31 protein-coding genes and 1 pseudogene are annotated in these 48,174 nt (G+C 35.5%); 8 read left to right on the forward strand and 24 right to left on the reverse strand.

Annotation, left to right across the window (positions count from 1 at the left end; genetic code table 11):
* Positions 1-30: 30 nt before the first annotated feature.
* The 4 genes from VIO64_RS12595 to recG all read right to left on the reverse strand — a co-directional run bounded on the left by VIO64_RS12595 (position 31) and on the right by recG (position 3,882).
* Entirely contained in the window at positions 31-468 is a 438-nt protein-coding gene (locus tag VIO64_RS12595; protein ID WP_331918707.1) for an ATPase, read from the reverse strand.
* Between the two features lie 68 nt (positions 469-536).
* Positions 537-1,016, reverse strand: coding sequence for a pantetheine-phosphate adenylyltransferase (gene coaD, locus VIO64_RS12600; protein ID WP_331918709.1), 480 nt, complete (start codon positions 1,014-1,016; stop codon positions 537-539).
* A 20-nt stretch (positions 1,017-1,036) separates the two neighbouring features.
* On the reverse strand, positions 1,037-1,594 hold the full coding sequence (gene rsmD, locus VIO64_RS12605; RefSeq protein ID WP_331918768.1) for a 16S rRNA (guanine(966)-N(2))-methyltransferase RsmD: 558 nt from the start codon (positions 1,592-1,594) through the stop codon (positions 1,037-1,039).
* A 191-nt stretch (positions 1,595-1,785) separates the two neighbouring features.
* On the reverse strand, positions 1,786-3,882 hold the full coding sequence (recG, locus tag VIO64_RS12610; protein ID WP_331918711.1) for an ATP-dependent DNA helicase RecG: 2,097 nt from the start codon (positions 3,880-3,882) through the stop codon (positions 1,786-1,788).
* A 225-nt stretch (positions 3,883-4,107) separates the two neighbouring features.
* Here recG and rpmB point away from each other — a divergent pair, with 225 nt between their 5' ends.
* From rpmB to VIO64_RS12625, 3 genes are all read left to right on the forward strand, one after another.
* Positions 4,108-4,296, forward strand: a complete 189-nt coding sequence (rpmB, locus tag VIO64_RS12615) for a 50S ribosomal protein L28 (protein ID WP_036937860.1) — start codon at positions 4,108-4,110, stop codon at positions 4,294-4,296.
* Between the two features lie 477 nt (positions 4,297-4,773).
* The gene (locus tag VIO64_RS12620) at positions 4,774-5,349 is read left to right on the forward strand and encodes a hypothetical protein (RefSeq protein ID WP_331918716.1); all 576 of its coding nucleotides are present in this window, start codon (positions 4,774-4,776) and stop codon (positions 5,347-5,349) included.
* Positions 5,350-5,452: 103 nt separating this feature from the next.
* Positions 5,453-5,908, forward strand: a complete 456-nt coding sequence (locus VIO64_RS12625) for a hypothetical protein (protein WP_331918718.1) — start codon at positions 5,453-5,455, stop codon at positions 5,906-5,908.
* 129 nt (positions 5,909-6,037) lie between these two features.
* On the opposite strand, the gene VIO64_RS12630 is transcribed toward VIO64_RS12625, so the two are convergent.
* The 6 genes from VIO64_RS12630 to VIO64_RS12655 form a co-directional block, all read right to left on the reverse strand.
* Positions 6,038-8,080: a cell division protein FtsA gene (locus VIO64_RS12630; protein WP_331918720.1), complete on the reverse strand. Its 2,043-nt coding sequence runs from the start codon at positions 8,078-8,080 to the stop codon at positions 6,038-6,040.
* A gap of 34 nt (positions 8,081-8,114) precedes the next feature.
* On the reverse strand, positions 8,115-8,774 hold the full coding sequence (gene nth, locus VIO64_RS12635; protein ID WP_331918722.1) for an endonuclease III: 660 nt from the start codon (positions 8,772-8,774) through the stop codon (positions 8,115-8,117).
* Positions 8,775-8,870: 96 nt separating this feature from the next.
* Positions 8,871-9,038 carry a hypothetical protein gene (locus tag VIO64_RS12640; protein WP_331918724.1) on the reverse strand — a complete coding sequence of 56 codons (168 nt, stop codon included), beginning with the start codon at positions 9,036-9,038 and terminating at the stop codon, positions 8,871-8,873.
* Positions 9,039-9,244: 206 nt separating this feature from the next.
* Complete coding sequence (locus VIO64_RS12645) at positions 9,245-10,795, reverse strand: S1C family serine protease (RefSeq protein ID WP_331918726.1); 1,551 nt, start codon at positions 10,793-10,795, stop codon at positions 9,245-9,247.
* Positions 10,796-10,865: 70 nt separating this feature from the next.
* Positions 10,866-12,377, reverse strand: a complete 1,512-nt coding sequence (locus VIO64_RS12650) for a HAMP domain-containing sensor histidine kinase (protein WP_331918728.1) — start codon at positions 12,375-12,377, stop codon at positions 10,866-10,868.
* 19 nt (positions 12,378-12,396) lie between these two features.
* On the reverse strand, positions 12,397-13,083 hold the full coding sequence (locus VIO64_RS12655; RefSeq protein WP_331918730.1) for a response regulator transcription factor: 687 nt from the start codon (positions 13,081-13,083) through the stop codon (positions 12,397-12,399).
* A 259-nt stretch (positions 13,084-13,342) separates the two neighbouring features.
* On the opposite strand from VIO64_RS12655, the gene VIO64_RS12660 reads away from it, so the two are divergent.
* On the forward strand, positions 13,343-18,106 hold the full coding sequence (locus tag VIO64_RS12660) for a S8 family serine peptidase (RefSeq protein ID WP_331918732.1): 4,764 nt from the start codon (positions 13,343-13,345) through the stop codon (positions 18,104-18,106).
* Here the strand turns inward: VIO64_RS12660 and VIO64_RS12665 are convergent.
* Positions 18,080-19,300 carry an EAL and HDOD domain-containing protein gene (locus VIO64_RS12665; protein WP_331918734.1) on the reverse strand — a complete coding sequence of 407 codons (1,221 nt, stop codon included), beginning with the start codon at positions 19,298-19,300 and terminating at the stop codon, positions 18,080-18,082. The two genes, VIO64_RS12660 and VIO64_RS12665, sit on opposite strands and share 27 nt — an antisense overlap.
* A gap of 196 nt (positions 19,301-19,496) precedes the next feature.
* On the opposite strand from VIO64_RS12665, the gene VIO64_RS12670 reads away from it, so the two are divergent.
* On the forward strand, positions 19,497-20,234 hold the full coding sequence (locus tag VIO64_RS12670; protein ID WP_331918736.1) for a carbonic anhydrase: 738 nt from the start codon (positions 19,497-19,499) through the stop codon (positions 20,232-20,234).
* Between the two features lie 197 nt (positions 20,235-20,431).
* Here VIO64_RS12670 and VIO64_RS12675 read toward each other — a convergent pair.
* The 4 genes and pseudogenes from VIO64_RS12675 to VIO64_RS12690 all read right to left on the reverse strand — a co-directional run bounded on the left by VIO64_RS12675 (position 20,432) and on the right by VIO64_RS12690 (position 29,670).
* A pseudogene (locus VIO64_RS12675) lies at positions 20,432-21,307 on the reverse strand (DUF5685 family protein).
* Positions 21,308-21,333: 26 nt separating this feature from the next.
* The gene (locus VIO64_RS12680) at positions 21,334-26,871 is read right to left on the reverse strand and encodes a discoidin domain-containing protein (RefSeq protein WP_331918738.1); all 5,538 of its coding nucleotides are present in this window, start codon (positions 26,869-26,871) and stop codon (positions 21,334-21,336) included.
* Positions 26,872-26,965: 94 nt separating this feature from the next.
* The gene (locus tag VIO64_RS12685) at positions 26,966-27,733 is read right to left on the reverse strand and encodes a copper amine oxidase N-terminal domain-containing protein (RefSeq protein WP_331918740.1); all 768 of its coding nucleotides are present in this window, start codon (positions 27,731-27,733) and stop codon (positions 26,966-26,968) included.
* 371 nt (positions 27,734-28,104) lie between these two features.
* Positions 28,105-29,670: a cohesin domain-containing protein gene (locus VIO64_RS12690; RefSeq protein WP_331918742.1), complete on the reverse strand. Its 1,566-nt coding sequence runs from the start codon at positions 29,668-29,670 to the stop codon at positions 28,105-28,107.
* Positions 29,671-29,883: 213 nt separating this feature from the next.
* Between VIO64_RS12690 and VIO64_RS12695 the strand changes: the two genes are divergently transcribed.
* The 3 genes from VIO64_RS12695 to VIO64_RS12705 all read left to right on the forward strand — a co-directional run bounded on the left by VIO64_RS12695 (position 29,884) and on the right by VIO64_RS12705 (position 34,356).
* Positions 29,884-32,433, forward strand: coding sequence for a PEP/pyruvate-binding domain-containing protein (locus VIO64_RS12695; protein ID WP_331918744.1), 2,550 nt, complete (start codon positions 29,884-29,886; stop codon positions 32,431-32,433).
* Between the two features lie 135 nt (positions 32,434-32,568).
* A complete protein-coding gene (locus tag VIO64_RS12700; RefSeq protein WP_331918746.1) occupies positions 32,569-33,342 on the forward strand; it encodes an EFR1 family ferrodoxin in 774 nt (257 codons plus the stop codon).
* 87 nt (positions 33,343-33,429) lie between these two features.
* Positions 33,430-34,356: a metallophosphoesterase gene (locus tag VIO64_RS12705; protein WP_331918748.1), complete on the forward strand. Its 927-nt coding sequence runs from the start codon at positions 33,430-33,432 to the stop codon at positions 34,354-34,356.
* Here VIO64_RS12705 and VIO64_RS12710 read toward each other — a convergent pair.
* The 9 genes from VIO64_RS12710 to VIO64_RS12750 form a co-directional block, all read right to left on the reverse strand.
* Positions 34,314-36,821: a helix-turn-helix domain-containing protein gene (locus tag VIO64_RS12710; protein ID WP_331918750.1), complete on the reverse strand. Its 2,508-nt coding sequence runs from the start codon at positions 36,819-36,821 to the stop codon at positions 34,314-34,316. The two genes, VIO64_RS12705 and VIO64_RS12710, sit on opposite strands and share 43 nt — an antisense overlap.
* Positions 36,822-37,021: 200 nt before the next feature.
* Complete coding sequence (locus VIO64_RS12715) at positions 37,022-38,209, reverse strand: hypothetical protein (protein ID WP_331918752.1); 1,188 nt, start codon at positions 38,207-38,209, stop codon at positions 37,022-37,024.
* Positions 38,209-39,549, reverse strand: coding sequence for a radical SAM/SPASM domain-containing protein (locus tag VIO64_RS12720; protein ID WP_331918754.1), 1,341 nt, complete (start codon positions 39,547-39,549; stop codon positions 38,209-38,211). Before VIO64_RS12720 ends, VIO64_RS12715 begins: the two co-directional genes overlap by 1 nt.
* 289 nt (positions 39,550-39,838) lie before the next feature.
* The gene (locus VIO64_RS12725) at positions 39,839-39,967 is read right to left on the reverse strand and encodes a hypothetical protein (RefSeq protein ID WP_331918756.1); all 129 of its coding nucleotides are present in this window, start codon (positions 39,965-39,967) and stop codon (positions 39,839-39,841) included.
* Positions 39,968-39,971: 4 nt separating this feature from the next.
* On the reverse strand, positions 39,972-41,084 hold the full coding sequence (locus VIO64_RS12730; protein ID WP_331918758.1) for a hypothetical protein: 1,113 nt from the start codon (positions 41,082-41,084) through the stop codon (positions 39,972-39,974).
* A gap of 22 nt (positions 41,085-41,106) precedes the next feature.
* Positions 41,107-41,376, reverse strand: coding sequence for an acyl carrier protein (locus VIO64_RS12735; protein WP_331918760.1), 270 nt, complete (start codon positions 41,374-41,376; stop codon positions 41,107-41,109).
* Positions 41,377-41,405: 29 nt separating this feature from the next.
* Positions 41,406-42,635, reverse strand: coding sequence for an MFS transporter (locus VIO64_RS12740; RefSeq protein ID WP_331918762.1), 1,230 nt, complete (start codon positions 42,633-42,635; stop codon positions 41,406-41,408).
* Positions 42,636-42,675: 40 nt separating this feature from the next.
* The gene (locus tag VIO64_RS12745) at positions 42,676-46,026 is read right to left on the reverse strand and encodes an amino acid adenylation domain-containing protein (RefSeq protein ID WP_331918764.1); all 3,351 of its coding nucleotides are present in this window, start codon (positions 46,024-46,026) and stop codon (positions 42,676-42,678) included.
* 108 nt (positions 46,027-46,134) lie between these two features.
* On the reverse strand, positions 46,135-48,174 hold a 2,040-nt coding region (locus tag VIO64_RS12750; RefSeq protein WP_331918766.1), incomplete at its 5' end, for a condensation domain-containing protein.

A 48,174-nucleotide genomic window follows, 5' to 3' on the forward strand; every position in this document is an offset into this window, starting at 1 on the left:
ACAGGAATTTATACATATAAGAGCATTAGTTTACTTAAGTTCACTTCGGTCGGCTTGAACAACTTCCAAAGCTTCTTTTAGAATACCCTCAACCTTATCTAATATGCTGTCGGCGTATTCCCTTGTTCCGAACCTTATTTCTTTTGCGTTCTTTTGAGCATTTGATATTATTTCATTCGCTTGATCGTATGCCTGCTTTGTAATTTCATGTTCATCAACCAATGAAGCAATCTTACTTTCAGCTTCCCTCACTACATTATTAGCTTCCTTCTGGGCTTCCATAAGTATCCTTTGTCTTTCTTCCTTCACCCACTTGGCTTGTTTTAAGTCGTCTGGAAGTTTGAGCCTCATTTCCTTTATGATTTCCAGTACCTCCTCCCTATCTACAAGACACCTTCCGCTAAATGGCACGCTAACGCTTTTTTCAATTATATCTTCCAACGTTTCCAAAATAGATAGGATCTCCATTATATTCCTCCACTCTCTTTTATTTTAGTGAACAGATACATTTTATATCGCAGGATTTTTATTTATAATCATCTTGCCATTCTATTTATAATATCCTCCCTTATACACTCAGGTACAAGGCCTTCAATATTTCCGTTGTTCCTTGCCAGCTCCTTAACCGCACTTGAGCTTAAGAAAAAATAGTTTATATTGGTCATCATAAACAAGGTCTCAACTTCAGGGTCGAGATTTTTGTTTAATAATGCCATTTGCAGCTCATATTCAAAATCAGACACTGCCCTTAATCCTTTAATTATTGAGCATGCATTCTTTTCTTTTATAAAATCCACAAGCAGGCCGTCAAAGGATTCAACAACCACATTCTCTCGATCCTTTAGTACCTTCTCCAAAAGACCCACCCTTTCATCAAGTGAGAAAGTAGGATTTTTCCTTGAATTGACAAGAACCGCAACTATCAGCTTGTCACAAAGCTTTGCAGCCCTATCTATAATATCCAGATGACCATTGGTCACCGGATCAAAACTTCCTGGATAAACACAAATCTTCAAACTACCAACCGCCTTAATAACTATTTGCTGTAAAACGAAAGCATTGTATTTCCATATTTCTGGCTTCTATAAAGCTTAATTTCGCCAACTTGCTCCGGAACTTTGTCTTTTACGTCATGTTCCGCAATAATTAAACCATTGTCTATAATTATATCACTATTTGCCAGGTAATTTAAAGTTTCTTCAACAAAATTTTTACTATAGGGTGGATCCATAAAAATCAAGTCAAATTTTTTACCGGAGCCGGTTAGCTTTATAATGGCTGACCTGACATCACAATTAACTACCTGGGATTTGTCCAGAAATTTTGTATGTACAAGATTATCTTTTATTATGCCGGCACATTCACGGGATTGGTCTACAAAAACCGCTTCCTTTGCCCCTCTGCTTAAAGCCTCTATTCCAAGGCTTCCAGTCCCTGAATATAAATCAAGCACCAATGCATCTTCGAGATATCCTGCTATAATATTAAATAATGATTCTTTGACCCTATCTGTGGTAGGTCTTGTCAAATTACTATCCAATGTTTTAAGCTTATGCCCTTTTGCATAGCCAGATATTACCCTTAAAATAAATATTCCTCCAAAATTATTATATTAAATCATTACTATTGAATTTGATTGCGGCATTTATTCTTTCATATTATGTCATTTTATTTCATATAATGCTATTTTATATTATGATTTCTAATTGTCAACCCCAATATACGCTTTATGCATATGTTTTATGATAAACATTTCAATAAAGCAGTTAAAATGTCGTATATCAATTATAAAAAGCTCAGTCCTTCGATTTTTCCCGCAAATCGTTCCTTTACAGCCATCCTTATCAGTTTGCTGTCATCACGAATAAGTATGGGGTCCTGTGCTATCAGATTAGCGGCTGCATCCTGAGCCGTTTTAAGTATCTGCATATCCTTATACAGGTTTGCAATTTTAAGCTCCGGCAAGCCATGCTGCCTTGTTCCGAAAAACTCTCCCGGACCTCTTAGCTCCAAATCTTTTTCCGATATGATAAACCCATCATTGGTTTTTTCCATTACCTTCATTCTTTGTTTGGCAAAAGCACCCCTTCCCTCATTAAAAAGGATGCAGAACGACTCCTCCGAGCCTCTTCCAACTCTCCCCCTTAGCTGGTGGAGCTGGGATAAACCAAACCTCTCCGCATTTTCTATCACCATGACTGTAGCATTAGGAACATTTACGCCCACTTCAATTACCGTTGTTGAAACCAAAATATCCAGATTTCCCTTAACAAAATCGGTCATTACTGCATCCTTGTCTTTAGGCTTCATCTTGCCGTGAATAAGCCCCACCCTAAGATCTTTAAAATCATTTGCGGCAATAGTCTCTGAAAGCTCACTTGCAGCCCTGGCACTAATTTCTTCCGATTCCTCCACAAGGGGGCATACCATATATACCTGTCTTCCCTCTTTTACCTTTTTTCTTATGAAGTCATATATCCTTTGCCTCATTCCGTTATCTACAGCATATGTTTTAATAGGCTTTCTGCCTGGAGGAAGCTCATTTATAACGGATATATCCAAATCCCCGTATAATATAAGTGCCAGGGTTCTAGGAATAGGCGTGGCTGTCATTACAAGAACATCAGGATCCTTCCCCTTCTTTGACAAAACAGCTCTTTGCCTTACTCCGAACCTGTGCTGTTCATCCGTAACAACAAGCCCTAAAGAACTGAATTCCACCCTGTCCTCCAAAAGTGCATGGGTACCTATGAGGATATCAATCCTGCCGCATTTTAATTCTTCAAGGATCCCTTTCTTTTCTTTTGCAGTTTTGCTTCCTGTAAGTAAGGCTATATTGACATCAAACCCTTTAAACAGCTTTGACATGGTTATAAAATGCTGACCTGCCAATATCTCTGTAGGCACCATCAAAGCACCCTGATAGCCGCCAAGTACTGCCTTATACAGTGCAAGTGCGGCAACAACAGTTTTACCTGAGCCTACATCCCCTTGCACGAGCCTGTTCATAACCTTCTTGCTCTCCATATCCCTTTTTATCTCATCAAAAACATTTTGCTGTGCACCGGTCAGAGAGAAGGGCAATGACTTTATAAACTCATCCAGCTTTTCTTCATTTTTACTAAACTCAATACCGTTCTGTTCCTTGCTTAAGGTAGATTTTAAGCTGAAAAGCCCTATCTGCATAAAGAAAAGCTCCTCAAATACCAACCTGTATCTGGCATTTTTGAAATCCTCAAAGCTTGTGGGAAAGTGTATATTTGATAATGCATAATTAATCTCCGGCAGCTTATAGCTTGCCCTTAAAGACAAAGGCAATGTCTCCTCAACCTTGCCGCCCACAACCTCCATTGCACTTTTTACAGCGGACCTAATGACATTCTGGGACAAATCCATTGTAGATGGATAAACGGGCACAATTCTGCAAATTTTGCTGCTTTTCTCATCCCCAACCTTTTCATAAATAGGATTCTGAATCTCGAGAGTGTTAAACTTTCTTGTTATTCTTCCAAAAAATCTGTATCTTTCACCGTGCTTAAATACATTTTTAATATATGGCTGATTAAACCAGCAAGCTGTTATTGAGCCTGTCTCATCTTTTATGACAAGCTTGCTTATCAGAACTCCTCTTCTAGGCCTGCTTTCATTGACCCTGGATGCTATTTGTCCCTCAAACCCACATTTTTCATCGTCCTCTAGTATATTTATTTTTTTTATATTATTCCTGTCCTCATATTCACGAGGAAAATATGATATTATATCTTCTATATTAAAAATACCCAGCCTGTGAAAAAGTTTTTCCCTGACTTCTCCAATGCCTTTTAAATATTTTAAGGGCTTTCTCATTATCTCATTAACATTATAGTTTCCGGTCCCTTTCATATTTATTTCTCCGTTCGCTTAACTTCCTTTTGTATTTTTATATCTGTATTTTATCATATACACATTAAGGCTGCAAAATGGCTTACCCTATAAATTTTTAAATAAAATTTGTAAAAATCACTTGCAGTATCCACATATGTTGTGTTAGAATTATATTTGCTTTGGGTAAAGCAATTAATTATTAATATAAATATTTCTCCAGACTAAAAGGAGGTGTAGATATAAATGGCAAAGTGTGAAGTTTGCAGCAAAGACGTTCTCTTCGGATTGAGAGTGAGCCACTCAAACAGAAAAACTAACAGGAGTTGGAAACCAAACATCAGAAAAGTAAAAATTGTTGATAAAGGAACAACTAAATCAATATATATCTGTTCAAGATGCTTGCGTTCAAACAAAGTAACAAGAGCTGTATAAAATTATCTTAGACTTATAACAAAATCCTTAGCGATTTTGAAATCTTGATTGTTGTCGTGAGAAATTGTGGTGTACAATACACCATAATTTCTTAGACACTAAAAAATAAAAAAGCATTAAGCTTTTTTATTTTTTACAGTTTTTAACCCATCTTTAGTACTTTCTTAAGTATATTCCCAACTATCTTGGGCATTTTTAATACCAAAATCTTCATAATAACCACTCCCGGCATTATTATATTACTAGTATATTCAATTATCCAATTTTCGTGAATATTTTGATTTATATGAATACTATTTTTCCAGCTTGAATATATATTACTTATTAAAAACAACAAAAACAATATGAGAAGCTGGAGTGATTTACTTGTATGTTATATTCATCAAAAACTACAAAAAAACCCTGATTAGGACATGCATACTAATCTTTGCATGGTTTGCTTTATTCATCCTTATCAACTTTATTTTAGGCAAAAGCATGAATTACAGGTTAACAATTAACAATTGTTTATCCTTTTCGTGCCCTGCAGAATTCAAAGTTGAAAACGTGTTTGTAAATGAGATTAACAAGGATGACACAATTGAGACGGGGCTTCCATTTATTAAGCCCAGGACAGAGACTTTCAGAAGCTTTATATCGGACAAAGGCAAATTTGGCTTCGATTATCCATCAGTTTTTAATATAAACGAAAGGGAATTTTCAGGAAGTGATATTCTTTACCATATTGAATTCAAATCCGATTATTCCAATGGCTTTGTTCAGGTTTGGAATCTATCCTATTCTCTTCAGGAGTTCCTTGATAAAGCCAAATCCAACTCACAGCTTGATTATCAGTACTTCAGCTCCAAGCCTGCAAGATTTAATACCCTTGATGGGTACATATGGGACTATTCCATAGTGGGTAAAAACAAAAAACAAATAAAGTGTAATGAGGTTTTCATGCAGAAAAATGACAAACTTTACAGAGTAAGCTATTTCCTTCCGGAAGAGTCATGGAACAACTATGAAAAGAAGCTGTTTACCGATATTGTCAATTCACTAAAAATATATTGACGCAATTGATGAAAATATTACCGGTTAATTCTCATTTGAATAATTCCGATAACACGAAATATGTCTCACATATAAATACAAGTAATATTACGGAGGAATTCAAATGAGAAAGTTCAAAAAGGCTATGCTGATACTGGCCATAGTTGCTGTATTCAGTTTTGCAGTACAAATTGTTATGGCCGAAACATTGGGATTTGATCTTATTGACATGCTAAAAAACAAAGTAGCCTCCATGGCAGACTCAAGTACAGCATCAGTTGAAGCTCAATTGGAAGATACCAAGGACAAAACTTTGACTGAAACTTCCATGTATTTGGACAGCTTCATAAGTGATGTAATTCAAAACCTGAATCAGTATGTAGCACAAGAAACTGATCTTGCCAAGAAGAAAATCAAGGAGAAGGGGAAAAATATCGAAAACATAATGGATTCACAAAAACAAGGTCTTATAGAAAATGCACAAGTTAAAATTAAGAACAAAATCGAAATTGTTACCAAACAAGAGCTTAATGATTTTGATAAGGAGATATCACAGATTTTAAAGGATAAACTCAAATAATCAGATAAAAAATCTAATATCTATCACTTTTTTATTGTTTTGAATTATCAATTATATAAGGCATCACCCTGAGTGATGCCTTATATTATGCCTAACTGGAAATAAGGGATTTTATTATGTCACAGGAAATTATGATGGCTCCCAGCATATTTCAATTATGTCACCTGACTTTATTTCATCTGTAAAGGCCGCTTTTTCACCGTTAATCTTGAACACAGCATTTCCTTTGCCTGAGGACAAATCAAAGTCTATATGATTGAACACATCAATAAATATATATTGCGGCTTATCCCCCTTCAGCACCGTGTCCTTACCATTTATAGTAACATAGAAAGAATTATCGTGAAATCGTCCTCCATTGCTAATAATGGGATCATTTACAGCATTACTTGGCTCATTCAAATCATTGTTCTCCCCAACTTGAAGCTTAATTTCTACTATATCACCCTCTATAAGCGTATAAGTTTCATCCGATTCATTTCCATTGACGATGATCCTGGATTCGTCCATATCAAAGCCGTACATCTGCAAAAGGTCATTTACACTTGTTATATCCCTTACAAGTATGGAATCACCGTCGGATATATTTATATAGTCCTTTTCCTCATTTCCATTTACAAATATTTGAGTTCCTGCATATATAATATCTCCATTAAATGTAATATTTTTTTGGGGAAGTATATTAATGTAATCACATAGCCTAGCCTCAGCATCCCTGCCTTGTACAGAAGGTTCAATGTTTATATCATCTCCCGGCTTCAAAACAGTATCAAGGCTTGCCGCTTCTCCGTTTACAAATATACTTGCTGCTTGTCCATATCCGCCTTTTATAAACAAGGGTTCTCCGTTTAATGTAAATCTAATGCTTTTACCCGATCTTCCTATAAGAGAATTCGGGTCAAAACCTGTAAGAACCAGTGAGTCTGCAACAGTAAGTTTCTTAGAGTTAAAAAGCCTTATTTTTTTTCCGTTTAGTTTTACTGTCATAAAATCGTGGCCTCTTTGTATAAGTGCTGTTACAGCTATTCCGATAGGAGTTATTGCTTCCGGTCCCGTAAGCTTCTTGCCGCTGAATTTTATATTATTGATATTATCGCGGTTTCGTAGGGCAACTCTATCCGGAGGCAAATTTAATATTTCAGCTATCATTTGAGAAAGACCCGGTACCTGACTGCCTCCTCCTATAAGGAAGACTGCATTTGTGGCCTTCTGATTGAGTTCAAGAATTTTTTGTGCTATGACAGCAGCCAGGTTTTGTATGGCAGGTTTGATATCGTCAAGTATTTTAGCGACCTTAACAACATGCTTTTTCCCCATAATGTCCTTGAAGGTTATGTTGTCTGATGCTGCTTTGGAAAGAGAAGCCTTTATATCCTCTGCAGTATTGAAGTCCAAAAGGTATTCCCTTGCTATTCTCTCAGTTATCTCATCTCCTGCTAAAGGAACCATTGCATATGCAACTACGCTTCCATCCCTTGTTATAGCTATATCTGAAGTACCTGCCCCTATATCCACAAGTGCCAGGTTTAACAGTCTGAGCTCTGTTGGTATAGTCACATTAATGGCAGCAATAGGCTCCAGCGTAAGATTTATCACCTCAAGGCCAACCTTGTTCATAACGGTATAAAGACTGTCCACTACCACATGGGGAAGGAAAGTAGCCAATATATGGGCTGATATTGTTTTACCCTTATGGTCAATGAGGTTTGATATTACATATCCATTGAGATAATAGTTTATAACACTGTATCCCACACAATAAAGCTTTGCTTGTCCCGTGGAAGACTCTTGCTCATCAAGAATTGCCTGTGCCTTTTGTATGCCTTCCAGTTCCAGACCGTTAATAAGCTCTCTGTCTATAAGTGCTCCCTCATCCACTTCTCTTTCAACTTTTACCTCGCATGTTTTAAGAACCCTTCCTGCTGCTGCAATTGCCACTTTTTCCAGCTTCATTCCGATTCTTTTTTCCAGCTTTTCCTTTACCTCACCTGCTACCTCGGCGACTTTCTCAATGTCGTGGATTTGCCCGTTCAGCATAGCCCTGCTTTTATGCTCTACCACTTCTGCTGCCGCTACCTTAAACTTATCCTTTTCCATATAGCCTACAATCCCAACAATTGTTCTTGTACCGATATCCAGAGAAAAAATCATATCGTTTGCTTCGGTAGTCATAGCAACACCTCTTTTAACAATTTATTTATTATTTCTATTTATCGGCTACTTCTTCCTTATAGTATCGGCAATCCGTTGCAATGGGGCAAGCCTCGCACTTTGGCTTTCGTGCAAGACAAATCCTTCTTCCATGCCAAATAATCAAGTGATGGGCTTTTGACCATTTGTCCATGGGTATGTTCTTTCTTAGCTGCTCCTCAGTGATATCTACATTTTTCCCGTCAGCCAGGCCAATCCTGTTTGAAACCCTGAAAACATGAGTATCAACCGCTATAGCAGGTATGCCAAATGCATTGCTTAAAACAACATTTGCTGTCTTTCTTCCTACCCCAGGCAAGGAAACCAAATCCTCCATGTTGTCTGGAACCCTGCCTTGAAACTTTTCTGCCAGTATTTTACACATCTCTTTAATATTCTTTGACTTATTTTTATAAAGTCCGATTTCCTTAATTTCATTTTCTAACCGACTTTGATCAAGCTCTAAAAACTCCTCCAACGTCGGATATTTTACAAACAATTTATCGGTAACCTTGTTTACGGTTTTATCCGTTGACTGTGCACTTAGCATAGTGGCCACCAGCAATTGAAACGGTGTCCTGAAATTCAGCTCACAATGTGCATCAGGATAGGTTTTGTCCAGCATCTCCAATACCTTTTCTATTTTCTTATCTGAAATTATATTGTTCTTTTTCATATACTGCCTGCTTTCTACTATATCGTAATCTTTTTTATTTTTTATTATAGCAATTTATTGATTTATTATGAACATTGATTGTTGTAAAGTAATAGATCAATCTTCCTCTTTGTTCAGCATGGACTTTATTGCTTTAGCCAATACTTCAGTGGATTTAGAGCTATTTATTGCATTCTTGATCTTGCTTTCCCTATTTTTATTTTGTGTTTCATCTATAGATTCTACTTTTCTCTGATTGTCTTTCGGGCTTTCATTTTTATTCATTAGCAATCTCTCCTCAAATTTTTATTTTTACGCACTATTTTTGCAGATATAACTTAATATTACCTTTTTGCAAAAGCTATCTCACATTACAATTATAATATCGGCTTCTTAACCTTTAGCGATAAGATCTATTCATAATTTCCCAGTCATTCAAAAAAGGTGCTGAAGCCTTATGCCCCAACACCTTTTAAACTTATCTAATTAACTTACTTTTTAACTACTCCCTTGTCTTCAGTAAGCTGCACCTGCAATGTAATGGTCTCTCCATCCCTGTAAACTACTACCGGAACTGTATCACCAGGCTTGCGTTTTACTTTCAGATCATTGATTTCATTAACAGACTTAACAGCTTTTCCGTCAAACTTTGTGATTATATCTCCAGGTTTCATTCCAGCCTTGTAAGCTCCCGAGAAAGGTGTAACCTGTGCGACCAATACTCCCATAGGAACATCATACTGTTTTGCTACTTCTTCATTGAAGTCGGGATCACTTTCAATTCCAAGAAGGGGTCTTCCCTTAACATATTTGTACTGCATAAGGCTGTCGGTAATTTCCTTGGCTTTATTAACCGGAATTGCGAATCCCAGTCCTTCAAAACCGTTTTCTCCGATTTTGGCAGTGTTGACACCTATTACCTGCCCCTTGGAATTGAGCAATGCACCGCCGCTGTTACCAGGGTTTATAGCCGCATCTGTCTGAATAAGCTTGAGTTCTTTTCCATCATCTATAGGTATTGATCTATTTAAGCCGCTGATTACTCCAACTGTAACAGATCCCATGTATTCAAGGCCTGCAGGGTTACCTATTGCTACTGCCAATTCCCCGATCTTTAGTTTATCTGAGTTACCGAACTCAACTGCCGGAAGGTTTGTTTCATTTATTTTGATTACAGCCAAATCTGTTTTTTGATCCCCGCCTATGATAGTTGCTTCATATGGCTTATCTTTCTTGTTTGGAAGGATAACTTCAAGCTTGGCATTGCTTCCGCGGGTGCCTGCAGCGGCAGATTCAATAACGTGATAGTTTGTCATGATGTAGCCGTCGCTCTTTATAATAATACCTGAACCTTCTGATTTTCCCTCCTGGCTCATATCAAATATAAAGCTTCTGGTTTTGAATGTTACCCTGATACCAACAATTGAAGGGCTTACCTTTTCAGCAACTGCTGTTACAACAGACTCTTCATTCTGAATAATTTCAACCTTCTTTACAGTACCGGTGCTTTCATTTGAAGACGTAGTAGTATCGGTTTTATCATTATTACCGACCAAATTACTGAAAAAGCTTTTTGATGAAGGTTGTACAGCAGGTGCTAAAAACTGAAAATATGATCCTACTACTGTTCCGCCAATCATGGAGCTTACCACTGCAACAATAATGAGCTGAATTATGCTGGCATTTCTTGTCCTATGAGGCTTTTTCACCGACTCTGAATAAAACGAGCCCTTTCTCATGTTATCACCTGGATTGCCATAATTAGTACCATTGGCACCATTGGCACCATTGTCACCATTATTATAGCTTGCAACTTCCACAATCTTACTTTCGACCATATCACTTCCTGTATTCTGAGCAGTAACTCCAGCTATATTTGTGCTTGCATCGAGATTGGCATTATAATCTCCTGCCTCTGCCCCATATGGATTTGGGTTATATTCATTTTCCCTTGCTGCTTCATAATTTGTATTGTTTTCGTTTTCAGGCATAGGTTCCTTTTTTTCCAATTCATTATTTCCTAAATTCATGTTATCCATCATCAAAACTCCTCTCTGGTTCCTCTATAATACTATTGTAAAAAAGTATTTTTAAAAAAATATGAACAATTTGTTAACTTTGAACCCCTCTATCTGCTGATTTATTTAGGGTAAACGTAAATTTGGCTCCATGCCCCGGCTCACTTTCAACAAATATCTCCTGTCCATGCTCCGATACAATGTTCTTGACAATTGCAAGGCCCAAACCCGTACCTGACTTATCCTTACCTCTGGATTTATCCGATTTATAAAATCTATCCCAGATAAGGCTGATTTCTTCGCTGCTGATACCAGGGCCATTATCCTCTATTGATATGCATACCTTGTCTCTTTTTCTAAAGGTGCTTATTTTTATTTTTCCACCTTCCTGAGTGAATTTAACAGCATTATGAACTAAATTTATAATAACCCTCTCAATGGAATCCACATCTCCGTTAACATACATGTCATCCACCTCAAAGTAAGCTTCTATATCTATGTTCTTGCTTACCAGAAGACTTTCCAACTTTATAACAGTTCTTCTAATAAGCTCATTTATATCGAAATCAATGGGATTTAATTTGACCTCACCGGCTTCCATCCTTGCAAGATCTAGAATATCATTTACAAGCCTGTTCATGCGGTTAACTTCATCCCTTACAATAGTAAGATAATAATCCTGCCTGTCAAGAGGTATGGTACCGTCAAGTATACCTTCAATAAAACCTCTTATGGAAGTCATTGGTGTTCTTAATTCATGGGAAACATTGGCTATAAATGCCCTTCTCATCTCCTCCAGATTGCCGAGTGCTTCAATCATATTATTAAAGCTCACTGCCAATTCTCCAATTTCATCCCTTGATTTTATGTTGAGACGTTTTTGGAACTCTCCGCCTGCTATAATCCTTGCCGTTTCATTTATTTCTTTCAACGGCTTGGATAATCTTCTGGAGAATATATAAGCCAACAGTATGACGATTATAACGGAAATACCCACAGCATTCATATAAAACCTGATAATAGATCTTTGGAGCTCATACACGTCAGGGATGGAAGTACTGAGGAACACAGCCCCAATAACCTCATCATTTCCGCTCTGGTTTTTAGTTTTTATAGCTTTTTCAATGGTGAGCCTTTTTTCATCAAAGAGACCGTATAAATCATTTTTTTCCACCACATCATTCCCTGAGAGCATGACCTTTCTGTACTGTTTCTCATCAGGAAGCATAAAAAACCCATTTTCAAAAATAAGCTTACTCCTTATATCATACATTCTTCTTGAATTGAGATCAGGCTGTGCAGACCAAACATACCCTTCCTCGGTGACAATCCATACATAGGAATTGGTTTGATTCATAATCTGCTTCATGTATTCATTCAGGGCATCCTTGAATGCAGGCTCATATGTAGGCATTTGCCTGCTGTTACTTACATAGTTATAAAATGCAATATTCAGCCATTCCACATACTGCATTAAATTTCTTTGCTTTTCGGAGTACACAAAACTGTCAAGCATGTAATAAAGCATGACACCTGTTATGGAAAAACTTAAAATGATTATGGAAATAAAAAGTACCAAAAGCTTTCTAAAGATTGATTTGAACATAATTACCTCTATTTACCCGCTACTTTACTTCGAACTTGTAGCCCACACCCCACACAGTCTTCAGCTGCCACATTTGGTTATCAAGCTCCATCTTTTCCCGAAGTCTTTTTACATGTACATCGACTGTCCTTGAGTCTCCATAGAAATCAAACCCCCATACCTGCTCCAAGAGCTGCTCCCTGGTAAAAACCTTGTTGGGATTGGATGCAAGAAAGAACAGTAGCTCCAATTCTTTTGGGGTAAACTCAATCTCCTTGCCGTTTACCTTTGCTGAGTAATTCGTCCTATTTATTACCAGATTTGGGTACACAACCTCCTGCACATCTATTTCCTTATGCTCATATCTTCTAAGTACTGCCTTGACCCTTGCTACAAGCTCTTTAGGCTCAAAGGGTTTGACCATATAATCGTCAGCCCCCAACTCAAGCCCAAGAACCTTATCAAAGGTTTCTCCCTTCGCAGTTAGCATGATTATGGGTATACTGCTAATCTTTCTGATCTCACGGCAGACCTGCCAGCCATCTGCTCCCGGAAGCATTATATCCAGAATGACTATGTTGGGTGTATTCTCCTTAAATGCATCAAGTGCTTTAATGCCGTTATAAACAGGGAACGCTTCAAAACCCTCTTTTTCTAAGTATAAACGTATAAGTTCACAGATATTAATATCGTCATCAATTATTAAAACCTTAGTTTTATTTGTCATATATTATACCGCCTTTGCTTTGATTGATTCATACTTAATAACAAGCGATTTTTTTCAATTATACCATAGCGTTTTAAAACAATCATTATAAAAAAGAAATTTTAAATTTTAGACACAAATTCCACGCCTTGGGATTGCTTGCTCTCTGCATTATCCACTGTAAGACATTATTGACATGCAATAAATACAAATATATAATTTAAATTTGGACAATCAAAACTAAAGCATATAAAACCTTTTTATGAAAGGAATGGTTTCAATGACGAGCCGCAAAAAAATACTCAGCACTATTTTAAGTTTTTTCATCTTAATATCCGCTCTATCATCATACTCATTCGGTTCAGACTTAAATGAGTCTGATATATCATTATTACCTCACAGGGGTAAAACTATTCCAAAAGATACCGAGAGGCTTCTTATAAAATTTAAAGACCATAAAAAAAGTTCTCTATCGAAAAATAATATTGCCAAGAAGCTAAAAAGCATTAGGTTTCAGCATTATAACAGGCTTTCAAAAACAGATGTTGTTGAGTTTTCAGACTCCAAGGAATTGGAATATGCCCTCAGGCTTTTTGAAGATGACAGCAATGTTGATTTTGTTCAGCCTGATTACAGGTTATATAAAAATATTAATATACAGGACCCTGATTTTATTAAGCAGTGGGGCCTCTCAAACTCCGGGCAGGACATAAACGGAAAGCCCGGTTTTATAGGTTTTGACATCAATGCAGCTGCTGCGTGGGATATGATAAACACAAGCAGCGGGGTTTTGGTGGGCATCTTGGATACAGGGATAGATTTAAATCATGAGGATCTTAGAGATTCCATGTATAAAAACTTTACAGAAAATCCGGCAAACAATATAGATGATGATCAGAACGGATATGTAGATGATTATTGCGGCTGGGATTTTATAAATTCCGACAGTAGTGTTTATGATGGAGAGGAAGATGACCACGGCACTCATTTGGCCGGAATTATTGCCGCAGGTGCAAACTCAGCCGGAATAAGAGGTATAGCAAGCGGAGTTAGGCTTGTTCCTTTGAAATTTATGAACGGAATGTCAGGCTATACAAGCGATGCATTAGAAGCCATTGAGTATGCCAAAAAAATGGGTGTCAAAATAATTAACTGCAGTTTTAGCGACACCCATTACAATTATGCCTTGGAGCAGGCAATGAAAAATTCCGACATACTTTTTGTCTGCAGTGCAGGAAATGAAAAAAGCGATACAGGTGTTAGTCCTTTATACCCTGCTTCATATCGCCTTCCCAATATCATTTCGGTAGGTGCAGTAAATAATCAGGGAAGTTTGGCTCCATTTTCCAATTATGGCAAGCTGGTTGATGTTGCTGCACCTGGAGTTGATATCTACAGCACTCTTCCGGATAACTCATACGGCTTCAACGACGGTACCTCCATGGCAGCAGCTTTTGTATCAGGCACTGCAGCACTTTTATCAAGCTGCAATTCAAGCCTTAAAGGCAGTGACCTGTCAACTATTATAAAAAGTACCGTTAACACCAAATATATAAATTTACAAGGAAGCATTGCTTGCGGAGGGATTGTAGATGCGAAAAGTGCCCTGGAATATGCTAAAATTTATATACCGGGTACATCTCCAACAAATACCCCAACCATACCTACAGCAACCCCTGCTGCGACTGCTGCACCTTCAGAATCCCCTAATACTCAGTCAGACACATGGAAAACCAAATCCAGCATGGATTATGGAAAAAACAGTTTTTCTGCCGCAGCCTTAAACGGTAAGATATACATCATAGGCAGTGACCGGAAGGTGCAATGCTATGAACCGGACAGCAATAAATGGTTTGAGGTCGGCACCCTTGATCCAAGTATTATAGATTTAAGCAGCAAGCCTATCTTAGTCCCCTTAGGCGATAAAATATACATTATATCAGGCTCAAATAAAATGTATGAATATGACCCGGTGAGGGGGAAACTTGATCCGAAGGCTTCTACCCTATACAGCAGAATGGGTGGAGCAGCTGCCGCATATAAAGGCAGGATATACATATGCGGCGGAGAAGATCCCCAAAGTATCAAAACCGCTGAAGTCTATGATCCTGCAAATGACAAATGGTCACCAATATCCGGCACAAACCATGAAAGAGCTAATCACTCTCTTGCTGTTAACGGAACCAAACTTTGGGCAACAGGAGGTTCAATAAACCTAAATTCTATTGAGGAATATGATATAGACGGCGACAAATGGAATGTGTTAAAAAGCACCCATTTACAAATCAGCTCAGTAACATCGGCAAATGGCAAAATATATGCTGTTGGAAAAGCAGACAGCAATGATGGTAATTTCTACGAATATGATACATATTCAGGCGACTGGATAAAAAAAGAAAAGATGCCTTTAGACAAAGAAGGTATTTCGTTATTCTATGTAAACAACAAGATATATGCTGTTGGCAAAAGTCTTGAAAGCAGCTTTATAGCCGTTGCAGAATACAACTTTGGAGCTTCTCCTTCTGCTATAGCTTCAAATACCCCTTCACCAACAGTTACTCCGGTTTCCGGAGGCCAAAAAGGCATAACCGTCTCGGGAAAGATTTCTTTAAAGAATATAGGCCTGGTTAATGATCTTGCTATTGACATTTTCGCAGAACAAGACTCTGGTAAAACATACAGCACAACTGTAACACTTAAAAGTAATTCATCATTTCAAAATTACTCAATATTTATACCTGAAGAAGGACTGTCAGGCAACTACCGAATCGGATACTACATACCAAAAGGAGCAGGAAATATATCAAAAACAGCTTACTATAGTCCTGACGGCAGCGTGTTTGATGTTGAACTTGCCGGAGCAATCATTCCAAAGGACAGTAATATTTCAGGAGTTGATTTGAACATATTGAGTAAAAGAGTTGTTTCAGGTACAATTAGTCTTCCAAACGGCAATAAAGCTCCTCAAGGAGGAACTGCCGTTTATTTGGAGTTGGGTTTTCCTGATGAAGCATATAAAAACTCAAAATACAAACCCGATTATATTTACAATAAAACTATGGTTATTCCCGAAAACCAAACACAAGTACAATTTAGCTTTACAGTACTTGAAAACAACAACAAGTACAAATATATTCTTGGATACGAGACAAATAGCGAAGGCTGCTTGTCATCAGGCTTCTACAACAAAGCCGGAACTGTATCAAAAAAGAGCAGTGCAGGCTATATCGACGTGGGCTCGTCGGATTTTACGGGCATTGAACTTATACTGGCAGGATCTAAGTATATTTCAGGCAATTTGTCTCTTCCTTATGGCGAAACCGCACCAAAAGGCGGACTTTCAGTATTCGTTGCTGCTGAAGGAGCGGGTTTAAACTATGATGGTCCTCCATTCCTTAACCATTTTATAATACCTGAGGGAAGTACTTCATTAAAATATTTTATAAATATAACGAGTAATTCAGTGTCTGATTTTTATGTGAATTACTATATAGATAAAAGAGGTTATGTTAAGTACGGATATTTCAGTAACGGAGGTACTACACCTTACGAAAGCGAAGCCTCCAAGGTAAGCATAAGCTCCGGTAATGCAACAAGTGTCAATCTTACAATCATCAAGGGCAGAACTGTATCGGGAAGGGTGTATTTACCCGGTAACAAGACAGCTCCTAAAAACGGAATAGATGTAAAAGTGGCTGCAAACGTTTATAAAGGCACAAATGCCTTTGCAAATATTAGAAGTGATAAAGAAGCGGATCTGCAAATTGTTTCGGAGATGACCATAACTGAGAATTCAAACAATATTGAATATACTTTGACCCTCCCCAATGACGGAATTTTTTATCTGGATTATTTGACTGAGAAGGCAGACTTCGTTGCCCACGGTTATTATACAGGCCCAAGAACAAGCACTTTGTACAATACAAGAAAAAACATATTTAACCCCTCCCTCCAAAATTTAACAGAATGCAATATTGAGCTACTTGAAGGCTTGAAATTCACATGCACAGTTTCCTTGCCTGTAGGATATTCGGCTGCAAGTGATATTCCTCTTTTGATTGAATTTTTTACTATAAACTACATAGCCGAATCCGTTGATGTGGCATTATCAAAGCAGATTACCTTAAATAAAGGCACATCAAAAACCGACTTTGAAGTATATTTGCCTGCAGGCAATTATTATTTATCCTATTATAACCCCAAATACACTCAGAACGGATACCTTGAATATGGGTTCTGCTCTTTGACAGGAAGCAAAAAAGATCTGGATTTTGGCTGCATACTGTCTGTTGGACCTCAAAGTCAAAACAAGGCAATACTTGCTCTCATCCCTGGACCAAATTCATCCAAATCGGGAACAACTTATGGACCAAACCAACCTGGAATTGTTGTACCGGCACCAAGTTTAAAGCCAGGGCAATCAGCTCCTCCATCATCAGGTTCAACCAATATCGTAACGCCAAAACCGTATACAACAGCTAAGCCTTTTTCAATGCCATTTTCCGATATGTCAGGACACTGGGCTAAAAACAACATATTATCATTATTAACAAAAGGAATAATAGACGGTTATCCAGATAATACAATACGACCCGATAAAGAAATCACCAGAGCGGAAATAGCAAAACTGATTGTGATAATGCTTAATATTTTACCTTCCAAAAACCCAGACGTCAAATTTAAGGATAAAGGAAAAATACCTGCCTGGGCTTTAGGTTATATTGATATCTTGGTCAGGAACAAAATTATGCAGGGCTATAGCGATAATACCTTCAGAGCATCCCAGTTTGTCACAAGAACAGAAATGGCTGTTATCATCATGAAGGCCCTTGGCTATATGGATGCTGCTCCATCCGGCACAATATCCTTTAAAGACATAAAGTCAATCCCCTCCTGGGCAGCCAATTATGTAAAAAAGGGAGCCGAGCTTGGTATTTTCAGCGGTTATAACGATTTAACCTTTAGGCCTGACAAAAATATTACAAGAGCAGAGGTGTTTAAAATAATAGATAATAGCCTAGCAATCGCTGCAGTTAATCCATAGAAGAGCATTAAAATACGAGTCGGCTATGTCTAGGACTTTTATTCCAAGCCTGTCGCATATTTCATTGGCTAAAATCCATTCACCCTTTTCATATGCGGTGACAAGTCTATAGCACAATGAAACACTATCATCACCCAATCTTCCCGAAAGTACTTCCTTGATATCATCCGAAATGTGTAAATGGGGAAGCAGTAAATCCATCATGCATCCGGTCAATGTATCAATCATAGATAGCATGCCTAGCATAAAAAGCTCTGTTTTCCTGTGCTCAAGACCAACCTTTTGGCTTAAAGACTCCAAGGCCTTAGCCCTTTGGGCACATATTGTAACAATTTCATCCTTTCCGTCACCACCCACTTTCCTTAAGACAGTTATGTAAGCCCATTTACGCAGCTCATCAAGACCCATGCGCAGGGAAGCCTGTCTTATGGATTTAACCAAATTGCCACGGTAGTAGTATGCCGTATTTGCTATTTTTAGAATTTCATAGGAAAAAGCTACATCCTTTTCTATTATATTTACAATGTCTTCAAATTTCGGATCTTTTTCCTGAAGTATCTTCATAAGCTTTAAATGGTTTAACTTAGCGGGCGGAACTTCTTTTGACTGCTGGATTATGGGCTTTGAAAAATAATATCCCTGAAAATAACTGTAACCTAGCTTAACAGCTTCATTGTACTCTTGCAGAGTTTCAATTTTTTCTGCAAGAAACCTTACTCTATTATTGCCAAAATGATTAACAATATATTTTCTTTCACTCTCCGAATTGGTTATAATAAAATCAACCTTTATCACATCGGCTAATTCAATCAGAGGCTCATAACCCGCTCTGAAAACAAAGTCATCCAAAGCAAGGGTATAACCATGGGATTTGAGGCTCCTACAGGCTTCTACAATTTCCTTGGTAGGCTCTATTGTTTCAAGCACTTCAACAACTATCTGGTCGTTGGGGAATAGGGTTGCCACCTCCTGCAGCAGCATGTTATGGGTAAAGTTAATGAAAGCCTTTTTCTTGCCTGCGATAGTACCTACACCCATAGACAGAAAGCCTGCTGCCATAACGTTTGATGTTGCTCTGTCTCCATCCTGGCAATTGAAAGAATTGTCGGACACTTCATCCCTGTACAAAAGTTCGTATCCGTAAATGCCATTCTTCTTATCAAATATCGGTTGTCTGGCAAAAAGTAGAGACATAATCAAATCTCCTTGTTTTTATATGATAAGCTTTAGGTTAACTATACTTTATGCAATTTATGCGACATAAAATCTATCGGCTAAAATCAATATATTAATAAGCGGAAGCTCTTCTACAGTTTCTTTATTCCCACCTATTGAAAAAATTTGGTTTTTATTGTATTATTTATGTCATTAATTATTAGGAGGTCATATAATGAACAAAACAAGTATCAAACTAACGTCTGCATCCTTAATCACAGCGTTATCTATTTCAATGTTCCCGGGTTGTACAAACACCAAGCCTGATAAAACTCCCAAAGATTCTCCTTCTCAAACAGCTGCCGAGATTTATAAAAGACCTGAAATTATTGATTCGGGTATGGCAATACAGCTGTTAAAAGAAGGAAATAAAAGGTTTGTTTCAAACAAGACTCTATCAGACGATACAACTGCAGAAAAGCGAAAGAGTCTGGTAAGTAATGGGCAGCATCCATTTGCCATAGTTCTGACCTGCTCAGATTCTCGCGTACCGCCAGAAACTTTGTTTGATCAAGGTCTTGGTGACTTATTTGTTATTAGAGATGCCGGCAATGTTGTTGACCCGGTTGAGCTTGGAAGCATTGAATATGGTGCCGAGCATTTGGGGTCTCCCCTTATTGTAGTTTTGGGACATGATAAATGCGGTGCTGTTAAAGCCACAGTCGAAGGCGGTGAAGCTGAGGGAAACATTAAGGAAATAGTAGAAAAGATCAAACCGTCTTTGGAAAAAGTTAAGCATTCCTGCACTGATGAAAACCAATTATGTGAAGCTTGTGAAAACGAAAACATAAAAAATTCGGTAGCACAGATTGAGAATGATCCGATAATTAAAAAGCTGGAAAATGAAAAGAAGGTTAGGGTAATAGGGGCAAAATATCATTTAGATACCGGCCTTGTGAGCTTTGAAATCTGATAAACAAAATCACGAGATGCTTTTGTCAACCTTGGCGTTGTTGTGAGAAATTGTGATGTAGCATACACCATAATTTCTCACATATCAAAAAACCAATGATCAACAGTTGTCGTTTTCCAAAACGATTACATCCTCAGTCACAGCAGTTGCATCCATCACAGCTATCACAGCAGTCACAACAATCACAACAGCTGCAATCACAACAGCAGTCGCAGTCCCTCAGCTTCTTGAACCTTCTCAATATTATAATACAAAATACAAATTATTATGACCGTCTTCAATGAAATTAATCCCCCCCACTGCTTTACTATATTAACTATCAATTCTTTGGAATGCTTAATATCAAGCTGCATGGCAAGCTCCTCAATATCACCGAGCAAGCCTTCAATTTTACTGTCAATAGGATATTCACTAGAGTTGATTAAAGGGTTAAACCTGTTTCTTTTTGTATCTTCCTTAAGGTCGTCTATACAGTCCAAGACATAAATCAGTTTACCCATATTAAATCCTATTTCCCTTAGCAAGCCTGCCTGAGGGTATTCTGGATTATAAGCAAACATTTCCCCCAGTATTTCTCCAAACGCCTGGCTTATTTCATCCAAAGTCGTCTCATTGGATTTTTCAAGCAAATGAATCCTATCCATACCTTCCCTCATAACCTTTTCCTTATGCGGGTATTTATTCTTTACTATTAGGTAGCTCCTGTAAAGTACTTTGGAGATCAAAAGGGATGGAACAGACTTGTTATCCCTATAATCATCAAGCAATTTGAAGTAGAAAAATAAAACATTTATACTTGAGCAGTAATCAGTGTATTCATTTATAATGATTTTCCTTTTTTAAAAAGAGTTTAATATACATTTTTTAAACTGAAACTTGTCCTCCCCACCACAAGCACCTGACAACAATAATGCCAAAAAAACTATGCCATAGTTTAGGGCAAGCCTGTTAATTTGTCCGAAATTATTCTTGATGCTGTTACAGACACCGCAATAATACGCCCTGCATTTGTAAAAGTCATACAGAAAAGGAAGCGACAGACAAGCCGAAGATTTTCCCGGCTTGTCTGCCACCTCTTTTAAAGCTATTGTTAGCTTCTCTATGCAATATCTATAACCCAATCTACATTGACGGTTATATCATTAAATACTCCTTTAATAGGAACGGTATGCTTTACATTCTTGGAGTCAATATATTGTATAGTATAAGTAATACTTGAATCCTCACCTTTAAAGGTTACGTCGCCGGGCTTTATAAAACGGAGCTTAAATTTATAGCTGTTTCCGCTCAAAATATATTTGCTGCCGTTGTAACTGAGCTTTACATTGTTGAGTATACCTGTTGCCCTGTCTCGCGTACTTCCGTCTATGACAACCTTAGATAATGTCATTCCCGCAGGAGCCTCTACAATCCTTATACCTTTAGGGAATGTCTCTTCATAAACTACATTGTTCAACCAAATTTCATAGGTAGTATATAAAAAGATATAATCAAATATTGATGTTATCTCTGAATAGTTCCCTGCTTTATAAAAATGCTTACCTGTAGAAGCCACTTGCTTGGCACCGCCTGAGACAGCTATCTGCTCCAACTTACTCTCAATATTTAACGAAGAAAAATCAATAAACATCAGTTCAATTCCTGAGTCTTTGGCAGAAGCACTGACAGTTCTTGCATAACTAAGTCCGCTTCCATCGCTGTCTCCAGTGCCGTCTCCGCCGAAGTATTGAGCAGCCCCTCCATCAGTCTTCATTGCAGTACCTGATGAAGTGGTCTTAGTCCATTTGTTTGGTGCTGAACCGACAAGAACAACCATGTATTTAGTGGCAAGATCACTTGATTTAACCGGGTCTTTCAACAATTCCTTAGCTCTTCTTATTCCGTCTCCCATATTGCTGAGCCCTGATGCTTCCGGTGTCAATGCTTCGATTTTGGATTTTGCCTCAAGCACCTTTGCCGGAATAGACATATCATAATAAACCATATCACTGCCATTTGCCGACTCTGAATACTTAATAATTCCTACTTTCGTGTCAGTACCTGCAAACTTGTCAATAAACTCCTGAGCTGCAGTTTTTATCAAATTGAGGTATGTGGAGCTCTGTATATACTTATCCTCTACAGCTTTCAGGGAGTTCAATGATGAATCTATCTTGACTCCTCCGCCCTGCAAGGTAATGTTCTGTCCCACAACGCTTCCGTTTATGGTATTGCCCATTCCAATAAACCTGATATTTCCTGTAAATCCCGGTATATTGGGATTACCTGGAGCATAAGCAATTCCGTTAATTGTGGAGTTTATGGTTTGGAACTCAATATTGCCACCTATGGAATATACATACATCTTGTCGTTAGGTCCTTTGGGAGACAGTGAATTACCCTGTATTACAATATCACCATCTGCTACTAAAAATGCATTTCCTATATTATTCGTGCCTTTTAATGAGATAAGAAGGTTGCCTTTAAAGTACATTGATTTATCAATTTGCAAAGTACCGCTTCCAGTTATTACAAAACGGCTGTTCCATGGTTCGTACCTGATATTTACTCCGGTTTGACCCGCCATGGGAACATCTATCATGGAAGGAAAACTGAAAGGGCTGTAAACCTGGTTGGATAAAACTGCCTCCTGAATAAGCTGTGGATGTAAATAAGGCATATCTATAGGCTTTGATATATTCTCAAACTTATTGACATTGAGATTGGGTGTAACTATAAAAAAGTCCGACGCCATACATCTCTCTGTTATAGTAAGATTCGTTCCTATACTGCTGAAGTTTTGGGAATATGTGCTTCCGGTAATATTTGCATTGTTTCCCTGTATTGAAAGCCGCTTGTTTGCAAAAATACCAAAATCGAAAGGTGAAATAGTGTCAAGTGCATATGAGTTAAAAGCTCCTGAATTGTCAAGAACCAATGCAACCTCTTTTTTACCCAGCATAGTTCCTTCTACAGATATTTCTCCGCCCTGTACAAACTCTATATCGCTTTTTTCTCCAAATTTGAGTTTGTTTGACACAGTACTTCTGGAAGGTGCAAAATGAACATTTATATCATCTGTAAGAGGTGTAGGTCCCGGGGAAGCCACGGAGGTTGGTGCAGCCGTTGGAGCGTCTCCGATTATCTTAAGGCTGATATTATCAAGCAAAACATCATGCGAGCCTGATATGGGGCTAATATTGGACTGTCCCATATCAAATGTCAATTTGCATGTAGCATCTGTGTTGCTGAACATATTAAAGTCATAAGAATAACTTTTTGAAGCAGAAGTGATATTTGTTACTCCTTCAAAATACTTAACCGATGTAGAACCGCTGGAGATCTCGACTTTTATCCCTCTTGGGATTGAAGCAGATGCATCAAATGTAAGCCTGTACCTTTTTAGTCTTTCCAGAGTAAATTTGCCCTGGGCAAGCTTTATGTTCCAAAAGTCCGTTCCGACATTTGTTATGGATGTCTTGGAAACGTTGTTGGAAGAAATCTGAGTAATAACATTATAGGCATTAGCACCTGTTGAATTGTTAACCCCAAATTCCCAATCGGAGGATCCGTTATCAAATTTTCCATTTTTTATTATCTCTCCGTCAGTTGGAATTGGAGTTGGTGAAGGAGCAGGCAAATAAGCTGCATCTCCAAAAACCTTAAACTCCCAGAAGCTTGCCCATGCACCATTTTCCAGCCCTGTAACGGTAAGCCTTACATACCTGCCTGATGCATTAAAGTTATCGCTTTGTGCCTGCAATGTGCTTTGATTTCCACCTTTATCCACCACTGTAGTCCAACTGGAATCATTATTTGAAACCTCAATCTTGTATTTGTAAACTCTTCCGCCGAACTCCCAAACCACCTGAGTTCCGGTTAATTGATAAATACCTCCCAAATCAACCTTCCACCAGTGGTTCAAGTTACTGTCCGCAGCACACCAGCGCGTTCCTCCATCATTATCGTTTCCTTGTGCAGTGCCATTGGAAATTGATTGATTTGAATCGGCAGACGCAGGCTTTCCTACGGCTATGTTTATCCTTTCAACTGAAGGTGTTTGTGTAACTACTGATGAGGTTGGAGCTGGGGTTGCAGTGGGAGTGGGAGTAGAAGTTCTAGTGGGTGTGGGTGTCACACTGCTGTTGTATACCTCAAACTCCCACAGCGAGAACCCATAATCTATCGATCTTGTTATTCCGTACATTCTTACATACCTTGCGTTTGCGGTTGTAAAATAAATATCATCAACGCTTCCGTCACCTGAATTGGTTGTATAAACATCAGTCCAATTATTGGCATCATTGGATACCTGTATCTTGTATGACTTTCCATAACAAACTTCCCATAAAAGCTTTACCCTGTTGAAAGCTTGTACAGTCCCAAGGTCCACATATATCCACTGGTTATCCGACCATCCGCTTGACCATTTGGTTCCATAGTTTCCATCAACTGAATTTTGTTTTACGTTTCCATACCCATTTTCTTCAGAGGATACATAAACAGTTTTACCCAATGCCAGGTTTGCCCCTCCCGCAGGAACTGGCGTAGCTGTCGGAGTAGGTGTTGCTGTTACCGAGCTTGTCACACTTGGGGTATTTGAAGAAGACGATATTTCCTGCAATATAATATTATCGAAATAGACATCGGTAGTGACAGCTCCATCCAATTGTCCCAGATCCAACCCAAACATACAATCGCTGTCCGATTGTGTCATTGTAAAGGTATAATTGTATGTAGACATACTCTGAGTTATGTTTTGATTAACCGATATATAGTCGGTATAGTTTGATCCATTACATATAAATAACCTTACTTTTGTCGCTGCCCCAGCTCTTGCATCCAAAGAAAGCTTGTAAGTCTTGCCCGCTGTTAGTGAGAACGGCTTTTGAAAGAACTGATTATATGAAGGTTTGGTACCCAGATAATATAGAGCAAGCTTGTATTCGCCGTTCATAACCTGACCGTAACAAGTGCCCTGGTAAGTCCAGTTTGCTGTGTTGTCTACAAAATTTCCATTCCTTATAAGATTTACTATTGACGATGTAGGAGTTGGCTGAGGTGTTGTAGCGGGCGTAGAGCCGACAACCTCCTGTATTACCACGTTGTCTATATAGATATCATGACTTGGTATGGTATTGCCAGATCCTGTGTCAAAGGCTATGCGTGAGGATGTATCGGATGTATTCATTACAAAATAATAGCTGTAGCTTGTCATTGTATTGGTTAGCGGCACTTCTTGGTATAAATAATTTACATAAGATGAACTATTGTGAATGGAAGTAACCATTGTTCTGTTTAATGTAGATCTTGCATCAAAAGAAACCTTATATGTTTTACCGCTAACAAGGGAGAAATTTGTCTGCCCTATGCCCGTATGCCAGGGTGCAGTACCTGGGTTTGAAATTATCATTTTATACACACCGTTTTCAACAGTACCTGATCCGGCAGCACCTGAATGTGCATAATGGAACCATAAGTTTGTTCCAAGACTGAAATCTCCGTTTGACAGGAGATTATTGCTCTGAGGTGACTGGGATGATTGTGATGCCTGAACTATTGTTATATAATCCAGAAATAATGCTCCATCTCCGGAATCACGCCTAAACATTATTGAATTGTTTCCTGCATTTAAATTGAGAACCTCCGCCTTTTCAGTCCAAGAATCCCACCCTGATGTGTAAGGATAAACAGAATCCTTATTATGAGATCCGTTTAAATATAAACTCAATTGCTGCTGGCTTCCCATTCCGTTTGAATACCTTAATGAGACGTTATATGGTCCTGCTGCAGAAACATTAATATTAAATGTAACACTTGCACCGTCGTTGTAGAATCCGCTTAGAAAGCCTGAACCTGAATATCCGTTACTGCCGTTTTGTATTAAAGCGTTTCCTGCTAAAGCACCGTTTTCAGCTTCAATTCTTATAATTGAAGCTCCCGATACTGCAACCGGGGTAACTGTAGGAGTGGCAGCAGGTCCCGGCGTAGTAGTTCTGGTCGGGGTTGGAGTTTGAGTTGGTGTGCGGGTAGCAGTCGGTGTCACCGTAGGTGTAGGTGTTGGTGTCGGTGATGCCGACACATAAGACGGCTCTATCCCGCTTGCCAATGCTCCGTCAACATAGGCTGTAACCTTACTCCATGCTTCGAAATTAGAGTTGGTTGAGCAAAAGGAATAGTCATTGGTTTGAGTAAAGTTTTGGGAATAACCCCCATGATAAAATCTCGAATTAACTTCCACATAAGCATTTGGAGCTATTGTTCCTGCACCGCTATTAAACCCATATTCCAAATATTTGTTTGCACTAGCTGCACTTATGGCATTAACAGTACAAGTTACATTGCTGCTTATGGGTGCAGATCCGATTGATGCATAGTCAATAGCCGTACCGATAGGTGTTACACCATCATCAGTAAAATAGTATCTGAATTTTAGACTTGATGCATTAATAGCTGTTGTACCGGTATTATAGATTTTGAACTTTACATATACACTGCTGATGGATGTAGCCCGGTCAGAGTTAAAGAACTCAACACTTATACTTCCGGCAGCATAGACATCAGGAGTTTTTATACATATCATACCAATAATAAGCATAAATGACAGAACAATTGAAAGCATCCTGTAGAGGCACATTTTTAAAACATTACTTTTCATTTTTAGTCCTCCTCTTACCTGTTCTACAAAATAGGTTACAGAAAATAAGTTATGGTATTTTACTTTTAATATAGATATGGTTTTAAATAATAGATTAATTCAGATTATACTCGGATATTTTTATTTGCTTATTAGCATCACTGGTAGTTTTTACAACGATTGTCTTTGGTTTAAATGGTTTAGTAAGGTACAAATTGCTCTCAAACCTATACTTGTCTTCCTGCTGCCCTGTAATGCTAATCAAACCTGTTTCGTACCTTCCCGATTCATCAAATGCCTCAATCAGCAAGAATTTTTCAGGCAAATTGGTTTTTCCAACTATAGTAATTATCTTTCCGTCACTAACTATATCTACATTGTTGATGGAGAATTCCAAATCCTTGTAATGTGAAGTCTCACCCAGTTTATGCTTTTCAAACACATAAGAAATATATACTGTTTTGCTGCTTCCGTCCCAGTTTACCTCTGCACCTGTATTTTCACTCACAAACCTTAGGGGCACAAAGGTTCTTCCTTCTATTATTTCTGCCGCTACATCAAGCTCGGTTTTGAATCCGTTTACCAGTGCCTCTGTCTTATTTATCTGTAAAAATATATCTGTGTGGCTGTTGTTTGCCAGTATTGTTTTACTTGCTGCATTCCAGCTAATATCTACACCAAATGATTCAAAAATCTTTCTGAACGGCACCATTGTTCTGCCTTTTTTTATGTAGGGTTGTACATCAAATTTTAATTTAGAACCGTTTAAGTAAACGCTTATATCATTTTTCGCTGCTGCCTGTGAGGTCTGTGGTGAAAAATTGGTACAAAAAAACAAGCTTGAAATAAGCATATAGCAAAGAAACTTTCTGCATTTTTTCATTTAATTCACCTCTAACATTATTTTTTTGTCATAAAAAACAAACTCAAAACTAATATATATCCTCTTTAAATGGTTTTATTTAGAATTATGTGTTGAATTGATTGTAAGAAAATGAATTTATGAAATTGAGTCAATACGTGTAAAATTTAGATTATGATATAAAATTTAAGATCCTTAAATGAGATATGTAAGAATACATTTAATCATACACTTATATTATATAACAACGGAATAGCCATGTCAATAAAACCAAACCAATTATTTACAGCTTATTCCATAGAAGTATAACTAAACATGAAAAAACCCCCCATTTACCTTAATAGCAGGTCATAGGAGGCTATTTAATATGCTTATTTTTTATGTAAATTTGTTTATTCTATTTTTATACAGCCGTCGATAAAATTTACATTCATCGGTATCAGTCTCGAGTCTTGTAAGCCGGAAAAAGCACCTAAATGCTGCTTTATTATATTATAAGTACCATTTGGAGTATTGTCCTTAACCTTAAATACTATAAAAGCAAAGACCCCATTATTTGCTATCGGCATTTTAGATTTGCGTTCATTTATAAATAATAAATTTATTTTACCTTCAGCTGACTTATTGAAGCTAAAATTCCATATGGGATTAGGTACAATATCCCCGGCAATTACCCTCTTCAACTCCAATACATCACTATTATATCCTACTATAAAGTCACAATTGTTAATTCCAATTGAAGGTATGTTATCAAAAACAATAGGTACTACCACTTCTTTACCTGCAGCAGCATTAATTTTGGGGATTTCAACGTTTACATTATATTGAGGAACAGCTGGAGTACTTGTGGGTGTAGGCGTGGAAGTGTTTGTTGGTGTGTTTGTCGGTGTGTTAGTTGGTGTACTTGTCGGTGTGTTAGTTGGTGTAGGTGTGGAAGTGCTTGTTGGTGTGTTTACCGGACTTTGCCCGATACTCACATAGCCCTCACTAAATGTTGGTGTATAAGTATTCAATTTCCTATTGACAATTCCTGAAAATCGCCCAACTTTTAATTTGCCGATACCATATATTCCACTTTTTATTTCGTTCTTTATAATAAATTTAATTTGTGCAAAGATACCCTCTGATGTGATAGGCATTGATCCTTGTGTTTCATCATTATAAAGAAAATATATTTTTCCGTATTCTGACTTGTTGTACGAAAAATTGCCCAATGAAAACGGAATTATATCTCCCTGTTCTACCGACTTAAGCTCCAACCCGTCGGTATTAAACTCCAAAACAAAGTCACAATTATTTATACCATATGGCGGTATATTATTGAATTTAACAGGCACTGTAACTTCAGTTCCGGAAACGCCTTGAACCTTGCCGATTTCAACATCGATGTTATACTGATAATCAGAATACTGTGTTTGTGTTTGCTGTACCAACACATACCCGTTTGTAAACACAGGAGTTATGGCTTTAAGTTTGCCATTTTGGAGACAGCTGATACTGCCGGCCTTATGCAGCTTTATATCATATACACCTGATGATGCAGCCTTTTTTATTTCAAACTTAATATACGCAAGTACACCGTCTGAAGTTATCTGCATTGCACCTTGGCTTTGATCAACAAACATTATATTTATTTTCTCATCACGCTTAAAGCAACTAAAATTTGCTATAGGCAGCGGAACAATTGCTCCAGCCTCTGCTAATTTAAATTCAAGTGCGTTTGTATCATATTGAAGTGAAAAATTGCAATTATTTATTCCTGACTTGGGTACATTATAAAAAGTTATCGGTACTAATACTTCTGTTCCTGCTATGCCGCTGATCCTTCCAATGGTTATCTGCAAACTGTCTGGAGATGAATTCACTTTACCTGCGTTTTCACCATAGGCAGTTTGAATCCCAAACATGCCAAAAACCATCACAACCAAAACCAATAAAAGAACACCCTTTTTACTCACACTAATACCCCCTTAAATATTAAAATAATCTATATAACATAATAATTATACATTAATTATTAAAAATTTTCATTTATATTGTAAATTATTATATACATTTTAACAGAAGAAATTCTAAATATACTGACTGATTCTCAATACTTGATTTTATGCCTGGCAGCAGGTAAACTTGAAATAAAATAAATCATCTTTATAGTTTGATGGGGGTACATTATGGAGATACTCGATAAGGTTAGTACAGGGCTTATAGGCTTTGACCAGATGATTGACAAACTCCGACTGGGAGATAATGTTGTATGGCAGGTTGATTCAGTTGCCCACTATAAGGAAATGGTTGCACCATATGTTGCCCAGGCAAAGCTGGATAAAAGAAACCTGGTCTATGTACGCTTCGGCAGGCATGAACCCCTCCTCAACGAAAGCGGGGATATCAAAGTTTATGCCGTTGACCCCAAAAACGGTTTTGAAAGCTTTGCTACAGAAGTGCACAAGCTCATCGAATATGAAGGAAAGAAAGCCTTCTATGTTTTTGACTGCCTTACGGACTTATTGGAATACTGGTACTCGGATCTTATGCTGGGGAACTTTTTTAAAGTAACCTGCCCTTACTTGTACGAATTGGATACAATAGCCTACTTCGCAATCAAAAGAAATGTCCATACCTATAGCACAATTGCAGGTATTCGAGACACTACTCAGCTCCTTCTTGATTTATATAAGGTTAATGATAAATGTTATATACACCCCCTAAAGGTTTGGAAGAGATATTCTTCCACCATGTTTTTTCCTCATCTCATAGATGGTCAGGAAGCTGTTTGCATAACGGGCAGTTCTGAGTCAACAGAGCTGTTTTCCAGTATAAACCGCAGGGGTGAAATAATTGATAACTGGGATGTTGTTTTAAATAAAGCAATTGATTTACTTTCAGCTCCTCCTGATGAACAGGAAAAAGCAAAAAAGCTTCTAATGTCCATGATTATCGGCAATGAATCCAGGATGTTGGATTTGTGCAACCGTTATTTTACTTTAAAGGACATTATAAGAATAGCATCAAGAGAAGTTGGATCAGGTTTTATCGGAGGAAAAAGTGTCGGGATGCTGATTGCCAGAAAGATTTTGGAAAAGGAAGCTGGCGAAACCTTTGATCCCTATATGGAACCTCATGACTCCTATTATTTGGGTTCGGATATTTTTTATACTTATATTGTGCAAAATGGCTGCTGGGAGCTTCGTATAAAGCAAAAAACAAAGGAAGGCTATTTAAAATACGCAAAAGAGCTTCAGGAAAAAATTCTAAACGGGCGTTTTCATGAAAATATTCAGGATAAGTTTATTGAACTACTGGAATACTTCGGTCAGTCCCCTATTATAGTCCGCTCCAGCTCACTTCTGGAAGATAATTTCGGCAATGCTTTTGCAGGAAAGTATGAAAGCGTCTTTTGTGTCAACCAGGGCACACCGGAAGAACGCTATAATGCCTTTGCACAAGCTGTCCGCATAGTGTATGCCAGTACTATGAATGAGGATGCTTTGGCATACAGATTGAACAGAGGCCTTTCAGAAAAAGACGAGCAGATGGCAATATTGGTCCAGCGTGTTTCGGGAGATAATTATAACGATGATTTTTTCCCCCATGTTGCTGGCGTGGGAAATTCCTCCAACCTTTATGTATGGGATGAAAGCATAGATATGGACGCAGGCATGCTGCGAATGGTATTGGGCCTTGGAACAAGAGCGGTTGATAGGACTGTGGGAGATTATGCCAGAATTGTCTGTCTTGACAATCCTATGCGTCTACCCCCTATGAATTATAAGGACCAGAAGAAATTCTCACAGTATTATGTTGATGTTCTGTCCCTTGAGAAAAACCAATTGATAAGCAAAAATATAAATGAAATTTTATCAAATGAAATAAAGGCAAATAAAGGGTTGTTCGCTGCTTTGGATCAGCAGGCTTTTACCCGCATGAAGGAGCTTGGATTGGATAGCAGTCAGGCCCCTTATATTCTAGACTTTAAGGAACTCCTTGGTAATACCAAATTTCCCAAGCTTATGAAGGATATGCTGTCCATACTCTCCAGGGTCTATAATTACCCTGTAGACATTGAATTTACAGCAAATTTTAAGAAGGACGATACTTTCAAGATCAACCTCCTTCAATGCCGTCCTTTGCAGACAAGAGGATTGGGAAAACCTGTAGAGCTACCTAAGCTTATTGACGAAAAAGACTGCTTATTCCATACAAAAGGACCTTTTATCGGCGGTAATGTGAGACTTCCTGTCAATTTTGTAGTTTTCATAGGAATAAAGCCCTATCTTGCTCTTAGCGAATCAGGAAAATATGCTGTAGCCCGACAGGTTGGATTGATAAACACAGCACTAAAAGGGAAAAATGTCATGCTCATGGGTCCGGGCAGATGGGGAACCACTACCCCCTCTTTAGGCGTACCAGTACATTTTACAGAGCTTTGCAACATGTCGGTAATCTGTGAAGTTGCTTTTAGCGAAGCAGGTGTCATGCCTGAGCTGTCTTACGGAAGTCATTTTTTCCAGGATATTGTAGAGACAGGGATCTTCTATGTGGCAATTTTCGATGGCCAAAAGGATGTTACCTATAACCCTGATCGTATCCTTGGCAAGGAAAATATTCTCCATACCATTCTTCCTCAAAGTGCACAGTTTAAGGATGTAATCCATATAGCAAGAACCGACGGTATGGAAATATTTTCTGATATAATGACACAGACACTTTTGTGCAAGTGATTTCACTATTATTTTTTTATAGATATACAATGACGATCATCACATTGCTTTTCCAGTAAAAGATTTGCATTATAGGTGTAAATATGAGATAATTAAATTAACAAATACCATTTTATTTATATTCTGGGGGTTACTGTGAATAAAGCGTTAATTCTATATTTTTCTGGCACTCGTAATACAAAATACATTGCCCAATTGTTTAAAAAGGCATTTGAAGCTAGAAATATTCAAGTAGATATTTATGATATCTTAAAATATGATGCTGCCGGTAATAAAACTAAGTATGATTATTTGGTTGCAGGCTCTCCAATCTATGTGGAGCTTTACCCTGAAATATTCATCACAAATATCAAAAAGAAAGTCGCTAAAAATACTAAGATTAAAGCGATTTTTTTTGCTACTCAGGCTGCAAAATCATTAACTCCAAGTTTTAATGAGGTATATAATTATTATAAAAACTCCGATGTTGAAATAACGTGTACAGATTATTTCCGAATGCCCAACAATTTTTATAATTTCTTATTTACCAAAACACCTGTTTCCCAATACCGGTCTTTATTAGATAATGCTTCTAAAAAAGTAGAACTGATAACAGATGAATTTTTATCAGGCAGCAGAAATATAAAAAAAGCATCTAATGCAAGGTATTATTTTACAAAAGTTATGTATGCGTTATCCTATAAATTTTATATACCCTCTGCTGCAGGCAAGGTGTCTATTAATAGTGACAGATGTGTTAAATGCAAGGCATGCGAAAAGAACTGCCCCACAAAAAGCTTAGATATAAACAGCAGCACTCCTGTATTAAAAACCTGTATAATGTGTCAGAAATGTATGAATAATTGTTCTCAAAATGCATTTATGTATAAAAATAAGGAGTTTGATGTTTATAAACCGATTGAATCATAGCTGCTGAAGTTTTCTATTTTCACAATGCTGCACTCTCCTTCATAGGATATAGTGAATTAAAACAGCTCTACTATGGAGGCCTGCAACATGTATACTTTTATGAGGTTAAAGCAAGCTTATTTCTCATCTGAGATTATCACTTTTGATGACAGCTCCAAGCTTGTTTTCATTAGTGATTGCCATAGAGGGGACGGCAGTAAGGCTGACAGCTTTGTAAAAAACCGGGATATTTATCTGCATGCTTTGAATTCGTACTACTCAAATGGTTTTACATATATAGAGGTGGGCGATGGTGATGAATTGTGGGAGAATGACCGGTTTTCAGCATTAATTAACTCCCACCTTGAGGTTTATTTGCTGCTGCAAAAATTCCATATGGATAAAAGGCTTTATATGATTTGGGGAAATCACGATATTTTTAAAAGCTGCAAAGCCTATGTAAGAAACACATTATACCGATACTATGATCCTGAAATACAAGCCTATAGACCGCTTTTTGAAAATATTAAAATCCATGAAGGCCTGGTTCTTAAACACAGCAGCAATTCATACAGGCTATTTGCCGTTCACGGGCACCAGGGTGACATTCTAAGTGATGTTCTCTGGCCTTTTTCATGTTTTATGATACGTTATTTCTGGAGATTTTTTAAGATGGCTCAGTACAGAAGCAGTTTAAACCAGGTTAGAAACAGCGAAAGACTGAGGATTATCGAAGGCAGCATGAGGCAATGGTCTAGAAGCAATGACCTAATGGTAATTGCAGGCCACACCCACAATCCAGCCTTTCCAAAACCTGGTGAAATCCCCTATTTTAATGATGGGTGCTGTGTTAAGAAAGGGTATATAACTTGTATCGAAATACAAAATGGTGAAATTTCATTGGTGAAATGGAATAGGAATGAAAGTGGTATTTCAAAAGAGGTTGTGGCCGGCCCTGAAATGATATCGGCTTATTTTGACTCTCCAAACCTTCAATCCGGTTCCGTTTTGCAATATTCCCCAGACACCAAGTAAGCTTTAACAAGTTTGAGTTCACCATATGTCACATCATCACCCAATTCATCTTTTACAGGCTGTATATGAGTTGTACCGTGCTTTTTAAATGACGATACAATCAGGTCAAGCTTGGGCTCATCTACCAATTCACAAATTTCCAACTCGCCGCTTGCTACAAATGTCGATAAATGGTCTTCTATTGTGGATGTTTTCAAGTTACGCTCCAATGCAATCTGCTCTATGCTAAGCCCTTGCTTGTAAAGCTCAAAGCTATATTCACGTGTGCTGGTTTTTTTCCCTGCATCATGATCTGCTATGCTTGTCGCTTTTACATTATCATCATCTGAGAATGTATCCTCTTTTACGTTATTTTCTTTACAGTACAAGTGGATTATTTCCAATATCTCATTACCAAAAGCCTTTAATTTTTGCTTACCAATTCCCTTTATTTTTTTAAGTTCAGTAAGGTTTGAAGGCAGTTCGTTGACAATACTTATCAGGCATTTCTGATGTAATACGCCAAATGCTTGGATTTCCAACTTAGATGCTTTTTGCAGACGCCATTTTTTCAGTTCTGCAAACAATTTGGGGTGAATAATGCTTTTAGGTGCTGCTTCATCAGATTTTGAATTGATCTTTTTAGGTGTTTTTTCTATGGAAGCTTTTGCACGAGTTGAAAGATAGCTACCAACATTAAATCCGCTCTGACAATCTTTAAAGCAAGCCATCTTTACCATTAAGATTTTCTCTAGTTTTTCCAGTGCCTTCTCAATAGTATTTTTGACACTCTTATTGTCACTTTCAACGGTTGTGCTTTCAAGGACTTTTAAGAAATCTTCCGCTATTTTTTCTTCATAATACTTTCCGGATTTCATTATCCGTTCATTTAATTGGTGATTTTTATTTATATCGGGCTCTGCTTCCAAATGACGAATTATTTGCAATTTAAACTTGTCCGATATTGCAATCAACTCTTCGTTTGAAGACATCATTTTATCAAAATTCTCTTTCAACCCGACATGCAAGCTTCCCACATTCTCATTGTACAGCATTATTAAATACCAAAGCTGACTTCTAGCTGAACTGAAATCATAAAGATCAAAAATGAGGTCTTTTTGATATTCATATTTTGCTTTCTCAAACTCCTCCACTCCAGGCTGGTTTTCTTCAACATTCCTTGAAAAGCTGTGAACAGCCGGATCTCTCACAATGCTTTTTGAAGATATCCTTGAGCTTAGCACCAACCCTTCTAAGGTTTTGCAGCGGCTCAGTGCCACATAAACCTGTCCATGGGCAAAAGCAGCATTTGCATCAATTACTGCCTTATCAAAGGTCAGACCCTGACTTTTATGAATGGTAATTGCCCAGGCAAGCTTTAATGGATACTGTGTAAAAGTACCCGCTATCTCTTCTTGAATCTCCTTGGTCTCTTCATTGATTGTATATTTTGTATTCTGCCACTGGGTTTTTTCTACGGCAATTCTGCCTTTATCACCATGACATTTTACATAAATCGTTTCGCCATCAATTTTTTCAATTACACCAATTTTACCGTTATAAAAGAGCTTCTGACCCGAATTATCATTTTTGACAAACATCACCTGGGCACCTTTTTTCAAGGTCAGCTCATAATCCGTTGGATAGGAATATTCGGGAAAATCACCTTCTTTGGAGGCTTTAAAGTTAACTTCTTTTTCACTGATCTGCTGAAGTTTGCGTTCGTTGATAGCTTGTGCCTGCTGATTATGAGTAGTAAGGACTATATACCCTTGGGGAATATTCTTCGTAAACTCCTGATCATACCTCTCATTCAGTTGTTCCAAAGCATCGGAATCCAGATTGTTATCCCTTACCTTATTCAATAAATCTATAAATACCCTGTCGGATTGTCTATATATATGTTTAAGCTCAATACTTATAAAATTGGTTTGCCTTAAGGCTTTGCTGCTAAAAAAATATATAGAATCATACCATTGTTTTAGAATATTCCACTCATCGTTTTTGATCACAGGTGACAGCTGTGCAATGTCTCCAATCATAAGCAATTGAACGCCTCCAAAGGGCTTGTTCCTATCCTTGTATCTACGGAGAACATCATCGATTCCATCGAGCAAGTCGGCCCGTACCATGCTTATTTCATCAATTATCAACAAATCTAGGCTTCTCAAAATATTTTTCTTGTCCCTGTTAAATTTTTGAATACTTCTTTCCGAACTGTTTGTCGATAAATCATCATTGACAGGTATAAAAGGTCCGAAAGGCAATTGAAAAAACGAGTGTATTGTTACTCCGCCTGAATTCACTGCTGCAACTCCTGTTGGTGCAACAACAATCATCCTTTTAGGGGAAGCTTGTTTTATTTTATGCAAAAAAGTTGTTTTTCCGGTACCGGCTTTTCCAGTCAGAAAGACATTTCTGTTTGTGTACATAATAAAGTTAAATGCAGTATCCAGTTGGGGATTATGGAAGCTTTCAATATTCATAAATTACAACTCCAAAAGGTTTTTAAATTATTATATTATTATACTATAGTATTGTATGCCCTGAGTAGTCCTGGTAAATATTGATTAGCTCAACTCCAACGGATGGGGCTTTCGCCATCGGGGGATATCCATGGGTCGGAATCGGGACGGGACATAATGAAAGCTTCAGCACCTAAAATCTCTTTCCACGTGACAATTCTTTATTCATTAATATATTTTTTTATTTTGAACAATATATTGCCAACAATAAATAACAGTAAAATCCCTATTATTATTACCAAAGTATATTTCCCAAAAGAAAAAGGTATAAATATTAAAATTTCATTGATGATATTGTAACTCCATATTATAGTAGAACAAATAGCAAATACGAACAGACCTAATGATATAGTTAAATAAATAATCGAAATTTTATTTAACTTATATGATTTATTTTTGCTTTTTTCTTTAAGTGATTTAATTAAGTTTATTCTTAAATTATTAACCCCAAAAAGCCATGTAAATATGAAATATCCATCTGTAATGCTAAAAGGCATTAAATTTGTAACTACCATATATCCATTAGCCAGAGCAATCTTAATAATCACATCCGATACATTTTTAGGGAAATCAATCCATAAAACTACAGTAATGCTTATTATAAAAATCAAAGCATTTGTCAGCATTCCTGCTGACATAACTTTTATTCTTTCTTTTCTATTTAATGTGTATAATCCATTTATTTTCACATATATTATTGGTAAAATACCAGAATATAATGTTATCTTAAGTTTATCTGGTCTTATACCATAATTTACAGCTACACACCAATGGGATAGTTCATGAAATAAGCTAGTCAAAAAGAAAAAACCTGTCAGCCAAAACAGCCCTATTACGTGGGAATCTCCTACAGTAAATATACTTCTTCTGATTTCTAAAAAACTATGGTATCTTGTGAAAATTCCCAGAATCAAGGCCACTACAGATACTAAAAATATTAGCTTCCATGCAATTAGCAATACCTTTGCTATTTTTTTGATTGATTTTGTAGTATCCGGAAAGCTTATGCTAATAAGCTCTAAACCTACTATAGATACTTCTCCATTGATCCTATCCGATTTGAAGCCTTCTATAAACCCTACGGATTTTAACAAATTAAAGAGCTTTTTTACATCTACAATAAGATTTTTTTCCGACTTAAGGTATTCTTCAATATAATCCAAAGTATTATTGCCATCCAAAAGTTTAACCACTTCCATTATTGGTTCAACTTGCTTTTCACTTACCTTTATATACCTATCAACAGTTTTACTGCCCAGACTATAATATATTACTCCTGCTTTTTCAAAGTTTACCCAATAGCCTATATCATTTAAAGCTCTTGGCTTATTTTCAATTTTTTCACTCATTATTCTACCAGCCTATATGTAGTTGATATTATTCTAAGATTTTCCTTGAATATTCCATATTTTCTTTTATCACTACTTAATTTAGCTAAATTTAAAATTATTCTCTCATATAAGATTTGACCTGTCCAACATCTTGGTTTTAGTATTGTTAAAGGATTTTTATTGCTGGCATTATTTAATCCCCTGCACCAAACATTACAAATATTCCGTATCCAGCAACTTCTGCAATCTTCTGGTTTTTCATAATAGTCATTTTTAAATTTGTTTTGTATACTGTAGTATTTCTCAGATATATCGTCAATAACATTTCCCATTATGTACTCTTTTTCGCCATAAAAAGTGTAGCACGGTAATATATCACCTTCTGCACCTATAGTAAGATTATTTATAGCAGCAGTGCATGAAATAGGAATAGTCTTTTTGGATATTAAAGCCTTTATACCTTCAATAATATCTGATGAAATAAAGACTCTTCCATTTAATATTTCCTCAAAAAGATAGTCAACTATTTCAGAATACATTTGTTTATATATATATTCATCCTCTATTTGTAATCCTAATTCTTCATCCTTTGATTCAACAACTCCAACAGTAATTCCATTAACTCCTAAGTCCAAAAGTTCCTTAATCCACTTTTTAGCTTCACCCTTTTTATAATTTTTAACATGCTCCTTATTTAAAGTAACTTCAATATTTGTAATAAATTTAAATTTATCTTTATTTGCTTTTATATTATTGCTGACTTTACCATATACTCCTTTAGACTTTTTGTCAATTCTTGCAAAATCATTTATTTCTCTAGATCCATCTAAACTAAATGTCACACTTATATTGTCATAGTTATTTAAAAAATCTATAATTTCATGGTTAATAATTGTTCCATTAGTAACTATAGATATCTTCCCTTTTATTAAACTTAATTCATCACATTTTTTATCATAATATTCGATGCCCTCTTTAATAACATTAAATGCTAATAATGGTTCACCACCAAAAACAGTTATATTACTACATCCCTTTGGATAATTTCTTAAAATAAAATCAATAGAATTCTTAAAAGTATTAACACTCATTGTTTTGTGAGAACTTTTATGCACATAATCAGCAAAACAATATTTACATTTAAGATTACAATTGGATGTTACCACTAATGTAAGTTTTTTTAGCCTTTCATCAACATGTGGGATACATTCAACAAGCTTTTCTTGATTTAAAATAACATTTTCCTCTTTTAGATTTTCCTTATCAATAATTCCCTTTACAATTGAAAACTTATTATAATCTAGATAATATAAAATATTTATATTATCTTCATTAATAAGATGTACACTTTTATTCAATCTTCATTCCACCTTTATAGATAACGAACTTTAGAATTGAATTTATCCCGCTGCTACATGGCTCTACTACCAGCCACTTCGCAGCTGGTTTTTATTAAGGTTTAAAGTTCGTTATCTTTAAATAATCAAGCCAATATTTTAGATATATCGCAATACTACCGCTGCTCTACCTGAATGGCTGTCATTTACTTGCATTTTTTAACGTCATTTTTACTCATAAACCCTGTCTGCAGATTATCCAAGACAGGGTTTATAATATGTACGAATATATATCCAATAGTCGGTTTTTTTAGCAACAACCGCAGCAGCCATTACTTGATGGGCAAACTATTTCTTCCAATTCTTCTAATTCATCCAAGTTAATTAGATCATAATTGTTTGATACAGCTTCCTCCATCTTGTTTTTTTCGTTATCCATAAACTCACTCCTCCTGACATTTAATTATTTTAGATACGACAAATTTCAAATTACTAAATACTTTAGTTTCTTCTTTCATGATTAAATTTAGACCTTCATAAGCAACTTTTAAAAACTCTTCTTTTTTGTCTACTCGAAAGTTTGCGATTGAGATGACTCTGGTGAAATTCAACCACCTCCTTCCAATCAAACTTATATCTTTACTTATTGAATCTAATTCCTTACTATTGACTTGTACTGAAAGTTTTTTTATTACATCTGCAAACTGCATACGATATAAACTATTACTTCCATAAAGCAGAGTTTTTCTAAGAATTCTAAATCTTATTGAAAATAATTTATCTAATACTTCTTTGCTAGAAGTTCCCTTAACAATGTGATCATTAAATAATTTTAATTCATCTAAAAGCTTGTTCATTCCTATTACGCCAACACAAAGATCATTTTCTTTTTGTAACTCTCCTAAGTTATTTCTGCATATGCTAATTATACTTTTTAAAATTATTCTGTCCAAGTCTACATTATTATTTTTACAAAAACTATTCTTCTTTTCTAGTGTATAACCAGAACCATTAGGAGATACAGGCAATGAGTTGGAGTATGCTGCGATTAAAAACTTTTCAAACGGTACCTTTAACCTATCATCTACAATCCCTTCAACATTCTCTCCCACATATTCTATCACAACTTCTTTATTATGAAAATCTACATCAATTACTTCAACAGATGTTAAATTTCTAACAGTAGGTATTTTTGTACTGTTTACTGCTTTATAGTTTTTAAATATCTCCTCGTCTACATAACAAATAACATAATTATTCTTAATCTTCTTATCAATAAAATTAATTAATTGTTTGTTTTCAATATTATTAAAATCTTCTTTTTCCATATCTAACTTTTTAAATACATTTTTTTCATATTGTATATTAAAGCTACTACTATACCAAAGATTGATATTGCTTGTCAGGGAATAATTAATGTTATTAAATAAAAATGTTATTGCCTCACCCAATACAATTATCATTTGTTCTTCAATTTCATAGCCTTGTCTTTTAAGTATTTTTTTTAAAATTCTTGTCCTATTATCATTTTTGAATTCACTGTTCCTATCTTCCACAATAATAACCTCTATAATATTTCTATTTATTTTCAATAATCTCTTTCAGAGCATTAACAATTCCCTTTACTGTCTTCAATTCCTTTAAAGTAGATGGCTCAATTACTATATCAAGTTTTTCTTCCAATATACTAAGTGCCTCCAATAACTCAAGGGAATCCCATCCTAAGCCGTCCTGAAACAGTCTAGTATCTTCTGTAAATCCATCTACTGAGTTTTTTACATCTATACCCAAACACTCAAAAATTACTTCATGTACAACACTTTCCAAATATTTCTCATCCACCTTCATACAAAACACCCTCTTTATATATTTGATTATCATTCATAACTATTTTTCTTTCTGAAATAATATACCCCACATATTGCCATAGTGCCAACAAAACATATTAGCACCATGCAGCTCCATAATTGAAATAATCCAAAAGCCCCCAATATATATCCGCTTAGCAATGGTCCAAGTACGGTTCCAGAACCTGAAATTATTGTAAATATTGCGTTATAAGTTCCCCTGTTATTTTCATCCGAATTTTCAGCAATAAATAATCCATTGTTAATATTTATTAATAACTGAGCTGTTGCCCAAAAACACATAGCACAACAAATTAAAATAATATTGCTGTTAAAAGCTATTAACGCCATGCCTATTGTATATATAATCCCTGCAATTATTATGTTTACAATGCAAGAATTTTTTTTAGTTATTTTACTAACTACCAGATTGAAAATAAAAAATGCACTATAATAAATAAAACTCAATAATCCAACCCATTTCTCAGTTTCTGATTTGTTGATAGCTTCTACTTTGTATGTTAATCCATATGTTAATTGGGAAGATGCAATTGAAAAAGTGATTAGAATTATTGAGAAAATTATAAGAGTTTTGTTTTTTGTATCTATTTTAATATAATTTTTCTTTTTGTTTTGCTTTTTCTTTGATGCTTTTTTCTCTGATTCTTTTTTCTTTGGAATATAATCTTTATATAAATTTTTTAGCAACATAGTTGAAACTATACTAAAAACAAGAAGGATTGTAAAAAACAGCTTATAGTTCAAATCAAATAAGCTTGATGCAACTAACGAAATCCCTGCCATACCTATACTTGTCCCCAGCTGCAGCATCGCAAAAGTATTTTTTCTCTCCTCTTCTTTACTAAAATCAATTGCTGTAGACACAATCACCGGTTCTAACCCGTTATTGATACAAACTACTATTATCAACAATAAATGCATTATAAAACCATTATTAAGAAATAAACTAATCGCTAATAACACTATTGTTATGATTTTAAAGAAATTAAAAGTAACTTTTCTACCTAATCTATCTGACAAAACTCCCGCAATTATTGACATTGGAACATAGGATATTCCTATTATTGCTGAGATTAGACCTGTCTCTTCTTTTGAGTAATTTGCATTCTTAAGCATTATAATAATATAGGTTGCCAAAATTATACTTGTTGTATGAAAAACCCTAATCAGAAATATTTTTATAATATTATCATCTACACCAACTAAATTCCTTATTTTTGCCAAGCCAGAATTGCTCATATTTCTTTCTCCTATTACCTAAAGCCTTTGTTCAATAGTTTTAATTTATCAATTCTACGTATTTATTTTTTAAATAGTCCTCAATTTCTATCTTTTTTATATCTTTAAAAGGCAGGTTAATCTGTAATTTTACAATTTCATCATAAACTTTACAATTAAATAGTATAAGTTTTTCATTGCCTGCATATTTTTCATCAAGCTTAAATTCCTCATTATCCATCATCACCTGGAAATTAAATACAATCAGTGTGTTGTTAAAAATATTTTCCAGTAAATTATTTATTCTAGGGTATTTTTCTTTTAAGTTTTTATTTTTTGACAGTTCTGAAAAATTAATGTTTTTTTCTGACAATAAGCTTAATTGCTTTGATATTAGGTCCTCTGTCAATTCGCAATTATCTTCTATTAGAAATGGAACGTAATCAATAAATTCACCTATACAATTATAATATTCTTGATTAGAATACTTTCTTCCATAGTTAATAAGCAGTACAGGCAACTTATTCATTGAAAAATACTTTTTAAGCATGTCTTTAAATAATCCATAGATAACTTTAAAATAGTTGATGCTTTTATCTTTATTTTCAGAATCTAAAGTTAACTCTAAAAAAACATTACATGAATTATCGTAGTCTTTCAATGCATTATTCATTTCACTTACAGCCAAGCTGAAGCTTTCAAGATTAAAGTCGGATATTATTAGCTCTTCCGCTATAAGCTGAGGTCCTCTTATTATATTCTTTACATAATCATAGTATTGAAGATTACTTCCACGCATTTCTTTTTCCAGTAATATTTCTTTAAATCTTGATTTTAAGACTTGTCTACTATACCCGTCAAAAATAATATGATTAAAAATCAAAACAAGTTCTTGCTCCACAAGATTCTTTTTTACAAGAATCACTTTGATCAGTTCTGTACTGGCTAATTCTTCAATATTTTTCATAATGGTGCTATATACATCTTCTGCTTTATAAAAGCTTACATCTGATAAATCGAATATCGGAATATCAATCTCACTAATATCTCCATATTCCTTCCACAAATATTCTTCATTATCTAATGAATATGTACTTCTCAATAAACTTTGCTCGTTAATTACTTTTAACAAGCCGTTTTTTATGAATTCCTCACTATACTTTTCCTCCAATTTTATAACAACAGTTATGGTTTCATTGTTTTCAAGCCTTATCTTTTGTGCCCCTGATAACGGATATTCTCTAATTACTTTTTTAGAAAGCAATTCCTTTCTATAGAACTCTATTGCATTTTCCAACTTGTATTTATATGTTTCTAACAGCTCTTCTATAGACTTTTCATTAAATATTTCATCAATTAATTTTGCATCTTCAATTTCATTAATATGAACTTCTTCCCCAATGCTCTTAATATAATGAGGTCTTATTTTGGGATTAATCGTGTCATCTATCATCTCTTCTATAAGATTAATATTGTTTTTTCCATCACCAGAAACTAATATCAAATTATATGATTCAATGGTTTTATAATGTATGTTTAATCCTTTTTGTCTGAATCTATCTATTATCTCATCCTTGGTATTTATAATATATGTTTTATTTTTACTATTTAATATTTGTTTAGATATATTTTTTATTGTTGTGTATTCAAATATATCTCTTATATTAATATCAATACCTTCCTTTTTAGCTTCAGTTACTATGGATATAGCTTTTAATGAATGTCCTCCTATATGAAAGAAATCATCGTTTATTCCCACCTTATTCAATTTTAAAACTTTTTCCCAAATAGCTGCAAAGGTTCTTTCGATGTCATTAGTCGGCGGTGCATAATCTTCTTCCGAAATCACATTTCCACCAATTTCTCTCAATCTTTTTATATCTATTTTCCCATTATTATTCAATGGCATATTATTTACACTTATAAAATTGGACGGTATCATGTAATCTGGCAATAATTCTTTCAAATTATTCCGTATTTTATTAGAGATAAAATTATCTCCCACTAATAAATAAGCTGATAAAAATTTGTTACCTTCTTCATCTTCATCTGCTACAACTTTAACTTCCTTTATTCCATCTATCTTTAATATTACGTTTTCTATCTCTCCAATTTCGATTCTCATTCCTCTTATTTTTATTTGATTATCCACTCTACCAATCACTTCAATATTTTTATCAGATAAACGCCGGCCATGATCACCTGTTTTATAAATAATATCATTGGGATTATTAGTGAAAAAATTTCTGAAAAAAGAACGTTTAGTTAGTTCTTTATCATTACAATAACCTGATGATATATAGGGAGTTCTAATATATATTTCACCAACCACATTATCAGCACATTCTTTAAGGTCCTTATCCAGTATATAACATTGGCAAGAGCTTATAGGTTTTCCAACAGGTATAATGGATTTTTCACCGTCTTGATATTTTATCCTATAAAAAAACTTAGCAAGAGTTGTTTCTGTTGGGCCATAGAGATTTACTAATTGAATATTTTCCTTGGCTATATCCAGAATCCTTTTTATATCGTTTCCTCTCAAAAGCTCCCCTGCTAAAAAAATATATTTCAAATCACCCAAATCTTCAATTGTTTCAACCGCCTGAGACAATCTTTTAAATAAAGATGGCACAATATGAATAATTGTAATATTATTTTCTCTAATCCATGATAGTAATCTTTTAGGCTCAAGAATTATTTCTTTTTCATCTGGTATACATAAAGTACCTCCAGATAATAAAGGTACAAAAACATCTCTTAAAAATGGATCAAAAGTCATTGGAGTCAATTGACTTACCACAGAAGTATCATCTATTGAGAATTCATTAATTTCCCATTCTATAAACTGAGTCAAACTCTTATGCCTTCCCAAAACTGCTTTAGGCTTTCCGGTTGAACCTGAAGTAAAATATATGTAGCAATTTTTATTTTGGCAAAATTCATATTTTTTATTGGTATCTTCTGAATAATCTGAGATATAAAAAACCTTGTCGATAGAATTATTGGCATCCCCTGAATCAATTATTAAGATATTCACATCAATCATAGCTTTACTAATCAGCGAAGAAACCTTACCCAAAAGATCATGACTTGTAATAACCCATTGAGCTTTTATCTCTTGCAGCATAGAAATTGTTCTATTGCTTGAAGTTGTATGATCCATTGGTATAAAAACCTTGCCGCCTTTTATTATCCCAAGCAGAACATTGATAAGTTCTATACTTTTATCCAATATTACATAAACATTATCACTTTCCGCACAATGATCCATTAAAAACCTGGCAATTGTGTTGGAGTTTTGTTCCAGACTCCTGTAACTTATGCTGCGTTTCCCGCATTTTATTGCGATTTTATCAGGATTGATTTCTGAAAAATTTTTAATTTTCTTATCTATAGTTGATAATTCCATTTTGCCACCTCTTAGTTTATAACATATAATACTTCAAAAGGAAAAGTTTTCTCTCTTATAATGTACAAGCTTTAAATGTAAAAACTTTTCCCGTTCATTTATTTTAAGTTAGTCATTAAAGAAATCATCATTATCAAAGTCAAAATCCTCTATTAATTCAGCATTTTCACTTTGTATTTTATATTCTATATCTTTAATAAGAATCTCATGGTTATTAATAACTGAATTAGTTATCTCTTTATAGTATTTTGTAAGTCTTTCAATGATTTCATCATTAAATTGTTGTTTGTTGTATATTATTTCAACTCTAAAATTATCCTTGTTTTCGTATATGTAGAAAACTATATCCGATTTAGGTATATATATTTGACTTTCTGAGTATTTTAATATTGCATTTCCTAACCTTATTTCGTCTAATTCATCACTTTCATAGGGTAGAAAATTTATCATAATCGAATAAAGTGCTTGTTTATTTAATTTATACTTTTCAGAAATCTTTTCATGCAGTTCTTCGTAAGGATAATCCTGATTAGCTAATGCATCCATAAGTGAATTGTTGGCTGATTTAATATATTCCTTAAAGTTCATTTCCCCATCAACAAAAGTCCTTAAAAGTATAACATTGGTAAACATCCCTATAATATCTTGCAACTGCTCAGAATTTCTGCCTGATACCGGTACACCTATTGTAATATCCTCAACATTCAATTCCTTTTTAAGAATAATATTCAATATCGATGCAAAGAAACTGAACTTTGTAATAGATTGTTGTACAGAGTATTTCTTGATTTTCGATTTCTCTTCTTTGTCAAAATAGAATTCTACTCTGGCACCTTCAAGAGAATTATATTCACCTGAATTTTTATTTGGGAATTCTACATAAGTGAAATTTCCCAATTTATTAATCCAATAGTTCTCCATATCTTTAATACTATCTGAGCTCAAATATTTTTCCTGCCATACACTAAAGTCTTTGTACTGTATCTCCAAATCTTTTGTTGGTATACCGTTATATATTTTAACTAATTCCTCTACCATTATTTCTATTGATACGCCATCTGATATTATGTGATGCATATCTATCATTATCATTTGTTTACCGTTCATCATGTTAATTAGGAAGACTCTAAATAATGGTAATTGTTTTAGGTCATATGAAGAAATAAGACTCTTAATTACTTCCTTTTCATCATCCGTTTTTGATTCAATTATGTTTATTTTAAAATCTATTTCCTCATGAACCCTTTGTACCGGAACACCATCTGTAAATGCAAAGGTAGTCCTCATAATTTCATTTTTTTCTATTATCTTCTTAAAGGAATGCTCTAATTTTGTTATATCCAACTCTCCATCAACATCTAATACAAAAGGTGTATTATAAGTTAAATCTTTCTGGCTTATTTCATTAACAATTAAAAGTCTCTTTTCAGCTCTTGACAAAGGATAATTTCCATTAAATGCATTCTTTTCATTCTCTGATAAAGGTTTTATTATCAACCTGTCGTTAAAAGTTTTTAAATTGCTTTCAAAATCTGAAGCAGTATTTTCTGTAACTTTTTTATCTTTACAATGATTTATAATATTTATTAAATTATGCTTATAATCATTGGCAAGCATTTCCACTACATGACCATCCAAATAGTTTTCATTATACGTGAATACAATTTTTAGGCTTTGTCTTTCTATACCGCCTTCAATATCCAAAGCAAATAGATTTTCAGACTTTAAGCTTACATTATTGCCTGTACTTAATTTAGAAATTTCAAAAATACCACCTGTAAATTCTTCATCGAATTGTCCCAAATAGTTAAAACAAATCTGAGGAGTTATCTTGTCCTTTAACTTATTTTCACCAATATATTTAAGTATGCCATAGGATAAACCTTTGTTAGGTATATGTCTTAAGTTTTCCTTTGTATCCTTTATTATTGAGGAAATGTCCTCTTTATCCCTAACTTCTAAAACAACCGGATATTCTGTTGTAAACCAACCTACAGTCCTATTTATATTTATATCTTTATAAACAGCCTCTCTGCCATGCCCTTCCAAGTTTATTAAAATGTCCTTGTATTCTGTCCATTTATTTATTGTTAAGGCCAGTGCACTTAATAAAATATCATTGGCTTCTGTATTATAAGCTTTGTTGAC

Source organism: Pseudobacteroides sp. (assembly GCF_036567765.1).
In the GTDB taxonomy this organism is placed as follows: Bacteria; Bacillota; Clostridia; order Acetivibrionales; family DSM-2933; genus Pseudobacteroides.

Excerpts from the sequence above, each read along its gene's own strand:
- VIO64_RS12645 (WP_331918726.1), bottom strand. The coding sequence starts at position 10,795 with ATGATGGATAACATGAATTTAGGAAATAATGAATTGGAAAAAAAGGAA.
- VIO64_RS12655 (WP_331918730.1), bottom strand. The coding sequence starts at position 13,083 with ATGACAAATAAAACTAAGGTTTTAATAATTGATGACGATATTAATATC.
- VIO64_RS12745 (WP_331918764.1), bottom strand. The coding sequence starts at position 46,026 with ATGGAATTATCAACTATAGATAAGAAAATTAAAAATTTTTCAGAAATC.
- VIO64_RS12640 (WP_331918724.1), bottom strand. The coding sequence starts at position 9,038 with ATGAATAAAAATGAAAGCCCGAAAGACAATCAGAGAAAAGTAGAATCT.
- VIO64_RS12595 (WP_331918707.1), bottom strand. The coding sequence starts at position 468 with ATGGAGATCCTATCTATTTTGGAAACGTTGGAAGATATAATTGAAAAA.
- VIO64_RS12680 (WP_331918738.1), bottom strand. The coding sequence starts at position 26,871 with ATGAAAAGTAATGTTTTAAAAATGTGCCTCTACAGGATGCTTTCAATT.
- VIO64_RS12725 (WP_331918756.1), bottom strand. The coding sequence starts at position 39,967 with ATGGATAACGAAAAAAACAAGATGGAGGAAGCTGTATCAAACAATTAT.
- recG (WP_331918711.1), bottom strand. The coding sequence starts at position 3,882 with ATGAAAGGGACCGGAAACTATAATGTTAATGAGATAATGAGAAAGCCC.
- VIO64_RS12705 (WP_331918748.1), top strand. The coding sequence starts at position 33,430 with ATGTATACTTTTATGAGGTTAAAGCAAGCTTATTTCTCATCTGAGATT.
- VIO64_RS12735 (WP_331918760.1), bottom strand. The coding sequence starts at position 41,376 with ATGAAGGTGGATGAGAAATATTTGGAAAGTGTTGTACATGAAGTAATT.
- nth (WP_331918722.1), bottom strand. The coding sequence starts at position 8,774 with ATGAAAAAGAACAATATAATTTCAGATAAGAAAATAGAAAAGGTATTG.
- rpmB (WP_036937860.1), top strand. The coding sequence starts at position 4,108 with ATGGCAAAGTGTGAAGTTTGCAGCAAAGACGTTCTCTTCGGATTGAGA.
- VIO64_RS12625 (WP_331918718.1), top strand. The coding sequence starts at position 5,453 with ATGAGAAAGTTCAAAAAGGCTATGCTGATACTGGCCATAGTTGCTGTA.
- VIO64_RS12685 (WP_331918740.1), bottom strand. The coding sequence starts at position 27,733 with ATGAAAAAATGCAGAAAGTTTCTTTGCTATATGCTTATTTCAAGCTTG.
- VIO64_RS12660 (WP_331918732.1), top strand. The coding sequence starts at position 13,343 with ATGACGAGCCGCAAAAAAATACTCAGCACTATTTTAAGTTTTTTCATC.
- VIO64_RS12740 (WP_331918762.1), bottom strand. The coding sequence starts at position 42,635 with ATGAGCAATTCTGGCTTGGCAAAAATAAGGAATTTAGTTGGTGTAGAT.
- VIO64_RS12620 (WP_331918716.1), top strand. The coding sequence starts at position 4,774 with ATGAATTACAGGTTAACAATTAACAATTGTTTATCCTTTTCGTGCCCT.
- VIO64_RS12670 (WP_331918736.1), top strand. The coding sequence starts at position 19,497 with ATGAACAAAACAAGTATCAAACTAACGTCTGCATCCTTAATCACAGCG.
- VIO64_RS12650 (WP_331918728.1), bottom strand. The coding sequence starts at position 12,377 with ATGTTCAAATCAATCTTTAGAAAGCTTTTGGTACTTTTTATTTCCATA.
- VIO64_RS12630 (WP_331918720.1), bottom strand. The coding sequence starts at position 8,080 with ATGACTACCGAAGCAAACGATATGATTTTTTCTCTGGATATCGGTACA.
- VIO64_RS12710 (WP_331918750.1), bottom strand. The coding sequence starts at position 36,821 with ATGAATATTGAAAGCTTCCATAATCCCCAACTGGATACTGCATTTAAC.
- VIO64_RS12665 (WP_331918734.1), bottom strand. The coding sequence starts at position 19,300 with ATGTCTCTACTTTTTGCCAGACAACCGATATTTGATAAGAAGAATGGC.
- VIO64_RS12715 (WP_331918752.1), bottom strand. The coding sequence starts at position 38,209 with ATGAGTGAAAAAATTGAAAATAAGCCAAGAGCTTTAAATGATATAGGC.
- VIO64_RS12695 (WP_331918744.1), top strand. The coding sequence starts at position 29,884 with ATGGAGATACTCGATAAGGTTAGTACAGGGCTTATAGGCTTTGACCAG.